Consider the following 55,856-nt stretch of genomic DNA (forward strand, 5'->3'; position numbering starts at 1 on the left):
GTGGAACCAGGCAGTGTCGTCGAGCCAGATCCGGTCGAGCTCCTCCAGCGCCTGCTGCGGGCAGCCCAGGGGCGCGTCCAGGTCGACCTCGGCCACCAGGGCCGCGGCCCGTGCGGGGTCGAGCCCGGTCACCGGGCCGCGGACGCGGGCCAGCGCGTCGACCAGGTGGTCGACGGCCAGCCGGGCGGAGTCGGCGTAGGCGTGGCGGTGCGCGGGGTGGAGCAGCTGGCGCAGGTGCTCCTGCGTCCGTTCCTGCTGCGTCCGTGGCGGTGGGTGCTCGTGCTGGGCCTGGTGCTGGGGCTCGTGCGGGCCCTGGGTGCGGGCGGGGGTGTGGGCAGGGGTGAGGGACACCGATCAGCCTTCCGAGAGAAAGTAGGTAAGGCTTACCTAATCTCCGGACGGCGAGGAGGACAAGTCGGCGGGCTCACTCGTCGGTGCCGAGCTCCTCGCTGACGACGACGGCCCCGTTCAGCTCCGCCAGCAGGACGGCGCCCGCGAGGTCCAGGCGGGTGCGCCGCAGCCGGGCCGCGGTCAGGTCCACGCCGGCCAGCGTCGCCCCCGTGAGGTCGGCCCCGCCCAGGTCGGTCTCCCGCACCGAGGCGCCCTCGAGCGGGCAGCCGCGGAGAAGGGCGCCGGTGAGCTTCGCGAGAGAGAGGTCGGCCTCGCGCAGGTCGACGCCGCTCAGGTCGGCCCGGTCCAGGTCCGCCCCGCGCAGGGAGGTGCCTCGCCACACCCCGCCCCGCACCGTGATCGGCCGCAGCCGCGTGCCGTCGAGCACGGAGCCGACCAGCTTGCAGCCGTCGAGCTCGACGTCGAAGAACGAGCAGTCCACGAAGTCGCAGGCGGTGAACGCGGTCGAGGTGTGCCGGCTCGCGTTGAAGGTGCAGCGCTCGAAGCGGCACCGGTCGAGCACGGCCCCGTCGGTGGTCGTCTCGGTGAGGTCCACGTCGACGAAGGTGCAGTCGCTGAAGCGCGCCGCCCCCAGGTCGTCGCCGTACCAGTCCTCCCGGGAGAAGGCGCGCCCCGTCGCGGTCATCGGCTCGCTCATGCGCCTCACGCTAGCCACGGGTGCCGACGGTGCGGTGGCGCGGTGCGGGGCGAACCCGGGGAGGGCTTGGGTCGGCCAACTGGCGCCGTAGCGTCGTTGACATGAGCACTCACCTGCGCCCGGCACTGCTGCTGGCCGTCCTCGCGCTCGCGCTCACCGCCTGCTCCGGGGAGGACGACGGTGGGGCGAGCGCCGCCGGCCCGTCGACGGTCACCGCCACCGTGACGGCCTCCCCGTCCTCCTCCCCGTCCTCCTCCCCGTCGTCGCCCGCGTCGTCGCCCGCATCGTCCTCGGGCGCTGCGACGTCCGGGTCCGGGCCGGCCGAGTGCACCGCCGACGACCTGACGCTGGCGGTCCGGGTGGCCCCCGGTGGCGGCACGGCCGGCGCGGTGCACTCCCGCGTCGTGCTCACCAACACCTCCGAGGCCCCCTGCGTGCTGCAGGGCTACGGCGGCGTCTCCTACGTCGGCGGGGGCGACGGGACGCAGGTGGGCGCTGCCGCGGACCGCACCGGCGGCACGGCGCCCCGCCTCGTCCTGGTGACGGGGGAGCGGGCCGTGCAGGCGCTCACCGAGACCGACGCCGGCGCGTACGGCGACGCGCGCTGCGACCCGACGGAGGTCGACGGCGTCCGGGTCTACCCGCCCGACGAGACCGCCTCGCTCTACGCCGCGCACGCCACGACCGGGTGTGCGGACGACACGGTCCACCTGCTGGAGGTCGGCCCCTACCACCGGGCCTGACCGGCCCGGGACCTCCGACCCTGGGGACCGGTCGGACCCCGCGGGAGGATAGGGGCCAGGAGGGCCCGTGCAGCTCGCGGACCCGGGGAGGAGGCGTCATGACTCGACCCGAGGCACGCTGCCCGGTCCGCCCGGGCGACGCCTGCACCCTCTGCCACCCCGGGGCCACCGGCCCGCAGGACTGCGCCCTCGTCTGGCTCGTCCGCTCCGACCCGGAGCTCTCCGCCCAGCTCGCCGAGATCACCGCCGAGCACCGACGATCGACCGGCCGGGTCGCCTGAACCCCTCGTGACCACCTGCGCGCCCCGCCCGGCCTCTCGGGTCTCGGGAAGGTGCGCGAGCAACCGACCCCCTGCGCCTGAACGGTTGCGCGCGCCCCGCGGTCCTGCGCCGCGGTTCCCGAGCTCCTGGACGTATCCGCTCAACGGACGGACGTGTCCGGATGGTCACACGGTCGTCGGGACCTCCGCCCCTCCGCGTGCGCCTCGGCCGCACCGACGATGGGAGGGAACCCGGAGGAGATGATCACGATGGCCGCACAGGAGGTCCTGCTCCAGGTGGGCGAGGCGCGCTGCGCGCTCCGGCCGGACGAGGCGTGCCGGCTGTGCCAGCCCGGCGCCACCGGACCCGACGACTGCCCCGTGGCCTGGTTGGTGCGCCACGACCCCGAGCTGGCCCAGGAGCTGGCCGAGGAGCTGCGGGCACGGCAGTGCGGGTGAGGTGCCAGACCAGGCCTCAGCGCACCACGAACGTGGCCCGTTCGGCCGGCCGCACCGCAGCCAGGTAGCGCCGCTGGCCCTCGACGTAGCGGCGCAGCGCCGGGTGCTCGGGGTCGGCCGGCGTGCCGTCGCGGCCGGCCAGGCGGGCCACGCTGACCTCGAAGGGGACGTCCAGCAGGACCGAGACGTCCCAGGCGCCCCTCAGCTCCGCGCGGTGGCAGAACATCCCCTCGACGACCACCACGCCGTCGTCCGGCACCGGCAGCGGCTCGGCCTCGAGAGCGACGTCGCGACGGTGGTCGAAGGCGGCGGGCACGATCGTGCTGCTGCCCGGTGCGGCGAGCGGGTCCAGCACGCAGCGCCGGAACGCCGCCAGGTCGTAGGTGTCGGCCACGAACCCGACGGGGGAGTCGCGGCCCAGCCGGTAGCGGACCGCGCGCGGGTGCAGGAAGTCGTCGAGGTGGACGACGGTGGCCCACCGCCCGGCCGTGCGGAAGGCGTCGCGCAGGTGCCCCGACCAGGTCGTCTTGCCCGCCCCGTCCACGCCGTCGACGGCCACCAGGACAGGTCGGCCCGGACGCGGGGTCGCAGCGACGACCTCGGCGACCGCGCGGACCTCCGCGGGAACGCTCACGGCTCGAGCGCGGCGAGCAGGCGCTCGCACTCGGCCAGCAGCGCCGACCGCAGGGGGGCGGCGCGCTCGGTGAAAGCGGCCTGGGCTGCGGCGTAGGCGCGCTTGCCCTCGGCGGTCTCGATCCGCACGGGCGGGTAGGCGTCGTCGTCCAGGCCGGCCAGGTCGTAGGGCGAGGCCTGCATGTCGAGGGTGCGGATGTCGACGGCCAGCTCGAAGCAGTCGGCCACCAGGTCGGCGGGCACCAGGGGGGAGAGCCGGAAGGCGTGCTTGTAGAGGTCCATCCCGGCGTGCAGGCAGCCCGGTTGCTCGAAGTCCGCGCGGTCGTGCGAGGCGGGGGAGAGGGTGTTGAGCGGCCGGGCCGGCTCGGTGAAGAACCGGTAGGCGTCGAAGTGGGTGCAGGCGATCCGGTGCGACTCCACGACGGCGTCGGTGCCCTCGCCGCCCAGGCGCAGGGGCCAGGACGCGTGGCGCACGCCGTCCTGCTCGAGGCGGTAGACCATCGCCCACTCGTGCAGCCCGAAGCAGCCGTGGTGGGCGGGGCGCGCCGCGGTGGCGGCGAGCAGGCGGCGCAGCGTGGTCAGCAGCACCCGCTTCTCCTCCAGCAGGTTCCGCGAGACGGTGACGCTGCCGTCGTCCGCCGCCTCGTAGCCGGGCAGGCCCGCGAACGTGCCGTCGTCCTCGAGCCGCACGCCGAAGCCAGGGTGCCAGCGACGCAGCTGCGCCGGCCGGTAGGAGTAGTAGCCGAACAGGAAGTCGCGCACCGGGTGTTTCTCGCCCGCCTTGCGGCGGGCGAGGTGGGCGTCGAGGAAGGGCGCCAGTCGCTCCTCGTGCGCGGCCGCGCGGGCACCCCAGGTGGCGAGGTCGAGGACCTCGGTCTCCTGCGTCGTCACGGTCACGGCCACCACGGTAGGTCGCGCGGGCGTCGGCCGCCGAAGCGAGGACGGCGTCGGCGGACCGGAACAACGACGGCGCCGCCGCGGATGGACCCCGTTGACCTGCGCGGACGCGGCGGCGGGTCCGCGTCCGCCCCCGTTGTTCCGGTCGGCCGACGGTGCTGAGGCCCGTGACGCCCGGGTGGGCGCGCTCACCCCTGTCCCGCTGCCCCGGGCTGCCGACTCGGCCAGCCCGCGCCGCGCCGATAGGCTCGCAGCGTGCGCATCGCGAGATTCACGACGGGCGAGGAGCCCCAGTACGGCGTCATCACCGGCGACCTCGACGAGTACGGCCAGCTGGACGAGGACGCCACCATCGTGGCGCTCGCCGGCGACCCGCTCTACGTCGGCGTCCGGCCGCTGGAGACGGAGCACAAGCTCAGCGAGGTGCGCCTGCTCGCGCCGGTCCTGCCGCGCTCCAAGGTCGTCGGCGTCGCCCGCAACTACCGCGACCACGCCGCCGAGCTGGGCAACGAGGTGCCGACCGAGCCGCTGTGGTTCCTCAAGCCCAACACCTCGGTGATCGGGCCGAACGACGCGATCGCCTACCCCTCTGCCAGCGAGAACGTGCACTACGAGGCGGAGGTCGCCGTCGTCATCGGGCGGATCTGCCGCGACGTCCCGGCTGCCCAGGCCACCGACGTGATCCACGGCTACACCATCGCCAACGACGTGACCGCTCGCGACCTGCAGAAGGCCGTCGGCCACTTCTCCCGGGCCAAGGGCTTCGACACGTTCTGCCCGCTCGGCCCGTGGATCGAGACCGACCTCGACCCGCAGGCCTTCGCCGACGGCGTGCGCATCCAGACCTACCGCAACGGGGACGTCGTCCAGGACGGCACCACCGCCGACATGGTCTTCGACATCCCCACCCTGGTCGAGCACGTCTCGTCCACGATGACGCTGCTGCCCGGCGACGTCATCCTCACCGGCACCCCCGCCGGCGTCGGCCCCCTGGAGGTCGGCGACGAGCTCGAGATCGTCGTGGACGGTCTCGGCTCCCTCACGAACACCGTCAAGGCAAGGTGACCGAAGCGTTGAGCACCACCACCCGTCCCGTCCGCGTCCGGATGGCCCCGTCGCCGACGGGCTCCCCGCACGTCGGCCTCGTCCGCACCGCCCTGTTCAACTGGGCGTTCGCCGAGCACGCCAAGCGCCAGGGCCAGGACGCGACCTTCGTCTTCCGCATCGAGGACACCGACAAGGAGCGCTCCACCGAGGAGTCCTTCCGCGCGATCCTCGAGCTGATGCACTGGCTCGGTCTGACCTGGACCGAGGGCGTCGAGGCCGGCGGTGAGTACGGCCCCTACAAGCAGTCCGAGCGCACGGACCTCTACGCCGAGGTGCTCGCCAAGCTGGCGGCGTCCAGCTACACCTACGACTGCTTCTGCAAGAACGAGGAGGTGGACGCGCGCCGCAAGGCGTCCGGCTCCAAGACCCTGGGCTACGACGGCTTCTGCCGCGACCTCTCGGCCGAGCAGCGCGCCGCCTTCGAGGCCGAGGGCCGCGCCAGCGTGGTGCGCTTCCGCATGCCCGAGGGCTCCATCACCTGGACCGACCTCGTGCGCGGCGACGTCACCTTCGAGACCGAGCACGTGCCGGACTTCGCCCTGGCCCGCGCCAACGGCGACCCGCTCTACACGCTCACGGCTCCGGTGGACGACGCCACGATGCGGATCAGCCACGTGCTGCGCGGCGAGGACCTGCTCTCGTCCACCCCGCGCCAGATCGCGCTGTTCGAGGCGCTCGAGGCCATCGAGGTCGCCGAGTTCACCCCCGAGTACGGCCACCTGCCCTACGTGATGGGCGAGGGCAACAAGAAGCTCTCCAAGCGCGACCCGCAGGCGCACGCGCTGGCCTACCGCGACCAGGGCTACCTGCCCGAGGGCCTGCTCAACTACCTCTCGCTGCTCGGCTGGGCGATCGCGGCGGACCGCGACGTCTTCACCCTCGACGAGATGGTCGAGGCGTTCGACCTCAAGGACGTCAACCCCAACCCGGCCCGCTTCGACATCAAGAAGTGCGACGCCATCAACGCCTCGCACATGCGGATGCTCTCGGTCGAGGAGATCACCGAGCGCTCGCTGCCGTTCCTGACCTCGGCCGGCGTGCTCGACGCCTCCTCCGAGGCCGACCGACAGCTGCTCGACCAGGCGATGCCGCTGGTCGCCGAGCGGGTCAACAAGCTCGCCGAGGTGCCGGAGATGCTGGCGTTCCTCTTCGTCTCCGAGGAGGACTTCACGCTGGACGAGGCGGACGCGGCCAAGCTGCTGAACGAGCAGGGCCTGGAGGTCGTCAAGGCCGCCCACGCCGCCCTCGAGCCGCTCGGCTCCTGGTCCACCGACGCCATCCAGACGGCGCTGCAGACCGCCCTGGTCGACGAGATGGGCCTCAAGCCGCGCGTCGCCTTCGGGCCCGTGCGCGTGGCCGTCACCGGCCGTCGCGTCTCCCCGCCGCTGTTCGAGTCCCTGGAGCTGCTGGGCCGCGAGCGCGGCCTGGGTCGCCTGGCCGCCGCCGCGTCGCGGACCGCCTGACCTTGCCGATCTCCTCGGCCCCGTCGTCGGCGTCCGCGTCGGCCCCGGAGCAGCAGCCGCTGGGCTACCACCAGCTGCTGCTGCTCGGGCGGCCCTCGCGGGCCTGGGCGCTCGCAGGCGTCCTGCTGCTGCTCGTCCTCGTGCTGCTCGGGCAGTACGCCGCCCTGGTGAGCGTGCAGGTGCCGCTGGTGCTGGCCGGCTGGTCGGCCGACGACGTGGTCGAGACGCTGTCCGGTGACCCGGTGACCCCCGCCTACCTGGCGCTGGTCGACGCGGGCTGGGCCTACGCGGTGATCGCCGTGCTGGCCGTCGTCCTGCTCGTGCACAAGCAGCGTCCCGGGTGGGTGGTCAGCGTGGCCGCCCGGATGCGCTGGGGCTGGCTGCTGCGTTGCCTCGGGCTCGCGGCGATCACGCTCGTGGTCACCGTGGTCGTCAGCGCGCTCGTGCCCGCCACGGGGACGGGGCAGGAGATCTCCGGCAACCTCAACGACTGGACCTCGCAGACGACCGCGTTCCTGCTCGTCGTCCTGCTCCTCACGCCGCTCCAGGCGGCGGGGGAGGAGTTCGTCTTCCGCGGGTACCTCACCCAGGCCTTCGGACGGATGGTGCCGACCTGGGCGCCGCTGAGCAAGGCCGTGGCCGTGGTGGTGCCGGCGGTGCTGTTCGCGCTCGCGCACGGCGCCCAGGACGCTCCCGTGTTCGTCGACCGGTTCGCCTTCGGCCTGGTCGCCGGGGTGCTCGTGCTGCGCACCGGCGGGCTCGAGGCCGGCATCGCCATGCACGTGCTGAACAACCTCCTCGCCTACGGCGTTGCCCTGCTGTTCAGCGACATGACGAGCACCCTGAACCCCACGGCGAGCAGCTGGTCGAACCTGCCCGTGACCCTCACCCAGAGCCTCGTCTTCCTCGGTCTCGTGGAGCTGTCGCTGCGTCGCCGACCAGTCGCGACGACGACCGCGGGGCCCGTTTTGGCGGGTCAGGGAACGCGCGTGTAACGTCTCGTCTCGGTTCGGCGGCACCGCTCAGGCGGGGCCGGCCGGGTAGCCATTGGGATATGGTGTAATTGGCAGCACGACTGATTCTGGTTCAGTTAGTCAAGGTTCGAGTCCTTGTATCCCAGCCAGCGACCACAGGTCGACGAGGCTCCCACGGGGGTCACGGAGATTTGGTCGGAGCACCAGCCCGAGGCTAGAGTTCCGCAGGTTGCGAGAGGCCGTGAGGCTCTCTCACCAGCACGCCCCCGTTGTGTAGCGGCCTAGCACGCCGCCCTCTCAAGGCGGTAGCGCCGGTTCGAATCCGGTCGGGGGTACGCGAGAAAGATGAGAAGACCCCTGGTCCCAGGGCCGGGGGTCTTCTCATGCCCGGCTCCGGTCGGGCACCGCATTGCCCCCGTTGTGTAGCGGCCTAGCACGTCGCCCTCTCAAGGCGGTAGCGCCGGTTCGAATCCGGTCGGGGGTACAGCACCTCGAAGCGCCCCGTGTCCCTCGGACCGGGGCGCTTCGCCGTGCCGGTGCCGGTTGCTACTGCGAGGGTGGCGGGAAACCGTCGGTCGGGTCCCCGTCGTCCTGCCCGCCGCCGTCCTGGCTGTCGGCGCCGGCGCTGTCCAGCAGGGCACGGATGCGCAGGGCCGTGGCCACCGCGGGAGCGCTCAGCGTCGCCCCCAGGATGCCCGCCAGGGCGCCGCCGACCAGGGTCGAGGCGAGGTTGACGATCGGGTGGATGTGCAGGGCCTCGCTGGTCAGTTTCGTCATCACGACCGTCTGGACGACGTTCTGCACGACCAGGATCACCACCAGCATGACGATCGCGGCGGTCGGACCTTCGGTGCCCAGCGCGACCACGGTGGCGAACGCCCCTGACACGATCGCCCCGAGGTAGGGGACGTAGGAGGTGACGAAGGTGACCACGGCGATGGTGATCCACAGGTCGACCCCGAGCACGAGCGCGGTGCCACCGATCAGCACCACCGTGACCAGGGCCGAGAGCGTCACGCCGCCGAAGTAGGCCCGGACGGCGCCGACGGCCTCCTCGATCACGACGGCGCCCGGGACCCGCTGCGAGGACACCAGGCGCCCCGCCCACGCGACGAGCGCGGACCAGTCGACGAGCACGTAGTAGAAGAAGAAGCCGCCGACCACGAGGCCGATGACGAAGGCCGCCGCGCTGGAGAACACGCTCCCGACCAGCCCCGGGACGAGTCCCGCGAGCCCGCCGAGGAGCTGGCGGGTGGCTTCGTCCAGCTCCGCCGGGGAGGTTCCGTCGCCGCCGCCGAGGCTCCCGACCCAGTCTTGGGCCACGGCGGTGCCCGAGGTCAGCGCGTCGGCGATCTCCGGGCCCTTCTCGGCGACGCCCGTGATCGTCAACCACAGCGACCAGGCGACGACCCCGACCAGGGCGACCAGCACCAGCACCGCACCCCACGCGCGTGGCACCCGGACCCGTTCCAGGGCGTCCACGACCGGCACCAGGAGCGCCCCGAGCAGGATCGCGACGGCGAGCGGGACGACGACCCCGGAGAGGGTGGCCGAGATGCTCATGAGGACGGCGACGAGACCGAGCGCCCCGAGGGCGAGCCATCCTCGCAGGCCCCAGCGCACCAGCCACTCGGGCGCGGGCGCGGGCCCGCCACCACCGCTGGTGCCCCCGCTCATCGGGACTCTCCCACGGGGGCCTCTCCTCGGCTCATCGGGAACCTCTCGTCGTCGTGCGGGCGCGTCGTCGCCCGCGTCGTGCCGCCGCGCCCGCGGGCGCCGATGTCAGGAGGCATCGGCGTCCCACTCCAGGGTCGGCGCCGGCGCCTCGGGCCCGTCGGCTCGCGGTCGACCACGGACGAGCCGGCCGATCGAGCCCTCGTCCGTCGCGACCACCTGGCCCACGACGGCGGTGACCAGGAGCCACCACGAGACGGCGTAGAGGTAGGTGAGGTACGTGAACGCCACGCCGATCGACCCGAACCTGGTGGCGCTGAGCTCGATCGACACCGACAGGTAGCGGCTGGCGACCGGATGCGCCAGGAGCATGCCGAGGGCGAACAGGGCCGCTCCCGGCGCGAGCCAGCGCAGGCGGAGACGACCCGCGAGGAGGAACCACGGGACGAGGGTCGCCACCGCCATGTTGACGCAGCCCACCAGCAGGGTCGCCCACCAGTCGCGGGGCGGGAGCGGCTCGAGGACCGAGATCAGCTTCTGCGTCGCTGCCAGCGTCAGGGCCAGGCCGAGCACCGCCACGAACCAGCGCCAGGCCTGGTCGAGCCGGGTGTGGCTGCGCCCGTGCATCCAGACGGCGTCGTAGGCGCGGATCATCGCGCGGGACAGGCTCGTGGCCGAGATCAGCACGACGAGGACGCCCAGCAGCCCGAAGGTCGCGCTGTCGCTGGCCCCGGCCACCTCGTCGAGGACGACCTGGGTCTCCGCGGACAGGTCGCCCCAGCCGGAGACGGCGGACGAGACCCGCTGGCTGCCGAGGAGCGCCGCCCCCATGATCAGGACCGGGAAGACCGACGTGAACAGCTGGGCCGCGATGGTCATCGCTCGGTCGAAGACCTGGATGCGTCGCAGACCGGCGACGACGCGGAGCCCGACGCGCCCGGGCCAGTGGTCCATCAGCCAGATGAGCCGGGCCGAGTAGCGAGGCGGCAGCCGGTCGAGGCGGGCCAGCTGGGCCTCGGTCATGCCGAAGCCCGCGAGCACGGCACGCACCGCGTCGGGGTCTGTCGCCGTCATCGCTGCCCCTCGTGACAGGTGGTCGGCCGGCTCGGCCGGAGCCGCGTGCTCAGCACTGTAGTGGCCCGCGGGCGCCTGCGAGGGCGGCTGCGCAGATCGCCCGGCCACGCGACGTCGACCCTCAGGCTGGGGCCGCGGCGTCGTCGGGACGATCCCGCGGCCACAGCAGGTAGGTGGCCACGAGCGCCAGCCCGGCACCGACGAGCGTGTCGACGAGCCGTCGCAGCGCCAGCTCCTCCGCGGCGCCCGTGGGCGCGCCGACGAGCAGGACGACCCCGAGCGCCGACACCGCGCCGGCGAGGACGGGCAGCACGGGCTGGTAGGCCAGCCCCACCAGCAGGCACACCACTGCCAGCACCAGGACGACCGCGGTGGGGAGGTGCTGCGCCGTGAGGGGCACGAGCAGGACCCCGAGGAACGTGGCGCTGACCCGCACGACGGCGGCCTCCACCGTGCTCTTGCCGGACGGCAGCAGGATCGCCAGGGCGGTGATCAGCACCCACAGCGCGTCGCGGGTCTCGCTGAGCTGGTACCACAGGACGCAGCCGGCCAGCGGGACCGCCCGCCGCACCCCGTCCCGGGAGTGCTGGTCCCAGGAACGGACCGACCCGGCGATCGCTGCCCACGGGGAGGGCACGACGCCCGGCGCCGAGGGGGACGAGGACGGTTGCCGCCGATGCAGCCACCACGCACCGCCGCACGCGACGACCCAGCCCAGCGCGGCGGCGAGACCCAGCTGGAGCAGGAGGGCCGCAGGAGAGTCCTGCGTCCGGGCGTCGGCCGAGGTCGCCAGCACCAGCCCCAGCACGTAGGCGAGGGTGCTCAGCACGCCGAGGACGCCGCCGATCGGCCCGGCCCCGACCGCGGCCGAGGTGAGGACGGCGACCGCGGCCATGGCGAGCGCCGCGGCCCAGGGGCGCCCGCTGACCAGGATCGCGGTGCCGACGACGCTGACGGCGACGACCGCCGCCCACGTCGCGACCCGTGCCGCGATCCGTGGAGCGCCGGCGGTACCGGTCGCGGAGACGAGGCCGGCCACCAGCGCGGGCAGGAGCGCGGACGCGGCGGCGCCTGCGGGTCGGCCTACGAGCAGGCCCGTCCCCAGCCCGACGACCAGCCCGACGACCAGCCCCACGAGCAGCAGCACCACGAGCGCGACCTGGGGCGGCCGGCCGGTCGGCGTGAGGGCGCCACTCAGCCAGGACCAGGTGCTGGGTCGGTGAGGGCGCGCGGCGGCCACGTCGGCGGAGGCTAGTACCGGCGCCGTCCCGCGACGGGGGCCACGACGGGACGAGCCGGTTGTCCACAGGTCGCGGGGCCGCGGGGTTCGTGGCCCGGGCCGCGGGCACGCTCCTGGTGTCCCGCACTCGACCGACACCGGAGGACCCGCCATGCTCGCCGCAGACCCGACCCTGCCCACCTCGAGCGGGGCAGTGACCAGCCTCGACCTGCCGGGGGCGAGCGCCGTGAGCGCAGCGCTGGAGGACCAGGGCGACGCCCTGGCCCTCGTCCTGTCCTACGTCGTCGCCCGCTGCAGCCACCTGGAGGCCTTCGGCGGCCTCACGGCGGGGGTGCGGGCGCCCTACGAGGCGGCCCTGGGCCGTGCCACCGCCGGGCTCGCCGGGGCGGTCTCCCAGGCCGCCGCACGGGCCCGTGACCTGCGCGAGGCCTCCCGCCTGCTCACCGACGCGGACGACGCCACCTCGTCGGTCCTGGCGGCGCTCGAGACGGCCACCGGGGACCCGGCCGAGTACAGCTCCTCGCTGCCGCACGTGGTCAGCTCGGCCCTGGCCACGGGGTCGCTGCGGACGGCGGCCACCGCCTCGCAGGCCGCACGCTTCACCGACCGGTGGAAGCCCCTGGCCGCGACCGGCGGCTACGCCACCCCGGTCTCCTCGGCCGCCGCGTGGGTGGACCTGACCTCGACCCTCGACTCCTTCGGGCGAGGGGTGCAGGCACTGCAGGGGGAGGTCGAGGAATGACGACCGCCGCCTCCCAGCGAGTCGAGGCGCTGCTGCCGCAGCCGACCAGCCAGGCGTCGACCGCCCTCGTCGCCGACGTGCGCTCCCGCCTCCTGCCGCTCCTTCCGGCCAGCTGGCTCCTGGCCGAGGCCGTGGGTTTCGACCCCGTGGCGATGGTGCTGGACGAGCTCACCGGTGGCTACGACGAGATCGACGAGATGGCCCAGGCCTGGGACGCGGCGGCGCGCGCGCTCGAGGTGCTCGCCGAGGACCACCGGGCGCTGGCCGACCGGCTCGGGTCGGTGTGGCAGGGGCTGACGCCCCTCGCGGCGGCGAGCGCCCTGCGTGCGGCCGCCGCGGACCTCGACGCACGCGCCCTCGCGATCCGACAGGTCGCCGCCTGCCTGCGCGCCCTCCTGCAGGCCGTCCACGACCTCTGCGTCCTGGCCGCGGACCTGGCCGACGAGGCCGTGACCGTCGGGCTCACCTCCCTGGCCATGGGGCCGGTGGGCAGCGTGCGGCTCGTCGCGGCCGCGCCTCGGCTGGTCTCGCTCGGGCGGGCCGCCATCGCCGGCCTCGGCGAGGCCCGCGCCGTGCTGTCCGGGCTGATGGCGGCGCTCGCGGCCCTCGAGGGGGTCATCACCGTCGGAGGCGATCTCGGCGCCGCCGTCGCGATCGGCGTGAACGGCGGCGCCGCCCTCAGCCTCGCGGTGCGAGGCGATGTGCCGTGAGCGAGGAGGGCAGGACGCCGCGGCTCAGGCGCAGAGACCGTTCTGCGCGGCCGTCGTCGCGGCCTCCTGCTCCTCGGTGCTCTGCGAGGCGCTGCTGCTGGGCGACTTCGTCGTGCCGACCGGGTCGTCGGCACTGATGGAGCCCTGGCGCAGGCTGCCCGGCAGCGGCTGGTCGTTGCGGATGCGCTTCCAGAGCTTCTTCGCCGAGGACGACCACACCAGGCGGTTCGGGTCCGGGGCGTACTCCTCGAACGGCACGGTCACGAAGCGGATCTTGTCCAGGCCGGTGTCGGAGAACTGCAGCGCCAGCGTCGCGAGCTTGGCGATGCTGCCGAGGCCGCTGTCCAGGGTGAGCGAGGACGTGGCGGCGTCGAGGAACTTGTAGACCTTGGTGGGGTTGGTCAGCGTCCCGGCCGAGACGACCTGGTTGATCATCGAGGCGATGAAGGCCTGCTGCCGCTTCATCCGACCGATGTCGGAGTTGGCCGAGAGCACGTAGCGCTCGCGCACGTAGTTGAGCGCGTCCTTGCCCGTGAGCACCTGGGTTCCGGCCGAGAAGTAGATGTTGTGCGCCGAGTCGTCGACGTCCTTGGGGATGCACACCTCCACGCCGCCCACGGCGTCGACCATGTCCTCGAAGCCGGCGAAGTCGACCACGACGTAGTGGTCGATGTAGACACCGGTCAGCTGCTCGACGGTCTGGATGGTGCACGCTGCGCCGCCGAGGGCGAACGCGGTGTTGAACATCTGCAGCTCCCCACCGGGGATGGTGCTGCCGTCTGAGGCGGTGCAGTCGGGCCGGGTGACGAGGGCGTCGCGCGGCAGGGAGACGCCGTAAGCGCTGGAGCGGTCGGCCGAGACGTGCAGCAGGATCGTCGTGTCCGACCCGCCGCCGCCGGCCTCGCCGTCGATCGCGCACCCGTCGCAGCTGCGCGTGTCGGAGCCCATCACCAGGATGTTGAGCGCCTCGGTCGGCTCCTCGGCCTCCTCGCTGGCGGTCTCGGTGGGCTCGGACTTCGTGGGGCGGTCGCTGAGCTGGGCCTCGACATCGGTGACCTGGAGGTTGTCGTTGAGGTGCCGGTAGGCCACGGTCACCCCGGTCGCGGTGGCGACGGCCAGCACCATCTGGGTCGCGACGAGCGCGACCAGCACGGGGTGGCGCCACCAGCGGCGCCGACGTCCGCGCGAGGAATGGCGGTGGGGCCGGCGGCCGGACCTGCGGGTGGGGGTGCCCGCGTCGCCGTCGGGGCTGTCGGCGGCGTCGGAGGGAGCGTCCTGGTCGGGCATGACGACGATGGTGGCAAAAGAATGTTGCGCCTGGGCGCATACCGGACACCCAGACGGGTGTCTCGCAGTGGATTCACAGCGGCGAAACAGTCTCTTTGCCCGATCGGGTGAGGAGCAGCACGTTGGCGGCCCGGCGGCGGTCACCGACCGGCCCCGCAGCGCCCCGCCTCGGAGGTCGACGGGGTACCCACGGCCGTGTCCGATTCCCGCCAGACGCTGTCGGCGGGCGCGGGCATGATGGAGCCATGACACAGACCGCGGACCTCGACGACGACGCGCGCTACGCGGCGATCGCCGCCCGCGACCGTCGCTTCGACGGGCTCTTCATCACCGCCGTCCTCTCGACCGGCATCTACTGTCGGCCCTCGTGCCCGGCCCGGACGCCGGCGCGTGAGCGCGTCCGCTTCCACCCCAGTGCCGCCTCCGCCCAGGAGGCCGGCTTCCGCGCCTGCAAGCGGTGCCTGCCCGACGCCACGCCCGGCAGCCCCGAGTGGGACGTCCGCGCCGGCACCGCCGACCGGGCCGTCCGTCTGATCGCCGACGGCGTCGTGGACCGCGACGGCGTGCAGGGACTGGCGGACCGGCTCGGCTACACGCCCCGTCACCTCGGTCGGCTGCTCGTCGAGCAGCACGGTGCCGGCCCCCTCGCCCTCGCCCGTGCCCGTCGGGCGCAGAACGCACGCGTGCTGCTGGAGACCACCGACCTCGGCCTGGCCGACGTGGCCTTCGCCGCCGGCTTCAGCAGCGTGCGCCAGTTCAACGAGACCGTCCGGGCCGTCTACGACGCCACGCCCAGCCACCTGCGGGCCCGTCGCGTCCACCCTCGTGCCGGCTCTCGGGGCGGCGTCCGCGGGCCCGCGGACGAGGCGTCGCACGGTGACGAGGGCGTGCTCCGCCTCCGTCTGGCCGTGCGCACGCCGTTCGACGCCCCCGCGCTGCTGGACTTCCTCGCCTACCACCTCGTGCCGGGCGTCGAAACCGCCGAGGACGGCTGGTACGCCCGCACCCTCGACCTGCCCCACGGCGCCGGCACCCTGCGTCTCGACCTCGCGGACACGACCCTCGCGTCCGCGGCCCCGGGCACCGCGCAGCTGCACCTGGAGCTGCGCCTCGCGGACCTGCGCGACACCGGGGCGGCGCTCGAGCGCGCCCGACGCCTGGTCGACGCGGACGCGGACCCCGGGGCCGTGGTCGCCCACCTGGCGGCCGACCCGGTGCTGGCCCCCCTGGTCGGCGAGCACCCCGGTCTGCGGGTGCCCGGCCAGGTCGACGGGGCGGAGACCGCCCTGCGCACCGTGGTGGGGCAGCAGATCAGCGTGAGCGGCGCTCGCACCGTGCTCGGGCGGGTCGTGGCCGAGCACGGTGCGCGCGTGGAGACCGGCCTGCCCGGCCTCACCCACCTGTTCCCCGGCGCCGACGCGCTGGCCGCGGTGGATCCCGAGACGCTCCCGATGCCCCGCGCCCGCGGCCGGGCCCTGGTGGGTCTCGCCGCGGCGCTGGCCGCGGGTGAGGTCGACCTGGAGCGGGGCGCTGGGCGCGCCGACGTCCGGGAGCGACTGCTGGCCCTGACCGGGATCGGCCCCTGGACCGCCGACTACGTGGCCATGCGTGCCCTGGCGGACCCCGACGTGTTCCTGCCCACCGACGTGGGGGTGCGGACTGCCGCCACGCGGCTGGGCCACGACCCGGCCGAGGTGGTCGCCCGGTCGGCCGGCTGGTCGCCGTGGCGCTCCTACGCCCTCATGCACCTGTGGCAGACCCTCATGCCACCCACCCCGACCTCGCAGGAGGCAGCACGATGACCTGGACCGTGATCGAGAGCCCCGTCGGCCCGCTGCGGTTGCGCGGCGGCGACGCCGGGCTGGAGGCGATCGACTTCTCGCCGTTCCCCGACCCCGACGAGGCGGCGGGGGAGCGCGACGACGCCTCGCCCGTGCTGGCGCGGGCCGCGCGGCAGCTGGGGGAGTACTTCGCCGGCGAGCGCCGCGACTTCGACCTGCCGCTGGCCCCCGCCGGCACGGAGTTCCAGCAGCGCGTGTGGGCGGAGCTCGCCCGCATCCCGTGGGGCTCGACGTCCACCTACGGGGACGTGGCGGTCCGGCTGGGCCTCAAGCCCGGGGCCTCCCGCGCCGTCGGGCTGGCCAACGGCCGCAACCCCATCCCGGTCGTCGTCCCCTGCCACCGGGTGATCGGCGCCAACGGCACCCTCACCGGGTACGCGGGCGGCCTGGAGCGCAAGCAGGTGCTCCTCGACCTCGAGCGGGACGACGCCGACGCGCTGTTCTGACCTGGCTGCCCCCGCCATCGCAGGCTCGCGAACGGGTACGACCCACCACATTCGTGGTTCGGACGTCCTCGAACCACGAATACGGTGGGTCGTACCCCGGCCGTCGCAGGCTCAGGCGGACTCGGCCGCCGCGCGGCGCAGAGACTCCGAGAGGCGCTCGGCGGCCGCCATGACCGCGGGGGCGTGCATGCGGCCGGGCTGGCGGGAGAGACGCTCCAGCGGGCCGGAGACCGACACCGCCGCGATGATCTTGCCGCTGGGGGCGCGCACCGGCGCGGAGACGGACGCGACGCCCTGCTCGCGCTCGCCGATCGACTGTGCCCAGCCGCGGCGGCGGATGCCCGAGAGCGCAGCGGCGGAGAAGGCCGCGTTCTGCAGCCCGCGGTGCAGCCGCTCCGGGTCGTCCCAGGCGAGGAGCACCTGGGCGGCCGAGCCGGCGCGCATGGTGAGCTGGGAGCCGACGGGGATGGTGTCGCGCAGGCCCGACGGGCGCTCCGCGGCGGCCACGCAGACGCGGTGCTCGCCCTGGCGGCGCCACAGCTGGGCGGACTCGCCGGTGATGTCGCGCAGACGGGCGAGCACAGGGCCGGCGGTGGCGAGCAGGCGGTCCTCGCCGGCGGCCGCGGACAGCTCGGCCAGGCGAGGGCCGAGCACGAAGCGGCCTTGCATGTCGCGGGCGACCAGCCGGTGGTGCTCGAGCGCGACGGCCAGGCGGTGCGCGGTGGGGCGGGCCAGGCCGGTGGCGGTGACCAGGCCGGCCAGCGTGGCCGGGCCCGACTCGAGGGCGGTCAGCACGAGGGCGGCCTTGTCGAGGACGCCGACTCCGCTGGAATCCATCTGCACTCCTGTGTTTCGTTGCGTGGCCGCACCCGGCGGGTGGACCATCACGAGGGCCGAGCCCGGGGTGTCGGGCAGGGCAGACGCCCGGGGTCTCGAGCGTCGTCCATCTCGGATGACGGGACAACTGTCTCACACATTGGACCAGAAGGCGTACAGTTCCTTCTCGGTAACCGGCCGTGGTGCGTCCACACGACGCCCCGCCGCTACCCGTCCGGTGGCTCGGCCGAGCCGCCGGGAGAAGTCATCGCCGGCCCACCCAGCCGGCGTCGCGGTCGCCACGAAGGAGTGCGTCATGGGCAAGACACTGGGTCGAACGCTGGCCGAGAAGGTCTGGGACGAGCACGTCGTCCGCTCGACCGCCGGAGAGCCGGACCTGCTCTACATCGACCTCCACCTCATCCACGAGGTGACGAGCCCGCAGGCCTTCGACGGCCTGCGCCTGGCCGGTCGCAAGGTCCGTCGCCCGGACCTCACCCTCGCCACCGAGGACCACAACGTCCCCACCCTCGACTGGGACAAGCCGATCGCCGACCCGGTCTCGCGGACCCAGGTCGAGACGCTGCGTCGCAATGCCGAGGAGTTCGGCGTCCGCCTGCACCCCCTCGGTGACATCGACCAGGGCATCGTCCACGTCGTCGGCCCGCAGCTGGGCCTGACCCAGCCCGGCATGACGATCGTGTGCGGCGACTCCCACACCTCCACGCACGGCGCGTTCGGCGCGATCGCGTTCGGCATCGGCACCTCCGAGGTCGAGCACGTCCTCGCCACGCAGACGCTGACGCAGGCCAAGCCGAAGACGATGGCCGTGACGGTCAACGGCTCGCTGCCCGACGGCGTCACCGCGAAGGACCTGGTGCTCAACCTGATCGCCCACACCGGCACCGGTGGCGGCCAGGGCTACATCGTCGAGTACCGCGGCCAGGCCATCGAGGAGCTCTCCATGGAGGGCCGGATGACCATCTGCAACATGAGCATCGAGTGGGGTGCCAAGGCGGGCATGATCGCCCCCGACCAGACGACCTTCGACTACATCGAGGGCCGCAAGGAGGCGCCGAAGGGCGCCGAGTGGGACGCCGCCGTCGCGCACTGGAAGACGCTGCGCACCGACGACGACGCGACCTTCGACAAGGAGATCGTCCTCGACGCCTCCGTCATGACGCCGTTCGTCACCTGGGGCACCAACCCGGGTCAGGGCGTGCCGCTGGGCGCCTCGGTGCCCGCCCCGTCCGACTTCGAGGACGAGCAGGACAAGATCGCCTGCGAGAAGGCCCTGGGCTACATGGGCCTCGAGGCCGGCACCCCGATGCGCGAGGTCAAGGTCGACACGGTCTTCGTCGGCTCCTGCACCAACGGCCGCATCGAGGACCTGCGACTGGCCGCCGACGTCATCAAGGGCCGCAAGGTCGCCGACGACACCCGTCTGCTCGTCGTCCCCGGCTCGGTGCGCGTGCGCCTGCAGGCCGAGGAGGAGGGCCTGGACGTCATCTTCAAGGAGGCCGGTGCCGAGTGGCGCGGCGCGGGCTGCTCGATGTGCCTGGGCATGAACCCCGACACCCTCACCCCCGGTGAGCGCAGCGCCTCGACCTCGAACCGCAACTTCGAGGGACGCCAGGGCAAGGGCGGTCGCACGCACCTCGTGTCGATCCCCGTCGCGGCGGCCACCGCCGTCCGCGGCACCCTCTCCTCGCCCGCCGACCTGGACTGAACGGAGCTCACGTCATGGACAAGTTCACCACCCACACCGGCGTCGGCGTCCCGCTCAAGCGCAGCAACGTCGACACCGACCAGATCATCCCCGCGGTCTACCTCAAGCGCGTGACCCGCACGGGCTTCGAGGACGGCCTGTTCGCCGCCTGGCGCAACGACCCCGAGTTCGTCCTCAACAACGAGGTCTACGCCCAGGGCACCGTGCTGGTGGCCGGCCCCGACTTCGGCACCGGCTCCTCGCGTGAGCACGCCGTCTGGGCCCTGCAGAACTACGGCTTCAAGGTCGTCGTCTCCGCCCGCTTCGCGGACATCTTCCGCGGCAACTCGGGCAAGGCCGGCCTCCTGGCCGCCCAGGTCGACGAGAAGGTCGTGCAGAAGCTCTGGACGATCCTCGAGGACACCCCGGGCGCCGCGATCACCGTCGACCTGGAGTCGCGCACCATCCGTGCCGGCGAGGGCGACGACGCGATCGAGGAGTCCTTCCAGATCGACGACTACACCCGCTGGCGCCTGCTGGAGGGTCTCGACGACATCGGCATCACCCTCGGCCACGCCGACTCCATCGACGCGTTCGAGAAGACCCGCCCGGCGTTCAAGCCGGTCACCCTCTGACGCTCGTCGCAGCAGACAGCCCCAGGCAGCCCCCGTCGCTCTTCGGACGGCGGGGGCTGTCCGCGTCCGGAGGAGGATCGAGGGGAGTGAGCTCACCTGTGCGGAGACACCCGGTCGGACCTGTGGCTCGCGCCGCGAGCGACGCACCGTTGAGGGTCCAGCCACCGACCGTGAGGAGGGCACCGATGCCCGAGATCACCACCAACGACGTCACTCTCCACTACACCGACACCGCCCCGGAGCAGGCCACCGGCAACCCGGTCGTCCTGATCCACGGCTGGCCGCTGTCGGGGGAGGCCTGGAAGCAGCAGGTGCCCACCCTGGTCGCCGCGGGTCACCGGGTCGTCACCTACGACCGGCGCGGCTTCGGCGCCTCGTCCAAGCCGGACGGCGGCTACGACTACGACACGATGGCCGACGACCTCGCGGGGCTCCTGGAGGCCCTCGACCTCACCGACGTGACGCTCGTCGGCTTCTCCATGGGCGGCGGCGAGGTGGCCCGCTACGTGGGTCGGCACGGCGAGGGTCGGCTGCGGTCCGTCGTCCTGGCCGCGGCGGTGCCGCCGTACCTGCTGCGCACCGACGACAACCCCGACGGCGGCCTCTCCGAGTCCGACGTGCAGGAGATGGAGGACGGTGCCCGCACCAACCGCGAGGAGTTCCTCGCGGGATTCACCGAGAACTTCTTCTCCGTGGACGGGGAGCTGCGGGTCAGCTCCAACGACGTGGCGGACGCCGTCGCGCTCCAGCAGCCCGCCCGCGACGAGGCCGTGGTCGCCTGCATCGGCGCGTTCGCCCGCACGGACTTCCGCGAGGACCTGGCCCGGATCACCGTGCCCACGCTCGTGCTGCACGGCTCGAGCGACGCGGTCGTGCCGTTCGAGGTCTCGGGGCGCCGCAGCGCCGAGGCGGTCGCCGGCGCCGAGCTGGTCGTCGTCGAGGGGGCCCCGCACGGCTTCAACGTCTCCCACGCCGAGGAGTTCGACAAGGCGCTCGTGGACTTCCTGGCCCACTGAGCGCCCGGAGCGGGTCGGCCCTCAGAACAGGCCGAGGTCGTCCAGCACCGCGCGCGTGTGCGGACCCACCCCGAAGCTCGCGGCGGTGGCGAGGTCGACGAGGTCGTCGACGTCGCGCCTCAGCGAGCCCAGGGGAGCGTGGCAGGTGCGGGTGAGGTCGACGGCGCCCGCGCCTGCGTGGGCGGCCGCGGAGCCCTCGCCGAAGCGGGGCGCGAAGGCGGAGGGCTCCGCGGTGTAGAGCGTGGTGCCCAGACCGGCCGCGTCCGGCACGAACGCCTGGCCTGACGCCGGCAGGGCCCCGTGCGCGGCGGCGAGCGCTGCGTCGAGGTCACCGGGCTCGAGCCCGGGCAGGTCGGCGGGCAGCGCCACCGGCACCAGGTCCCGCCACCGGCGGGCGGCCTCCGCGGCACTCTGCACCAGCGTCTCGTTCAGGCCGGTGGCGCCGTCGGGCAGGCACGTCGCCCCGGCTGCGCCGAGGGCCAGGGCCAGCACGGCGTCGTCGGTGGCCACGAGGACGGCGGCCACCTGCTCGGCCGCCAGGCAGGCCGCCACGGTGTCGCGGGCGAAGGCCGCCGCGAGCGCGGTGCGGGCGCCGTCGTCCACGCCCTGGAGGCGGCTCTTGCCCGCCACGGGGGGCTTCACCGGCACGAGCACCACGAAGCGTGCGGGGGACGGCACGGCGTCGGAGGGGGGCACGGGCGAGGATCCTGCCAAACGCCCCCGGCGACCCGAACGAGTAGCCTGCCCTCCTGCGTGGTCGTGACCACGCGAGGCAGACCCTGAGCAGAGGAGAAGGACCCGTAGTGCCCGTTCGCAGGTTGCAGCAGCCGCGGGGCTGGGCGTGGACCATCGCGGTGGCCATCCTCAAGCCCGTCCTCCTCGCGACGACGCGTCAGGACTGGCACCACGGTGAGCGCATCCCCGCCACGGGCGGCGTGGTCCTGGCCGTCAACCACACCTCGCACGTCGACCCGCTGACGGCGGCCCACCTGGTCTACGACCACGGCCGCCTCGCCCGGTTCCTGGCGAAGTCGGGGCTGTTCCGCAACAGGTTCCTCGGCTTCTTCCTGCGGGCCGCGGGCCAGATCCCGGTGGAGCGGGAGAGCCACGGGCACGCCGCCTACGCCGCGGCGGTGGACGCCGTGCGCGCCGGCGAATGCGTCGTGGTCTACCCCGAGGGCACCATCACCCGCGACCCGCAGCTGTGGCCGATGACCGGCAAGACCGGCGCCGCCCGCATCGCGCTGGAGACCGGCTGCCCGGTGCTCCCCGTCGGCCAGTGGGGGGCCCACGAGCTGCTGGCGCCCTACAGCAAGCGCCCGCACCTGTTCCCGCCCACCACCATCCACCTCTCGGTGGGCGAGCCCGTGGACCTCTCCGACCTCGCCGCTGGGCCCGTCACCACCGAGGTGGTGCACGCGGCGACCGAGCGCATCCAGGCGGCGATCGTGGCCGAGGTCGAGGTGCTGCGCGGCGAGAAGGCTCCGGCGGAGCGCTTCGACCTGCGCCGAGCACGGGCGGCGGAGCGGGCAGCCCGGGAGGCGCAGGAGAGCGAGCGCCTGGAGGACCGGGACCAGAAGCAGGACACCGGCGACGGAGGAGACACCCCATGACCGAGCAGCCCGCCGGCACCGCCCGGCCCACCGAGCCCGGACGCTTCGGCAAGGTCGCCGTCCTCGGCGCCGGGTCGTGGGGCACCGCGTTCTCCATCGTCCTCGCCGACGCCGGCAACGACGTGACGCTGTGGGCCCGCCGCGAGGAGGTCGCCGCGGCGATCACCGGGAAGCGGGAGAACACCGACTACCTGCCCGGGCTCACGCTGCCCGACGCGATCAGCGCCACCCACGACGTGCAGGCGGCCCTCGCCGGTGCGGACGTCGTCGTCCTGGCGACCCCCTCGCAGACGCTGCGCGAGAACCTGGTCGGCTGGGCGCCGCACCTGGAGCCCGACGCCGTGCTCGTCTCGCTGATGAAGGGCGTCGAGCTCGGCACGCTGCGCCGGATGAGCGAGGTGATCCACGAGGTCACCGGCGTGCCCAGCGAGCGCGTCGCCGTGATCAGCGGGCCGAACCTCTCCGGCGAGATCGCCCGGCGCGAGCCGGCCGCCTCGGTGGTCGCGTGCACCGACGAGGACGTGGCCAAGCGGCTGCAGCTGCGGGTCCACTCACCCGCGTTCCGGCCCTACACCTCGACCGACGTCGTGGGCTGCGAGCTGGGCGGTGCCTACAAGAACGTGGTCGCGCTGGCCGTCGGCATGGCGGTCGGGCTGGGCTTCGGCGACAACACCACCGCCTCGATCATCACCCGTGGCCTGGCCGAGACCGCACGCCTGGCGACCCGGCTGGGTGCCGACCCGCTGACCCTCATGGGCCTGGCCGGCCTCGGCGACCTCGTCGCCACCTGCTCCTCCCCGCTCTCGCGCAACCGCACCTTCGGCGAGAAGCTCGGCCGCGGCATGACCACCGAGGAGATCTACGCCTCGACCCGGCAGGTGGCCGAGGGAGCGAAGTCCTGCTCGTCGCTGCGCGCGCTGGCCGCCCAGTACGGCGTGGACGCCCCGCTGGCCACCATCGTCGACGAGGTCGTCTCCGGCCGGATGACGGCCAAGGAGATGGTCGACATCACCCTCGCCCGCGACACCAAGGCGGAGAAGGACTAGGACGGCGACTCGGGCGAGGAACGAGCCCGGGTCGCTCCTCGCCCTCGACCACCGGTGTCTCAGCCGACGAGGTCGTCCAGCGCCGAGGACAGGTCGGCCCACAGGTCCTCGACGTCCTCGATGCCGACCGAGAGCCGCACGAGCGCGTCCGAGACCGTCTTCGGCTCGGTGGCCCAGCGTCGACGCCGCTCCAGGGAGGACTCGACGCCGCCCAACGAGGTGGCGTGCACCCACAGCCGGGTCTTGCGGGGCAGCAGGTCCGCGGCCAGCGCGCCGGCGGCCAGCTCGACGGAGACCATCGCGCCCCACCCGGGGTAGCGGACGAGGCCCACGGCCGGGTGCTCGGCGAGCCGCCGGGCCAGCTCGGCGGCGTTGGCGCAGGCCCGCTCGACGCGCAGGTGCAGCGTCCGCATGCCGCGCAGCGCGAGCCAGGACTCGAGCGTGCCGGGCACGGCGCCGAGCAGGTCGCGGCGGCCCTTGAGCACGCCGCGGAGCTGCTCGTCGCGGGTGACGAGGGCGCCCAGGAGCACGTCGGAGTGGCCGGAGAGGTACTTGGTCGCCGAGTGCACGACGATGTCGGCGCCGTCGTCCAGCGGCTTCTGCAGCAGCGGGGTGGCGAAGGTGTTGTCGACGACCACGTAGGCCCCGGCCGCGTGCGCCGCCTCGCAGATCGCCGGGACGTCCGCCACGTCCAGGTTCGGGTTGGTGGGCGACTCCAGCCAGACCAGCGCGGTGTCGTCGTCGATGGCGGCGAGCACGGCGTCGGTGTCGGCGACGTCGACCAGGCGGGAGCGCAGACGACCGCGCATCTCGAGGTCGCCGATCTGGGTCAGGGAGCCCTGGTAGGCGGCGTCCGGGGCCAGCACCAGCGCGTCCTGCCCGACGAGGTCGAGCACGCAGGACACGGCGGCCAGGCCGGAGGAGAACGCGAGCGCGTCGCCGCCCTCGAGCTCGCCGAGGGCGGCCTCGAACGCCTGCCAGGTCGGGTTGCCGTACCGGCCGTACTCGCGGTCGCCGCCGGCCACGTAGACCGAGGCCATGGTCAGGGGCTCGTTCAGCGGTGCGTCGGGCACGTGGGCCGGACGCCCGGCGTGCACGGCCCGGGTGGAGGGGGCCAGACCGTCGGGGAGGCCGCCGGTGGGCGCGGGGGAGGTGTCGTCGCTGGTGCTCATCGCCCTCCAGCCTAGGAGGCGCCGGCGCCGGGTCACCCGCCGGTGCGGGTGTCGGGATCAAGCGGGTGGTGCGTCCACCGTTAGTCTCTGACCCGTGCTGACCACGCTCCTGGGCGGACGCGCCTTCGCCGAGAAGACGGGCTCCGGTCCGACGCGGGTGGTGGCGCTCCACGGATGGGCGCGCACCCGCGCCGACTGGGCCCCTGTCCTCGCCGATACCGACGCCCTCGCTCTCGACCTCCCCGGCCACGGGGCCACGCCCGAGCCCGACGCCGCCTGGGGCGCCGCCGAGTACGCGGACTTCGTCATCGAGGTCCTCGAGACGCTGGACCGCCCCGTCCTCGCCGGCCACTCCTTCGGCGGACGCGTCGCGATCACCGTCGCCGCGAAGCGACCGGACCTCGTGCGGGGCGTCGTGCTCACCGGCGTCCCCCTCCTGCGCAAGCAGCCGACCGGCGGCGGGAGGAAGCCCGCGCTCGGCTACCGCGTCATGCGCGCGCTGCACAGGCGCGGCCTGGTGGGTGACGACAAGATGGAGCAGCTGCGCCGCAAGCACGGCTCCGCCGACTACGCGAACGCCCGCGGCGTCATGCGCGAGATCCTGGTGAAGCTGGTCAACGAGGACTACCGCGAGGAGCTGGTCACGGTCGCCGAGCACGGCGTGCCGGTGGCCATGGTCTGGGGGGAGCACGACACTGCCGCGCCCGTCCCCATGGCCCGCGAGGCGCTCGACCTGCTCGGCGAGGTCGCCACGCTCACCGTCGTCCCCGGCTCCGCCCACCTGCTCGACGCCGCGCTCGTGGCCGAGCTCCAGCAGGCGATCGCCGTGCTGCGCGAGAGCGAGCCCACCCAGACCGCCGCCGTCACCGACCCGTCCACCCCGGAGGAGGAGCGATGACCGCGCTCGACCTGGTCGCCGCGCTCGCGACCCTCGTGCTCGTGATCGTCGCCGACCTGCGCTGGTGGCGCGTCGCGCAGCGCGAGCACTACGGCCCCGGCCGCGTGCTGGCCATGACCGGCATCTGGCTGCGCGCCGTCCCGCTGGGCCTGCTCGGCCTCGTGGCGCTCGTCGTCTGTGCCCTGGCCGGCGTGCCGTACCCGCTGATGGGTGTCGTGGCCGCCGTCGTCCTCGTCGCCTGGCCGCCGGGCCTGGTGCTGTGGCGCTCGGAGAAGAAGCTGGCGTTCACCGCGCGCGTCAAGCGCCTGGTCGCCCTCACCGTCGGCCTGCAGGTCGTCGTGACCGCGGTGCTGCTGCCGCTGGGCGCCGTCTCCTTCCTCCCGCTCCTGGCGGTGCCGCTGGTCGAGGTGGCGCTGCTGGCCGCCCAGCCGATCGAGGCGCGCCTGAACAAGCGCTGGCAGGTCTCGGCCGCCGAGAAGATCAAGCGTGTCTCCCCGCGGGTCGTGGCGATCACCGGCTCCTACGGCAAGACCTCCACCAAGAACTACGTGACCCACCTGCTCCAGGGCCGCTGGTCGACGCTGGCCAGCCCGGCGTCCTTCAACAACGTGCTCGGCCTCTCCCGCGCCGTCAACGACCGGCTCGAGCCCGGCACCGACGTGTTCGTCGCGGAGATGGGCACCTACGGCCCCGGCGAGATCGCGTCGCTGTGCGAGATCTTCCGCCCCGAGGTCTCGGCGATCACCACGATCGGCGAGGCTCACCTGGAGCGGATGAAGAACCGCGAGACCATCGTCCGCGCCAAGAGCGAGATCCTGCCGCCCGCCTCGACCGTCGTCCTCAACGTCGACGTGCCGGAGCTGCACGAGATCGCCGAGCGGATGCGCGCGGAGAAGCGGGTCATCGCCGTCTCCGCCGGCGAGCACCCCGAGGCCGAGGTGGTCGTCCGCCGGGCCGAGGACGGCGGCTGGGAGCTGGTCCTCAGCGGTGCTGCCCACCCCGTGCGGCTGCCCGCGGACGTCGGCCACCCCACCAACGTGGCCGTCGCGGTCGGCCTGGCCGTGGCGCTGGACGTGCCCGAGAAGACGCTGCTCGAGCGCCTGCCCGGCATCCCGGCCACCCCGCACCGCGCGGAGGCCACCACCGGCGCCGACGGCGTCGCGGTCATCGACGACACCTTCAACTCCAACCCCACCGGCGCGGCCCGGGCCCTGGCCCACGCCCGCGAGCTGGCGGGGGAGAGCGGCAGGGTCTGGACGATCACCCCCGGCATGATGGAGCTAGGGCACCGGCAGCGCGAGCGCAACGCCGCCCTCGCCGTCGACGCCACCGGCGACGAGCGCAGCACCCTGTGCGTCGTGGGTCGCACCAACGTCCCGGCGCTGCTGGCCGGCGAGAAGGAGCGCACCAAGCGCTTCGCCTCCCGGGAGGCCGCCACCGCCTGGGTGCGCAAGCAGGCCCGCGCCGGCGACGTCATCCTCTTCGAGAACGACCTGCCCGACCACTACCCGTGATCGGCGCGTGATGGGCCGGGTGCGGCGGGGAGGTGCGAGACTGCTCCCCGGGCCGCCCGGCGGCCCGGCACGCAAGCACGACACCGACCCAGCAGGAGAGTCCCACACGTGGTGAGCAAGGCAACCGTCGTCTTCGGCGGACCGTCGGCGGAGCACGACATCAGCATCCTGACCGGGCTGCAGGCCGAGCGGGTGCTCAGCCGCGCCGGGCTCGAGGTGCAGTGCCTCTACTGGGCGCGCAGCGAGGACTTCCACCTCGTGCCCAACGGCACCGAGGCCCGCGACTACCTCGGCGGGCCCCCGGCCTCGGCCAAGAAGCTCGAGCTGCGGATCGGCGCCGACAAGGGCGACGGGTTCTACCTGCCCGGCATGCGGGCCAAGAAGCTGGACGTCGGCACCGTGCTGTCCACGCTGCACGGCGGCGCCGGCGAGTCCGGCGGTGCGCAGGCGCTGTTCGCGATGCTCGGCGTCCCGGCCACCGGCGGCACCCTGGCCGCGGCCGCGCTCGGCATGGACAAGCTGGCCTTCGGCGGCGTGATGGCCTCCGCCGGCGTCCCGACGCTCGACCGGCAGCTGCTCAGCGCCGACCACGCCCCCGGCTTCGAGGGCCCCTACATCATCAAGCCGCGCTTCGGGGGCTCCTCGATCGGCATCGAGGTCGTCGACGACCTGGAGACCGCGCGTGCGCTGCTCTCGACCAGCCCGCACCTGCGCGAGGGCGCGGTCGTCGAGCCCAACCGCCCCGATCTGTTCGACCTCAACGTCTCGGTGCGCACGGCCCCGACGCTGGCGGTCTCGGACGTGGAGCGCCCGCTGCGGCCCTCGGACGGCGCGATCTACGACTACTCGGCGAAGTACCTGCACACCGAGGGCCTGGCCTCCGCGCCGCGCGAGTTCCCCGCCGACATCAGCGACGATCTGCGCGGTCGCATCCAGGAGCTGGCCCGCCGCGTCGTCGAGCTCACCGGCCTCACCGGCGTCCTGCGCATCGACTTCCTCTCCGACGGCACCGAGGTGTTCGTCAACGAGGTCAACTCGATCCCGGGCGCGCTGGCCCTCTACCTGTGGCCCGACACCACCCCGGCCGAGGTGCTGAAGTCGGCGCTGGCCGAGGCGGAGAAGCTGCCGCCCCGCGCCACCTGGAACTACGAGGAGGGCGTGGCCCTGCGCGCCGCCGGCGGCATCGCCTCCAAGCTCGCCGGCCTGCCCAGCGAGGGCTGACGCGGGCGACCGCCACGCGCACGAGCAGAAGGCCCCGGACCGCACGGTCCGGGGCCTTCCGCGTTGCTGCGTCTACGTGTGCGCGGGGCGCTCAGGCGAGCACGTGGGCGATCAGGTCGCGGGTGACCTGGCCGAGGGTGGTGCCGGAGAGACCGCACGCGAACGGCATCACCGAGGTCTCGGTGGTGCCGGGGGTGATGGCGGTCTCCAGGACGACGTAGGAGCCGTCGGGGGAGACGATGAAGTCGCTGCGGCTCAGGCCGCGCAGGCCCAGCACCTCGTGCGCCTGGCAGGCGGCCCGCTCCAGCTCGGCGATGACGTCCTCGCCGAAGTCCGGTCGCGACAGCCCGACGTACTCGGCGGTGTAGCGGGCCGAGAAGTCGAACTCGTGGCCCTTCTCGAAGTCGATCGCGACCGGCGAGAGGGCACGCAGGCCCTGGGCGTCCTCGACGCACACCACGCTGACGTCGACGCCCTCGATGAACCGCTCGACCAGCGCGTCCTCGCAGTAGGAGTAGGCCCGCACGAGCGCGGAGGGGAGCGCGCCCAGCCCGTCGACGCCCGTGACGCCCAGCGCGGAGCCGCCGCGGGTCGGCTTGACCACGACCCGCTCGCCCAGGTGGGCCATCACGTGCTCCATCAGCGCGCTGGGCCCGACGTCGCGGAAGGTCTGCGCCGAGAGCCCGACGCTCTCGGGCGTGGGGATGCCGGCCCGGCGCAGCAGCTCGCGGCTGGTCGCCTTGTCCCACGCGACGCGGCACGCGGCGCTGGGGGAGCCGACGAACGGCATGTCGATCAGCTCGAGCAGGGTCTGGATCTCCCCGTCCTCGCCGAACTGGCCGTGCAGCACCGGGAAGGCGACGGCGACCTTGTCGTCCTCGAGCGCGCTGAGCAGCTTGCGGTCGAAGTCGTAGGCGGCGGCCTCGACGCCCGCCTGGCGCAGCTCACGCACCAGGACCCGGCCGCTGGCCAAGGAGACGTCACGCTCGTGGGAGAGCCCGCCGGCGATGACCGCGACCGGGCCGGGGATCTCGAGGGGCTCTGCTGCGCTCATGGGTACAGGCTCCCACACGGTCCTGTGCGCTCGTGCGGGCGCCGTCCGGATGCCCGGTACGCGGTACGGCAGCCGACCGGTACCCCTGGCCGGGCAAGGCCGGGGACGGCTACTTGCAGGTGGTCACGCGCTCGAGGTGCTCCTTGACCGGAGCCGCCAGGGCGGTGAGCACCGAGAAGCCGGCGTCGCCGCGCTCGGTGGCGGGGAAGACCACGCTGACGCGCGGGGAGAACTCCACCGTGGTGCTGACGGCGCCGCCGCCCGGGTCGTCCAGCTGCTCCGTCGGCGTGTACCAGCCGACCCCCTGCACCGCGTCGCAGGCGGAGGTGGCCTCCAGCCCGTCGGGCGCGACCGCACCGCAGACGACGGTGACGTCGTCCTCCTGGTTCAGCGAGCTGGGGTCGCCGAAGACGGCGGTGCCGGCCTCGAGGTCCGGCTCCGCGCGGGCCGAGAGGGTGCCCAGCTCGGTGCCGAGCGACTCCAGCAGGTCGGTGCAGGCCTGGCGGTCCGCGGCGTCGAGGGTCTCGGTGCCCGGCACCGCGACGCCGGAGGAGCCGCAGCCGACCAGGGCGCCGGTCAGCAGGGCCGCCGACAGCAGCGCCGTGGCGGGGCGGGTGAACGGTGGCACGTCGGCTCCTCCGGCGTGGGGGTGGGTCGTCAGATGTTGACGACCGGGCAGGTCAGGGTGCGGGTGATCCCGTCGAGGGACTGGACCTTGGAGACGACCATCCGGCCGAGCTCGTCGACGTCGCGGGCCTCGGCCCGGACGATGACGTCGTAGGGGCCGGTGACGTCGTCGGCCTGCGTCACGCCGGGCATGTCCCGGATCTCGCCGGCCACCTGGGCGGCCTTGCCGACGTCGGTCTGGATCAGGATGTAGGCCTGGACGACCACGGTTCACTCCTCGGGGCGGGGTCACGGCGCCGTTGCCGCGGGCGTCGGAGGACCTCCGCCGCCGAGCGGACCATACCTGTCGGCCCGCACGCCTCCGGACGGGCCCGTCGGGACGCGGGGGGAGCCGCGGGGTGGGACGCGGGCCGGGGACCTGCCTCGCGGCGCCGGGGAGGGCGTCTGGTGGGATGGGGGCATGTCCTCCCCGGCCGCCGACCTGCCTCCGGGCGCCACCGTCGCCGACGCGGGGGAGTTCGGCCTCATCAGCCGCATGGTCGACCTCTTCGAGATGGGCGAGCACGTGCTGGTGGGCCCCGGTGACGACGCCGCGCTGCTGCGCATCCGCAAGGGTCACGTCGTGGTCTCCACCGACCTCATGGTCGAGGGCCGCCACTTCCGCCGGGAGTGGTGCGACGGCGCGGACGTCGGCCGTCGAGCCGCCGCGCAGAACATCTCCGACGTCAACGCGATGGGCGGCCGTGCGCACTCCCTGACGGTGGGTCTGGCCGCCCCCGCCGACCTGCCGCTGGCGTGGGCGCTGGACCTGGCCCGCGGCTTCGCCGAGGAGTGCCGTCTCGTCGGCGCGAGCATCGTCGGCGGCGACGTGACCCGGGCCGACCAGGTGGTGGTCTCGGTGACGGTGCTCGGCACCTGCACCGTGGCTCCTGTCCTGCGCTCGGGAGCCCGGCCCGGCGACGTGCTGGCCCTGGCGGGCCGCCAGGGCTGGGCCGCGGCCGGGCTGGCCGTGCTGGGGCGCGGGTTCCGCTCCCCGCGGGCCGTCGTGGAGGCCTACCGACACCCCGAGCCGCCCTACGAGGCCGGTCCCGCCGCCGCCGAGGGCGGTGCCACCGCCCTCATCGACGTCTCCGACGGGCTGCTGGCCGAGGCCGGGCACCTGGCCGAGGCCAGCGGGGTCGCCATCGACGTCCGCACCGCCGACCTCGACGTCGCCGAGCCCGTCGCGGCCGTCGGCGCGGCCCTGGGCAGCGACCCGCTCCAGCTCGTGCTCTCCGGTGGCGACGACCACGCCCTGCTGGCCACCTTCCCGCCCGGCGTGGGCCTGCCCGAGGGCTTCCACGCGATCGGCACCGTCGCGGAGGGCAGCGGCGTCACCGTCGACGGGGGTGCCTGGGAGGGCGCTCCCGGCTGGACCCACTTCTGAGCGCACTCGGCCCGGGCCGCAAAACGAACCGCGGCCGCCGTCCAACGAGGGACGACGGCCGCGGTGGGCGCTGATCAGGTCAGCGGGAGACCTTGCCGGCCTTCAGGCAGCCGGTGCACACGTTCAGGCGCTTGGGGGTGCCGTTGACCGTGGCGCGGACGCGCTGGATGTTGGGGTCGAAGCGACGCTTCGTGATCTTGCGGGACCACGGCCGGTTGTTGCCGAAGGTCGGCTTCTTGGCGCAGATGTCACAGACGGCAGCCACCGTGAACTCCTGTGGATCGGGATCGGGATTACGTACAGTTTCCGGCCCGTGCGGGCCGAACGATGTCGGGGCCCTGCCTGGCGTGGTGGGCCCGTCGTGGGCGCACCGGACCGGCCGGGGCAACCACAAGAGAGTAGCCGAGGCGGGCCGCGCCGGACGAATCCACGACCGTGGAGCCCGGAGCACCGTCTCGGGTGCGCCCTCAGGATGCCCTAGTCTTCGCCGCGTGACCACCGCCGGGACCAGCATCGACCTCGTCGTCGTGCAGCGGTTCGTGGACGCGGCCACCGACGCGCTGGCGGCGGTGCGCGAGGAGGTCGACGACCTCAACGTCTACCCCGTGCCCGACGGCGACACCGGCACGAACATGTACCTGACGCTGTGCTCCGGGCGGGACTCCCTGCTCGAGACCGTCGGGGTGGACGGGGCGGGGCCGGTCGACGCCCTGGCTGCCCTGGGCCGCGGGGCGCTGCTGGGTGCGCGCGGCAACTCCGGCGTCATCTTCTCCGAGATGCTGCGCGCGCTGGCCGCCCGGGTCGCGGCCGCCGACCCGGCACGGCGGCACGCCGTCGTCCTGGCCGACGGGATCGCCGAGGCCGCCGCGGCGGCCTGGCAGGCGGTCGGGACGCCGGTGGAGGGCACGATCCTCTCCGTGGCCCGCGCGGCCGCCGAGGCGGCCGGTGCGGTCGCCGACGACCCGATCGCCCGGGTGCGCGACGTGCTGGTGGCCGCCGCTGCCGCGGCCCGCGAGGCACTGGCCCGCACCCCCTCGCAGCTGGCCACGCTGGCCGCGGCGGGCGTGGTCGACGCCGGCGGACGGGGCCTCGTCGCGGTCCTCGACGCGGCCACGACCCTGCTCACCGGACGCCGCCCCGAGCCGGTGGTGTGCCGCGTCCGGCCCGAGCCCTCGGCACAGGTCGGACGACCGGCCGCCGGTGGTTCCGCTCCGGGCGCCGAGCCGGGCTGCGAGGCCCCCGCCTACGAGGTCATGTACCTGCTCGAGGCCGACGAGGCCGCCGTGGCCACCCTGCGCGAGCGCCTCGACGCGCTCGGCGACTCCCTCGTGGTCGTGGGGGAGGGGCGGCTGTGGAACGTCCACGTGCACGTGGACGACGCCGGTGCCGCCGTCGAGGCCGGCGTCGAGCTCGGCCGCCCCCACCACATCCGCATCACCCACCTCGCCGACGACGTGCACCGTCACCACGCCCGCCACGAGCACGACGACCACGACGGGACCGAGGAGCGCGGCGACGCGGGCGGGACGGGCCGCCCCTCCGCGGCGGACGAGGCCGGGCACCCGAGCCCCGCACCGCGGCTCGCGCCGGGCCGCAGCATCGTGGCCGTCTCCGCCGGCCCGGGCCTCTCCGAGCTCTTCGCCGGCGCCGGGGCCGTGGTCGTCGAGGGCGACCCTGGTCGGCTGCCGTCCACCGGCCAGCTGCTGGAGGCCATCCGGCACGCCGGCACCGAGCAGGTCGTCGTCCTCACCAACGGCGAGGACGTCGTGCGCAGCGCCCAGGTCGCCGCCTCGACGGCGCAGGAGGCCACCGGCGTCCGGGTCGCCGTCGTGCCCACCCGCGCGCAGGTGCAGGGCCTCGCCGCGCTGGCCGTGCACGACCCGGGCCGCGGCTTCTCCGCCGACGTCCGGGAGATGACGGCCACCGCCCGGCAGGTCCGCGACGGAGCGGTCACCGTGGCCGCCCGACCGGCGATGACGATGGCCGGCCCGTGCGAGCCGGGCGACGTGCTCGGCGTCGTCGCCGGCGACTTCGCGGTCGTGGGCGCCGACCTGCACGAGGTGGCCGTGGACGTCGCCGGCCGACTGCTGGCCCAGGGTGGGGAGCTCCTCACGGTCGTCGCCGGCGCGGACGAGGTCAGCGGCGGCGCCGCCGAGCGGATCGCCGCCTGGGCGGAGCGGCACCACCCGCTCGTCGAGGTGCTGGTGTACGACGGTGGCCAGGAGCGCTACCCGCTGCTGCTGTCGGTGGAGTGAGCGATCCTGCTGCCGCGCACCCCCGCACGCCTGCCCGAGGAGAGCCCGTGATCACCCTGGACTCGAAGGTCGAGGCCGTCCTGGGCGAGGCGGGCGCCAAGCGCAAGCGCATCGTCGAGGGCCTGCACATCGAGACCGTCGGGGACCTGCTCAACCACCACCCGCGGCGGTACGTGAAGACCGCCGAGCTCACCGAGGTCGAGTCGCTCGTCGAGGGCGAGATGCTGGTGGTGGTCGGCAAGGTCTCGCAGAGCAGGGAGCGCACCTACACCGACCGCCGCACCGGCCGTCCGGCCTACCGGGTCGAGGTCACCCTGGCGACGGGCGGCCCGGACCTGCGGATGACCTTCTTCGCCAAGAACGCGCGGGTCTCCCAGTACCACCAGCACCGCCTCCAGCCCGGTCGCCGCGGCATCTTCCAGGGCAAGGCGAGCCGCTTCAACGGCCAGTGGCAGCTCACCAACCCGCAGATGGTGCTGATGGGCACGCCGGGGGAGGACACGGCCCAGCTGGCCCTGGAGAACCTCGGCGACCTCTACCCGATCTACCCGCTCACCAAGGGCGTGGAGTCGTGGGACCTCCAGCGGGCCGTCGCGTTCGCGCTCTCGGTGCTGGAGGAGCTGCCCGACCCGATCCCCGAGGACGTGCGCGAGGAGCACGGGCTGATCGGCCTGCGCCAGGCGCTCGCGTGGCTGCACGCGCCCGACGACTTCGGCCAGGTCACCCGGGCCCGCAAGCGGCTCGCCTTCGACGAGGCGCTCGTGACCCAGCTCGTGCTCGGACGCCGGCGGCGCGCCGCGGCCGCCGAGGGAGCCCGCCCCCGGACCGGCGGCGGGGGCCTGCTCGCGGCGTTCGACGCCCGGCTGCCGTTCACGCTCACTGCGGGCCAGGAGCGCGTCGGCGAGGAGATCTTCGACGACCTGGCGCGCGACCGACCGATGAACCGGCTGCTCCAGGGAGAGGTGGGCTCCGGCAAGACCCTCGTGGCGCTGCGGGCGATGCTGCGGGTGGTCGACTCCGGCGGCCAGGCCGCCCTGCTGGCCCCCACCGAGGTGCTCGCCCAGCAGCACCACCGCTCGCTGACCGCCATGCTCGGCGACCTTGCTGCCGGCGGCATGCTCGGCGGCGCCGACGAGGCGACCCGCGTGGAGCTGCTGACCGGCTCGATGACCAAGCGGGAGCGCACCGAGCCGCTCCTGCGGCTGGCGTCGGGCGAGGCCGGCATCGTCGTGGGCACGCACGCGCTGCTCCAGGACACGGTGCAGCTGGCCGACCTCGGCCTGGTCGTCGTCGACGAGCAGCACCGCTTCGGCGTCGAGCAGCGCGCGGCGCTCACCGACAAGTCCCGCGGGGTGCCGCCCCACATCCTGGTGATGACGGCGACGCCCATCCCGCGGACCGTGGCCATGACCGTCTTCGGCGACCTGGAGACCTCCGTCCTGGACGAGCTGCCCGCGGGCCGCGCGCCGATCCAGTCGACCGTGGTGCCGCTCGCCGACGCCCCGCACTGGGCCGACCGGATCTGGGCCCGCGCCCGCGAGGAGGTCGGCAAGGGGCACCAGGTCTACGTCGTCTGCCCCCGCATCGCCGGCGACGAGGAGGAGCCCGCCGACGCCCTCGACGCCCCCGACGCCCCCGACGACTGGGGCGACCCCACCGAGGGGGCGGCCGGCGGGGGAGAGGACGCCCCGCGCCCGCTCTCCGCCGTCGAGGACGTGGTGGCCGAGCTCTCGTCCGGGCCGCTGGCCGGGCTGCGGGTCCAGCCGCTGCACGGCCGGATGGCGGCCGACGAGAAGGACCGCACCATGCGCTCCTTCGCCGCCGGCGACGTCGACGTGCTGGTCTCCACCACGGTGATCGAGGTCGGCGTGGACGTCGCGAACGCCACCACCATGGTCCTGCTCGACGCCGACCGGTTCGGGATCTCCCAGCTGCACCAGCTGCGCGGTCGCGTCGGACGCGGCGGCCTGCCCGGCCTGTGCCTCCTGGTCACCCACGCCGAGGCGGGCTCACCGGCCCGCGAGCGGCTCGACGCCGTGGCCGGCACCTCCGACGGCTTCGAGCTCTCCCGGATCGACCTCGAGCTGCGCCGGGAGGGCGACGTCCTGGGCGCCAGCCAGTCCGGCTTCCGCTCCAGCCTGCAGACGCTGCGGGTCCTGCGCGACGAGGAGACCATCGTGGCGGCCCGGGAGGCCGCGACGGCCCTGCTCGACGCCGACGCGGACCTGCGGCAGGCGCCGCTGCTGGCGGGCATGGTCACCGAGCTGGAGCGCACGGCCGCGGCCGCCTTCGTCGACCGGTCCTGACGACCCTACGATCGGGCGTCATGACCCGGATCATCGCCGGCTCGGCGGGCGGTCGCTCGCTGGCCACCCCGCGCGGCAGCGCGACCCGTCCCACCAGCGACCGGGTCCGCGAGGCGCTGTTCTCCACGGTGCAGTCGTGGGCCGGCTCCTTCGACGGGCTGCGGGTCCTGGACCTCTACGCCGGCACCGGCGCCCTCGGGCTGGAGTCGCTCTCCCGCGGGGCGAGCGCGGCCACGCTGGTCGAGCACGACAAGCGCACGGCCGGCCTGATCAGCCGCAACGCCACCGACCTGGGCCTGGGGCCCGTGCGGGTCGTGGCCGGCACGGTGCGCTCCTTCCTCGCCGGGCCGCCGCCGTCCGAGCCCTACGACCTGGTGCTCTCCGACCCGCCCTACCCCCTCGCGGACGACGCCGTGGCGGCCGACCTGGTGGCGCTGGGCGCACCGGGCTGGCTGGCGGTGGACGCGCTGGTCGTGGTGGAGCGGTCGGCCCGGAGCCCCGAGCCGCGCTGGCCCGCGGGCTTCACGGCCCGCAAGCCGCGCAACTACGGTGAGACCGCGCTCTGGACGGCCGACTGGCCGGGCGGGGCGCAGGAGCAGGAGCAGGACGGCGACGTGCAGCAGGAGGAGGAGCGTCCGTGACGCACACCGTGGTGGTGCCGGGGTCCTTCGACCCCGTGACGCTGGGCCACCTCGACGTGATCGCGCGCGCCGCCGCGCTGTTCGACGAGGTCGTCGTGGCCGTGGGCGTCAACGCCTCCAAGCGACGCCTGTTCTCCGCCGAGGAGCGGATGGACCTGCTGCGCCGTGCCTGTGCCGACCTGCCCAGCGTGCGCGTGGCCGGCTTCGAGGGCCTGGTCACGGGGTTCTGCGCCGAGATCGGCGCCCAGGCCATCGTCAAGGGGCTGCGCACCGCGCAGGACTACGAGTACGAGCTGCCGATGGCGCACATGAACACGCGGCTGACCGGCGTCACGACGCTGTTCCTGCCGACGAGCCCCGAGCACGCCTTCGTGTCCTCCTCGCTGGTGAAGGAGGTCGCGGCGTTCGGCGGCGACACCTCGGCGTTCCTGCCCGCCTTCGTGCACGAGGCCCTCGTCGCGCGGCTGGCCGAGCGGAGCGCGGGGGGCGGGTCGTGAGCCCGGTCGCTGCTGGTGCCGGTCACCCCTGCGTCAGCAGTTTGGTGGCACACCAGCCCACCGTTACGATTCTCGACGATGTGTCGTGCCCGGAACCGGAAGTGATCCCCTGACCAGCCTGGACCCGAGAGCGCCGCTCGTGCTCGATACCCACGAGCTCGGCCGCCGCCCGGGGTCCCAACGTCAGGTGTCGCGAACGGTACCGGCCCCGACAGATCTGGGCATCGAAGTCCTGCGTGTCCCCGAGGGGTCGCCGGTCCAGCTGGACCTGCGCCTCGAGGCGGTCATGGAGGGGGTGCTGGTCACGGGTGAGGCTCACGCCTCGCTCGACGGCGAGTGCGTGCGGTGCCTGGAGCCGATCGACGACGAGGTCGACGTGACGTTCCAGGAGCTGTACGTCTACGACGAGCACCAGACGCCTCACGACGAGGACGACGACGTCAGCCGGCTCGACGGCGACCTGGTCGACCTCGAGCCCCAGCTGCGGGACGCGGTGGTGCTGGCACTACCGTTCCAGCCCCTGTGCTCGGAGGACTGTGAAGGCCTCTGCCCGGAGTGCGGGGTGCGGCTGAACGACGAGCCCGACCACGGGCACGAGGACCCGATCGACCCGCGTTGGGCGGGGCTGACCGGCCTCAAGCAGGACTTGGACGACAAGAGCTGACCGGAGCGGGAGACCCCGCCCCGGCGATGACGAGGAGACAACAGTGGCAGTCCCGAAGCGGAAGATGTCGCGCAGCAACACCCGGCACCGTCGCTCGGCCTGGAAGGCCGTGGCCCCGACCCTGGTGACCTGCGCGAACCCCGCCTGCGGTGCCAAGCACCTCCCGCACCGCGCGTGCGGCGAGTGCGGCCAGTACGGCGCTCGCGGCGCTCGCCGCCAGGTCCTCTGAGCTCAGGTCCTGTCCTGAGCGAGGAGCTCGACCACACCGCGCTGCGGGCGGCGCTGGGGGATCCCGACCTGGACCCCCAGCTGCTCGAGCGTGCCCTCACCCACCGCAGCTACGCCTACGAGCACGGCGGCCTGCCCACCAACGAGCGCCTGGAGTTCCTGGGCGACTCGGTGCTGGGCGTCGTCGTGACCGAGACGCTGTACCGGACGCACCCCGACCTGTCGGAGGGGCGGCTGGCCAAGCTGCGGGCCGCGGTCGTCAACGCCCGCGCCCTCGCGGGCGTGGCGCGCACGATCGGGCTCGGCCCGCACATCAAGCTGGGGCGCGGTGAGGAGACCACGGGTGGTCGCGAGAAGGCATCGATCCTCTCCGACACCGTGGAGGCGGTCATCGGGGCGGTGCACCTGACCGGAGGTCTGGAGACCTCCGCGGTCGTCGTGCACCGCCTCTTCGACCCGTTGCTGGAGGAGGCCTCCGCGCTCGGCGCCGGCCTGGACTGGAAGACGTCCCTCCAGGAGCTCGCAGCCGAGCACGAGCTCGGCGTCCCGGAGTACGTCATCGAGGACTCCGGCCCCGACCACGCCAAGACGTTCCGCGCGCAGGTGCGGGTGGGGGAGCAGCTCTACGGCAACGGCCAGGGCCGCTCCAAGAAGGAGGCCGAGCAGGCCGCCGCCCAGACCGCCTACGAGGAGATCGAGGCGGACCTGGGGACCTCGGCGACCGCCGGCACCCCCACGGCCGGCAACCCCACGGCCGGCACCCCCGCGGCCGGCGCCGCCGGCTGACGTGCCCGAGCTCCCCGAGGTCGAGGTCGTCCGCGCCGGCCTCGAGCGACACGTGCTCGGCGGTCGTGTCGAGCGCGTCGACGTCCTGCACGAACGCCCCGTCCGGCGTGACCCGCGTGGCCCCGAGGGGTTCGCGGCCGCCCTGGCAGGGCGTCGTCTCGTCTCGGCCCGCCGTCGCGGCAAGTACCTGTGGCTCGCGCTGGACGACGGCGACGCGCTGCTGGCCCACCTCGGCATGAGCGGTCAGCTGCTGGTCCAGCCGCCCGAGGCACCCGCGGAGCGGCACCTGCGGGTCCGGCTCGCGCTCTCCGGCCTGCAGCACGGCCGCGAGCTGCGCTTCGTCGACCAGCGGATGTTCGGCGGCCTGCTGGTCTCGGCCGGTGGCGCCGACCTGCCGCCCGAGATCGCGCACATCGCCCGTGACCCCCTCGACACCGCGTTCGACGACGACGCCTTCGTCGCGCGCGTCCGGCGTAGGTCGGTGGCCATCAAGCGGCAGCTGCTGGACCAGAACCTCGTCTCGGGCGTCGGCAACATCTACGCGGACGAGGCCCTGTGGCGCGCCCGCCTGCACGGTGAGCGTCCGGGGGACCGGCTCACCCGGGCCCAGGTGAGCGAGCTGCTCGGGCACGCCAGGGACGTCATGCGGGACGCGCTCGTCCAGGGCGGCACGTCCTTCGACGCCCTCTACGTCAACGTCAACGGCGAGTCCGGCTACTTCGACCGCTCGCTGCACGCCTACGGCCGCGAGGGCGAGCCGTGCCTGCGTTGCGGCACCCCGGTACGGCGGGTGGCGTTCATGAACCGCTCGTCCTACTTCTGCCCCACCTGCCAGCCGGCGCCACGTCGCCGTCGGCAACCCCGCTGACCTGCGGCGAGAGGTGAACCGCAGGCGTCCGGGAGGGGCTGGGGAGGTGCCGCGTCCGTGGCGGTTCGGCGACTACCCCGGTGGGCATGCGTCCCGGGTTTGACCCTCCTGCGACCTGGTGGGATTCTTGACGATGGCCCGGTCCCGGGTCACACCACTCCTCCCGGAAGGTCAAGCCCATGGCCAAGGCGCTGATCGGCTACATGAACAGCGACCTGCGCGACGCCCGTCTGGCGTCCGACAACGCTCGCCTGCGCAACCGCGTGGCCGAGCTGGAGGCTCTCGTCACCCGCCTCTCCCTCGAGAACGACCGCCTCGTCGCTGCGCACGCCGAGCAGCTCGAGGCCGCCATGCAGGAGATGCAGCCCGCCTGACGGGCCGGCCCGGCCGCCCGGCGCTCGCCGCGGCGGCCGCGACGGCGCTCGCACCCCTCACCCGGTCGACCCGGTGGGGCCGCGAGCAGCGGCACACGGACGGCGCCCGAGCCTCCCAGCGGCGGCACGCTGCCCGGGTGCGGGCACGCCGGAGGCGTCACGGGGCATGATGGCCCCGCAGGACGCCCGTCCGACGCCTCGCCGACCGCTCAGGAGACCCCGGCTTGTACCTGAAGAGCCTGACCCTCAAGGGCTTCAAGTCGTTCGCGTCGGCCACCACGCTCCAGCTCGAGCCGGGCATCACGTGCATCGTGGGCCCCAACGGCTCGGGCAAGTCGAACGTCGTCGACGCCCTGGCCTGGGTCATGGGCGAGCAGGGTGCCAAGTCCCTGCGCGGCGGGAAGATGGAGGACGTCATCTTCGCCGGCACCTCCGGCCGCCCGCCCCTGGGCCGCGCCGAGGTCGTCCTCACCATCGACAACTCCGACGGCGCCCTGCCGATCGACTACGCCGAGGTGACGATCAGCCGGACGATGTTCCGCTCGGGCGGCTCCGAGTACGCCATCAACGGCACCGGCTGCCGACTCCTCGACGTCCAGGAGCTGCTCAGCGACTCCGGCATCGGCCGCGAGATGCACGTGATCGTCGGGCAGGGGCAGCTCGACACGATCCTGCACGCCACCCCGGAGGACCGGCGCGGCTTCGTGGAGGAGGCCGCGGGCGTCCTGAAGCACCGCAAGCGCAAGGAGAAGGCGCTGCGCAAGCTCGACGCGTGCGAGGGCAACCTCAACCGTCTGGGTGACCTCATCTCCGAGATCCGCCGCCAGCTCAAGCCCCTCGGACGGCAGGCGGAGGCGGCCCGCCGCGCCGCCACCGTGCAGGCCGAGGTGCGCGACGCCCGCGCCCGTCTGCTGGCCGACGACCTCGGCCGCGCCCGGGCGTTGCTGGAGAAGGAGCTGGCCGACGAGTCCGTCCTCGCCGAGCGACGCGCGCAGGTCGAGGCCGACCTGGCCGCCGGCCGCGAGCAGGAGGCCGCCGTGGAGGCGGCGCTGCGCGAGGACCTGCCCGCGCTCTCGGCCGCCCAGCAGACCTGGTTCGACCTCTCCGGCCTGCGCGAGCGGCTGCGCGGCACCGAGTCCCTGGCCCGCGAGCGGCTGCGTCACGCCGCCGGTGCGGGCGACGAGGAGCCCGCCCGCGGGCGCGACCCCGAGGAGCTGGAGGCGGAGGCCGACGCCGCCCAGGAGCGCGAGCGGGAGGCCGCTGCCGAGGTCGACCGGCTGCGGGTCGGCCTGGAGGAGACCCTGACCGCGCGGCGGGCCGCGGAGGAGGCGGCCACCGCCGAGGACCGCCGCGTCGCCGCGCTGGTGCGGGCGGCCGCCGACCGGCGGGAGGGCCTGGCCCGGCTGACCGGTCAGGTCAACACCCTGCGCTCGCGTGCGCAGAGCGCGGAGGAGGAGGTCGAGCGGCTGGCCGCCTCGCGGGCGGAGGCCCTGCGTCGCGCCGAGGCCGCGCAGCGGGACTTCCACGCACTGGAGTCCCAGGTGGCGGGTCTCGACGCCGGCGAGGAGGGCCTCGACGCCGAGCACGAGGAGGCCGTCGCCGCCCTGGACGAGGTCGTCGAGCAGCTGGCCGTCGTCGCCGAGCGGGCACGCGCGGCCGACCGGGACCGGCACACGCTGACCGCCCGCAAGGACGCGCTCGAGCTGAGCCTGGCCCGCAAGGACGGCGCCGGTGCCCTCGTCGCGGACGGCGGCCCCGCCGGCGTCCTCGGCACCGTGGTGGACCTGCTGGAGGTGGAGCCGGGCTGGGAGGCCGCCGTGGCCACCGCCCTGGGTCGAGGCGCGGACGCGGTGGCCGTCGCGGGCACCGACGCGGCCCTGGCCGCCCTCGCGCACCTGACCGAAGGCGCGCACGGTCGAGCCACCCTGCTCCTCGCCGATGCCCCGGGCGGCAGCACCACCGCCGCCGACCTCCCCGGGCAGGGGGAGGACGTGGTGCCGGCGGGCTCCGTCGTCACCTGCCGCGATGACCTGCGCCCCGCCGTGCAGCGACTGCTGGGCGGCACCGTGCTGGTGCCCGACCTGGCGGCCGCCCGTGCGGTGCTGGAGCGCCACGCGGACCTCGTGGCCGTCACGCGCGACGGCGCGCTGCTCGCCGGGCACCTGGCCAGCGGCGGCGCGGGGGAGGGGCCCAGCCTGCTGGAGATCTCCGCCGCGGTGGACGAGGCGACCGCCGCGCTCGCCGAGGCCACCGCCACCGGCGAGCGGGCCGCGTTCGAGACCAGTCGCCTCGAGGCGCGACGCCACGACGCCCAGCAGCGCGTCGACGTCGCCCTCGACCAGCTGCACGAGTCCGACGCCCGGCTCGCCGCCGTGGCCGAGCAGCTCGGTCAGCACGGCTCGGCCATCCGGGCCGCGCAGGGCGAGGCCGAGCGGCTCGCCCAGGCGGTGACACGCGCCGAGACGGCTCGCGAGCAGGCGGGCTCCGGCCTCGCCGACCTCGAGCAGCGTCTGGCCGCGGCCGAGGACGTGCCCGAGGAGGAGCCCGACACCGCCGAGTCCGAGCGCCTGGCCGAGTCCGCGCGCGAGGCACGGCAGCGTGAGGTCGACGCGCGCCTGGCGCTGCGCACCGCCGAGGAGCGGGCCCGTGCGGTCCACGGGCGCGCCGACGGCCTGCGCCGGGCCGCGGCCAAGGAGCGGGACGCACGAGCCCGGGCCGCCGAGCGTGCCGAGCGGCTGCGCCGGGAGGCTCGTGCGGCGGAGGCGGTCTCGGTCGCCACCGCGTGGGTCCTCGCCCGGCTCGAGGTCTCGGTGTCCGCCGCGGCGAGCGCCCGCACCGAGGTCGAGCAGGCCCGTGCCGGCCGGGAGCAGCAGCTGCGGGAGGTACGGGCTCGCCTGCGGGACCTCACCGCGCAGCAGACGGACCTGGTCGCCGGCGCCCACCGCGACGAGCTGGCCCGCACGCAGCAGCGGATGCACATCGAGCAGCTGGAGAACCGCGCCGTCGAGGAGCTGGGCATCGAGCCCGACAGCCTGGTCGTGGAGTACGGGCCCGACCAGCCTGTCCCGGTCTTCGGGCAGGCTCCCGCGTCCGGCACGGCGACCACGGCGGGCACGGTGGAGGAGGACGGCGAGGACTCCCCCGAGCAGGAGCCCGAGACGGTCGCCTACGACCGCGAGGAGCAGAAGAAGCGGCTGCGCTCGGCCGAGCGGGCGCTGGCCCAGCTCGGCAAGGTCAACCCCCTGGCGCTGGAGGAGTTCGCGGCGCTCGAGGAGCGCCACCGGTTCCTGGTGGAGCAGCTGGAGGACCTGCGCAAGACCCGCAAGGACCTCCTCGACATCGTCGCGGACGTCGACGCCCGGGTGGAGCAGGTCTTCACCGAGGCCTACGCCGACGTGGAGAAGGCGTTCGACGCGACGTTCGCCCGGCTCTTCCCCGGAGGAGAGGGCCGGCTGGTGCTCACCGACCCCGCGAACATGCTGACCACCGGCATCGAGGTCGAGGCGCGGCCGCCGGGCAAGAAGGTCAAGCGGCTCTCCCTCCTCTCGGGCGGCGAGCGCTCCCTGGTGGCCGTCGCGTTCCTCGTCGCGCTGTTCAAGGCCCGCCCCTCGCCCTTCTACATCCTCGACGAGGTCGAGGCGGCCCTGGACGACACCAACCTCGGGCGTCTGCTGCAGATCTACGAGGAGCTGCGCGAGTCCTCCCAGCTGCTCGTGATCACCCACCAGAAGCGGACGATGGAGGTCGGTGACGCGCTCTACGGCGTCACCATGCGCGGCGACGGCGTCTCCACCGTCATCAGCCAGCGGTTGCGCGACGAGGCCACTGCCTGAGCCCCGTCCCCGGGGCCCCTGCAAGACCTGTCCCGCAGGCCGTCCACCACCCTCGCGGGCGCTGGGGTCCTGGCCCGGACCGTGGCAGGCTTGGCCTGTCTCCCGGGCGCGCTGGTGCCCGTCCCCTCAGGAAGGTCGCAGCAGCTCTCGTGGTCAGCATCATCGTCGCCATGGTCGTGGTCGTCGCCCTCGCCGGCGGCATCCTCTTCTACGTCGCCTACCCGCACCAGGGGCGTGACGTGGAGGGCGCCTCGTGGCTGAGCGCGCCGCTCATCCGCGCCGCCTTCCGCCTGCCGGTCCTGCGTGACGGCGACCCGGACACCGACGCCGCGGCCCAGCAGCGCCGCCACCACGAGGACGACGCCGCCGACGAGCGGGCGCGGCTGCGCGAGGAGCACCGTGCCCAGCGTGACGAGCAGCAGCGCGCCGAGCGCGAGCGTGAGCACGCGGAGAGCACCCAGGGCTGAGCCCGTCCCCGCCACCGCTTGCCGGGTGGCGGACCCCCGGCACGGGGGTGACAGGATGACCGCATGGATTCCATGCTGTCGCTGATCATCGGCATCGCGGTGGTGGCCTGCCTGCTGGTGGGCCTCGTCGTCGGCCTCGTCGTCTCGAGCCGACGAGGGTCCCGACCCGGTCCTCCGGTCGAGGGCCACGCCCCGGCCACGACCGTCCCGCCCGCGCAGGCGCCCGTCGAGCCCGACGCCGAGGTCGTCCCCGACGAGGCGCCGACGCAGGCCCCCGTCGAGACCGTCGAGGAGCCGGCCGCCCCGGCCCTGGACGTCCCGGAGCCGGCGTCCTCGCGCCTGGTCCGCCTGCGGCAGCGGCTGGCCGGCTCGCAGAACGCGCTGGGCAAGGGCCTGCTCGCGCTGCTCTCGCGCGACCGGATCGACGAGGACACCTGGGAGTCCATCGAGGACACCCTGCTCACCGCGGACGTGGGCGTCGCGGCCACCACCGAGCTGGTCGAGAAGCTGCGCACCCGCCTGCGCGTCGAGGGCGGCGGTGACGCGCGCCAGGTCCTCCGCGAGGAGCTGGTCGCGCTGATCGGTGCGGACGTCGACCGCTCCCTGTCCGTCAGCGGCGCGGGGGAGGACCCCGGGGTCGTGCTCGTCGTCGGCGTCAACGGTGCCGGCAAGACCACCACCGTCGGCAAGATCGCCCGCATCCTCGTGGCCGAGCAGCGCAGCGTCGTGCTCGGTGCGGCCGACACCTTCCGTGCCGCGGCCGCGGAGCAGCTGACCACCTGGGGCGACCGGGTGGGCGTCCCCGTCGTCCGCGGCGAGGAGGGGTCGGACCCGGCCGCCGTCGCCTACCGCGCGGTCGACGCCGGCGCCGAGCAGGGCGCCGACACGGTGCTGGTCGACACCGCCGGCCGTCTGCAGAACAAGAAGGGGCTCATGGACGAGCTCGGCAAGGTCAAGCGGGTCGTGGAGAAGAAGGCCGCGGTCACCGAGACGCTGCTCGTCCTCGACGCCACCACGGGCCAGAACGGCCTCATCCAGGCACGGGTGTTCGCCGAGGCGGTGGACGTCTCGGGCATCGTGCTGACCAAGCTCGACGGCTCGGCCAAGGGCGGCATCGTCGTGGCGGTGCAGCGCGAGCTCGGCGTGCCGGTGAAGCTGGTCGGCCTCGGCGAGGGCGCGGACGACCTGGCCCCCTTCGAGCCCGGCGCGTTCGTGGACGCCCTGCTCAGCTGACCTGCCGCACCGACGACCCGTCCTCCCGACCGGGAGGGCGGGTCCGCTCGTCTCAGGGACTGCTCAGGAGGCGATCAGCCAGCCGGCGGCGGTCCACCGACCCCAGGAGGGGCCAGGACAGGCTCCTCGGGCCGCGCTCGGACCCCGTGGCCAGCGTGCACGTGTAGCCGCTGACCTGCGGGGGCGCTGCCCCGGTGCACGCCGCGGCAAACCTGCTCCCTGAGAGGGTTCATTCACATGTAACACTGCCCTGGGCTTCGTTACATCCGTGAAACATGCCACGTGGATACGCGAAATCTGGGTTCACGAGGGTGTCGGTCGAACCGGGGCAGTCCACGATCGACAGCGAAGTCGTGCAGGACGTCGCTGCCCCACGCCTGACTCACTGGAGGTTTCGTGGACGGCTACAACGCCTTCATGCTGGTGGCCACTCTGTTGGTCCTCATGATGACCACGCCCGCGCTCGCCCTGTTCTACGGCGGCATGACGCGCTCGAAGTCCGTGCTCAACATGATGATGATGAGCTACATCTCGATGGCCATCGTGGGCATCATCTGGGTCCTCTGGGGCTACTCGATGGTGTTCTCCGGCGACGGTGTCTTCTTCGCCTCGCCGGCGACCAACTTCGGTCTGAAGGACGTCGGCTACGACGGCTACACCTTCATGATGTTCCAGCTCACCTTCGCGGTGATCACCACCGCGCTGATCAGCGGCGCCATCGCCGACCGTGTGAAGTTCGCCGCCTGGGTGGTCTTCGTCCCGCTGTGGGCGACGATCTCCTACTTCCCGCTGGCCCACATGGTCTTCGGCTGCACCGACAGCGCCCTCATCTGCACCACGATCGGCGCGCAGGACTACGCCGGCGGTACCGCCGTGCACATCAACGCCGGTGTCGCGGGCCTCGTGCTCGCCCTGGTCGTCGGCAAGCGCCTCGGCTTCGGCAAGGAGCCGATGCGCCCGCACAACCTGACCCTCACGATGATCGGTGCCGCCCTCCTGTGGGTCGGCTGGTACGGCTTCAACGTCGGCTCGCTGATCCTGCTCGACACCGAGGACGCGGAGTTCACCAGCTTCCAGTTCCTCGCCGAGACCGGCCTGACCTTCGCCAACACCACGCTCGCCACGATGGCCGCCATCATCGGCTGGCTGCTCGTCGAGAAGGTCCTGCACGGCAAGGCCACCACCCTGGGTGCGGCCTCCGGCATCGTCGCGGGCCTCGTCGCGATCACCCCGGCCGCCGGTGCGGTCAACATCTGGGGCGCGCTGATCATCGGTCTCATCTCGGGTGCGGTCTGCGCCTGGGCCGTGGGCCTGAAGTACAAGCTGGGCTACGACGACTCGCTCGACGTCGTCGGCGTCCACCTGGTCGGCGGCATCATCGGCACCGTCCTGATCGGCTTCTTCTCGGTCACCTCCGACTCCGCCACCACCGGCATCGCCGGCGGTGCCGTGGACGGCCTGTTCTACGGCGGCGGCATCGACTCGCTCGTCTCCCAGGTCCTGGGTGTCCTGGTCGCCATCGCCTGGTCCGGCATCGCCACCCTGGTGATCGCCCTGGTCATCAAGTTCACCATCGGCTGGCGGATCTCCGAGGACGCCGAGTCCGAGGGCATCGACCTCGACCAGCACGGCGAGTCGGCCTACGAGATCGCCGGCGGCTCCTCGCTCGGGAGCAAGGCGTGAAGCTGGTGACCGCGGTCATCAAGCCGCACAAGTGGGAGGACGTCCGGGAGGCGCTGGAGAACTTCGGCGTCACCGGGATGACCGTCTCCGAGGTGTCGGGCTACGGCCGGCAGAAGGGCCACACCGAGGTCTACCGCGGTGCTGAGTACGACGTGGCCCTGGTCCCGAAGATCCGCATCGAGATCGTCGTCGAGGACGGCGACGCGGAGGACGTGGCCAACCTCGTCGTGAAGACCGGTCAGACCGGTCGGATCGGCGACGGCAAGGTGTGGGTGAGCCCCGTCGAGTCGGTGGTGCGCGTGCGCACCGGCGACCGCGACGGCGCCGCCCTGTGAGCCTGACCGGCCACCGGGCGTTCCAGTGACGCGAGCTCGGGCCCGGTCCTCGGTCGAGGGCCGGGCCCGAGCCGTCTGACCCCGCCCCGCGCGGGAGGTGTCCGGGTCGGCACCGACTCGGGCATGATCGGTACACACGTCGCCAGGAGGAGCACTCCTCCTGGTCACCGACGCACAGTCGGACGAGAGGGGAAACCATGAAGCTCGTGACCGCGGTCATCAAGCCGCACAAGTGGGAGGACGTCCGCGTCGCCCTGGAGGGTGTCGGTGTCACCGGCATGACCGTCTCCGAGGTGTCCGGCTACGGCCGCCAGAAGGGTCACACCGAGGTCTACCGCGGTGCCGAGTACGACATCGCCCTCGTGCCCAAGATCCGCATCGAGATCGCTGTGAACGACGACGACGTGACCCCCGTGGTCGACGCCATCGTCAGCAGCGCCGCCTCCGGCCGCATCGGGGACGGCAAGGTCTGGGTGAGCCCGCTCGAGTCGGTGGTGCGCGTGCGTACCGGCGACAAGGACGACGCGGCGCTCTGACCTCACGCTGCATGCACCACACCGACGCCCGTGCCCGCGGGTCGGCCGGCTCACGCCGCCGGTCCGCGGGGCGGGCGTCGTGTGCTTCCACCAGGTCGACCCGGGTCCCGGGTGACCCGGCGACCGCACCCCGGGAAAGGGAACGATGACCGCCGAGGAGCGTCTCCAGCGCACCGCCGAGGCCGACCAGCTCGCCGAGAACGCCTACGAGAAGGCGGGCGGCACGACCCAGGGCATGGCCCTGATCGCGGTCGGCGGCTACGGCCGCCGCGAGCTCGCCCCGTACTCGGACCTGGACGTCGTCCTCGTCCACGACGAGTCGACCGACCCCGGCGAGGTCGCCTCGCAGGTCTGGTACCCGCTGTGGGACTCCGGCGTGAACCTCGACCACTCCGTGCGGCTCCTGCCCGAGATGCTCACGGCCGCGGCCGGCGACCTCAAGGTCGCCCTCGGCCTCCTCGACATCCGCCACCTGGCCGGCGACCCCAACCTGACCCTGCGGCTGCGCACGGCCGTGCTGGCGCAGTGGCGCCGGGACGCGCGCGAGCGCCTGCCCGACCTCCAGGCCATGGTGCGCAAGCGCCACGAGCTCTCCGGCGAGCTCGGGCACCGCTCGGTGCCCGACATCAAGGAGTCCGCAGGCGGCCTGCGCGACGCCACCATCCTCAAGGCCCTCACCGCGACGTGGCTGGTCGACGTGCCGCACGCCGACCTCGAGGCCAGCCGCCTGGCCCTGCTCGACGTCCGCGACCTCGTCCACGCCTCCGCCGGACGCGGGGTGGACCGGATCAGCCCCGAGATGTGGAGCGACCTGGCCACCGGGCTCGACCTCCCGGACGCGCGCTCCGCGCAGGTCCACGTCCGTGGCCTGGGCCGACGCATCGCCCACCTGTCCCGGCTGTCCTGGCGGCGCGTGGACGACGTCCTGCGTCGCCCGAGGGCCACCGCCCCGCGGCGCCCGCAGCTCGAGCGGGTCGCGCCCGGCGTCGCGCTCTCGGGCGCCGAGATCGTCCTGGACCGCGGCGCCGACCCGCGCAAGGACCCGCTGCTCCTCCTGCGCGCCGCGGCCGAGGCCGCCGAGCGCGACCTCCTCCTCGCCCCGCCCACGGCCGGACGGCTGGCCCGGGACGCGGCGGCGCTGCCGGACCCGTGGCCCGAGGAGGCGCGCCAGCTGCTGGTCCGCCTCCTGGCCGCCGGGCCCAGCCTGCTGCCCGTGTGGGAGACGCTGGAGGAGACCGGCGCCCTGGGCAAGATCCTGCCCGAGTGGGAGCGCATCCGGCTGCTGCCGCACGCCTCCGCCATCCACCGCTTCACCGTCGACCGGCACGTCGTCGAGACGTGCATCGAGGCCTCGGGCCTGATCCGGCACGTCGGCCGCCCCGACGTCCTCATGGTCGCGGCGCTGCTGCACGACATCGGCAAGGGCGGGCTCACCGAGCACAGCGTCGCCGGTGAGCCGGTCGCCCGCGAGGTCGCCCAGCGCATGGGCTTCTCGGCGAGCTGCGTGGAGCTGATCGCCCAGCTGGTGCGCTGGCACCTGTTGCTCTCGGAGACGGCGACCACCCGGGACCCCGACGACCCGGCCACCGTCGAGCTGGTCGCGCGGCACGTCGAGACTCCCGAGGCCCTCGAGCTGCTCACGGCCCTGACCGAGGCCGACGCGAAGGCCGCGTCGCCGCAGGCGTGGTCCTCGTGGCGCGCGCGGCTCGTGCTCGACCTGTCGGGGAAGGTGCGGCGGGCGCTGGAGGAGGGCCGGCTGCCGGAGTCCCCCGACACGCCCGAGGTGGACGTGCCCCGCGAGGTGCTGGAGGGCGGGTTCACGATCACGGTCGACACGGCCGCCGCGGGTGGCTGCCTCGTCGAGGTGCTGGCCCCGGACAGGGTGGGCCTGCTCGCCGACCTGGCCGGGCTGTTCGCGCTCAACCGCATCCCCGTCCGCTCGGCCCGCGTCTGGCACCAGGACGGCGTCGGGGTCTCGCGCTGGGAGGTCGGCCAGGAGACCGTCGACGTCGGGTTCCTGCGCTCCAAGCTCTCCGCCATCTTCGAGGGGCGGATGACGCCGGCCGACCGGCTGCGCATCCACGACCCCGTGAAGCTGGCGCCCACGGTGCAGGTCCGGGGCGACGCCTCGACCACGTCCACGGTGCTGGAGGTCCGTGCGGCCGACCAGCCGGGCGTGGTCTACCTGGTGTGCACCACGCTGGCCGCGATGGACATCGACGTGCGCAGCGCCCACGTCGACACCCTCGGCCCGCAGGCCGTCGACGTCTTCTACCTGCAGGAGGCCCACGCGGGCGTGCTCTCCGAGGTCAGGGCCGCCGACGCTGCTCACGCGGTGCGCGCGGCCCTCGCCGGAGGCGCGGGCACCGGTTCCGGCGCACGCGGTAGGTAGGCTGGGCCACCGAGCCCGGGCACCCGTGCGTGCCCGGTCGTTCGCCGCTCCACGCTCCACCCACCGACTCCACGAGGGACCCTGTGTTCGCCACCCTGTCCGACCGCCTCGCCGACACCTTCAAGAACCTCCGGGGGAAGGGCCGGCTCTCCGAGGCGGACATCGACGCCACCGCGCGCGAGATCCGCATCGCGCTGCTGGAGGCGGACGTCGCCCTGCCCGTGGTCAAGGAGTTCGTGGCCGCGGTCAAGGAGCGGGCGCGGGGCGAGGAGGTCAGCGGTGCGCTGAACCCCGCCCAGCAGGTCGTCAAGATCGTCCACGAGGAGCTCGTGGCGATCCTCGGCGGCGAGACCCGTCGCCTGCGCTACGCCAAGAACGGCCCGACCGTCATCATGCTGGCCGGCCTCCAGGGTGCCGGCAAGACCACGCTCGCGGCGAAGCTGGCGCTGTGGCTCAAGGAGCAGGGCAAGACCCCGCTGCTCGTGGCCGCCGACCTCCAGCGCCCCAACGCCGTCAACCAGCTCCAGGTCAACGGTGGCCGGGTCGGCGTGCCGGTCTTCGCCCCCGAGCCGGGCAACGGCGTCGGCGACCCGGTGTCGGTGGCCCGCGCCTCCATCGAGGAGGCCAAGCGGACGCTGCACGACGTGGTCATCGTCGACACGGCCGGCCGTCTGGGCATCGACGCCGAGCTGATGCAGCAGGCGGCCGACATCCGCACCGCCGTGAACCCCGACGAGGTCCTCTTCGTCGTCGACGCGATGATCGGCCAGGACGCGGTCACGACCGCCCAGGCGTTCCTCGAGGGCGTCGGCTACGACGCGGTGGTGCTCACCAAGCTCGACGGTGACGCCCGCGGTGGTGCGGCGCTCTCCATCGCCTCGCTCACCGGCAAGCCGGTCATGTTCGCCTCCAACGGCGAGAAGATGACCGACTTCGACCTCTTCCACCCCGACCGGATGGCCTCGCGCATCCTGGACATGGGTGACGTCCTCACGCTGATCGAGCAGGCCGAGAAGGCCTTCGACGCCGAGCAGGCCGCCAAGGCCGCGGCGAAGCTGACCGGTCAGGGCGGCGAGTTCACCCTGGACGACTTCCTCGAGCAGATGCAGCAGCTGCGCAAGCTCGGCTCGATGTCGAAGATCATGGGGATGCTGCCCGGGATGGGGCAGTTCCGCGAGCAGCTGGAGAACTTCGACGAGCGCGAGATCGACCGCGTGCAGGCGATCATCCAGTCGATGACGCCCGGCGAGCGCGCGAACCCGAAGATGATCGACGGCTCGCGCCGCAAGCGCATCGCGGCCGGGTGCGGTCGCACCGTCACCGACGTCAACCAGCTCGTGGACCGGTTCTTCGAGGCCCGCAAGATGATGATGTCGATGGCCAAGGGCGGCGGCATGCCGGGGATGCCGGGCATGCCCGGGATGCCGGGGATGCCCGGGCCCGGCAAGCGGGGCAAGGCCAAGCAGCAGCCCCGCAAGGGCAAGGGTGCCAAGCGCGGTTCCGGCAACCCGGCCAAGGCCGGCGCGAAGAAGCCGGGCAACCCCGCGAAGACGGGCAGCAACCCGTTCGGTGGCGACGCCCCCATCGACTACGAGCAGGCCGCGGCCGACCTGAACCTGCCCAAGGACTTCTCCAAGTTCCTGAAGTGAGCAGCCCGCCGAGCCTGCGAGGCGGGCGTCGCGAACGCAGGTCGAGCGAGCCCGCGGACGTGAGCCTGCGAGGGGCCGCGCGAGGCGAGTCGAGACCCGGTCGGCGAGAGGACACGACGTGGCCGCACTGACCGTCGTCATCGACGCCGCCAACGTCGTGGGTGCGAAGGCCGACGGCTGGTGGAAGGACCGCGCGGGCGCCGCGGTGCGCCTGCACGAGGCGCTGCTCGTGGCCGACGTGCCGGGCGAGGAGATCGTCCTCGTGCTGGAGGGCGGCGCCAAGGCCGGGGTCAAGCCCGGCAAGGACGCCCACGTGCGGGTCGTGCACGCCCCCAAGGACGGCGACTCCACGATCCTCGCGGAGGCCCGCAAGCGGGTCGAGAAGGGACGCCGGGTCCTGGCCGTGACCGCCGACCGCGCGCTCGGCGCCAACCTGCACGGCGTCGGCGCGGACGTGGTGGGCCCGACGTGGCTGCTGGACCGGCTGGGCTCCTGAGGACCCGCGGCCCCCTGCGCGCCGGTGTGACGCCCGCTACGGTCGGGCCATGAGCGCGCTGCGGTTCTCCGGACCTGTCCTGCCCGACGGCGAGCCCCGCGACGTCTTCGTCGTGGACGGTCGGGTGACGTTCGAGCCCCAGCCGGGCGCCGAGCACGTCGCCGACGGCTGGCTGCTGCCCGGCCTGGTGGACGCCCACAACCACCTCGGGCTGGAGGACGGGGGAGCGGTGGAGGACCCCGCGGAGGTCGAGGCGCAGGCCCTGGCCGACCGCGACACCGGCGTCCTGCTGCTGCGCGACTGCGGCTCGCCCGCCGACACCCGGTGGGTGCAGGAGCGCGAGGACCTGCCCGTGCTGCTGCGCGCCGGCCGGCACGTCGCGCGGACCCGTCGCTACATCCGCCACTACGCCCACGAGGTCGAGCCGGAGGACCTGGCGGCGACCGTGGCGCGCGAGGCCCGGTCCGGCGACGGCTGGGTGAAGCTGGTGGGGGACTGGATCTCGCGGGAGAGCGGCGACCTCGCCCCGTCCTTCGCCCCCGACACCTTCGCCGCGGCCATCGCCGCCGCGCACGCCGAGGGCGCGAAGGTCACCGCGCACTGCTTCGGGCGGGAGGTCCTCGAGGGCCTCCTGGACGCCGGCATCGACTGCCTCGAGCACGGCACGGGCCTCTCGGTCGACCAGCTCGACCGGATGGCCGCCGCCGGGGTGGCGCTGGTGCCGACCGTGCTCCAGACCGGCAAGTTCCCCGAGTTCGCCGCCCAGGGCCGCGGCCGGTTCCCCGCCTACTCCGCGACCATGGACGAGCTGTACGCCCAGCGTCGCGAGGTGCTCCTGGCCGCCCACGAGGCGGGCGTCGACCTGTTCGTGGGCTCGGACGGCGGCGGCACCGGCCGGCACGGGTACCTCGCGGAGGAGATCGAGGCGATGATCGCCATGGGCCTGCCCGCGGCCGAGGTGGTCGCCGCCGCGTCCTGGAAGGGGCGCGCCTGGCTGGGCTTCGCAGGCATCGAGGAGGGTGCGCAGGCCGACTTCGTGGTCCTGGACCGGGACCCCGTGGCCGACCCGTCCGTGCTGGCCGAGCCCGCCTGCGTGGTGCTGCGCGGGCAGGTCGTGGTCCGGCGTCCCTGAGCGCCGGCGGGCCCCGCCCGTGCGGGGCCGGGCGCGATTACCCACCGGGGGAGACTCGTGGCAACATAGTCGGCTGAGTCCTGCGTCGGGGGAACCCTCTCACTCCGCCGACGCAGAGCCCATCGAGGTCTCGCCTACGGTTCCCCACCTGGCGGCGGACCCTCACCCCACACGACCTGTTGAGGAGACACCACAACCGTGGCCGTCAAGATCCGTCTCAAGCGCCTGGGCAAGATCCGGGTGCCGCAGTACCGCATCGTCATCGTCGACTCGCGCAAGAAGCGCGACGGCAAGGTGATCGAGGAGATCGGCAAGTACCACCCCAAGGAGGACCCCTCGTTCATCGAGGTCACCTCCGACCGGGCCCAGTACTGGCTGGGTGTCGGCGCGCAGCCGACCGAGGCCGTCGAGGCCATCCTCAAGATCACCGGTGACTGGCAGAAGTTCAAGGGCCTCCCGGGCACCGAGGGCACCCTGAAGACCGCTGCTCCCAAGCCCGACAAGCTCGCCCTGTTCAACGAGGCGCTCAAGGAGGCCCACGGCTCCAACGCCGAGGCCGTGACCGCCAAGAAGAGCGAGCCCAAGGCCGAGAAGAAGGCCGAGGAGAAGGCCGAGGAGCCCGCCGCGACCGAGGGCGAGGCCTGAGCGTCGTGCTCGCCGAGGCGCTCGAGCACCTGGTGCGCGGCATCGTGGACAACCCCGACGAGGTCTCCGTGCGGGACAAGCAGCTCCGTCGCGGCTCGCTCCTCGAGGTCCGCGTGCACCCGGACGACCTGGGCAAGGTGATCGGCCGCCACGGCCGCACCGCCACGGCCTTCCGCACCGTGATGAGCGCCCTCGCCGGCAAGGACGGCGCTCGCGTCGACTTCGTCGACACCGACCGCCGCCGCTGACCTCGGTCAGCGCCGCCGGCACCGCAGGCACCGACCCGCACGACGCAGCCCTCCCGCTGCGTCGTGCGGGTCGTCTGCTTCCCGGGACGTCATACGTCTGAGGGAGACTGCGTCCGCTCCGCATGACGTCCGCACCACCTCCGGGCCCCATCCGGCTCGTCACAGATCGAAAGGCACCTGCGTGAGCGAGACCATCGAGGTCCTCGTCGGCCGCCTCGGCAAGCCCCACGGCATCCGCGGCGACGTCACCGTCGACGTCCGCACGGACTCGCCGGAGCTGCGCTTCGCCCCCGGGGCCGTCCTGCGCGCCGAGGCCCCGCGCGGCTCCGCGTTCACCGGCACTCGCCTCACGGTGGCCCGGGCCCGGATGCACACCGGCGTGCTGCTGGTGCGTTTCGAGGAGGTCGCCGACCGCACCGCCGCCGAGGCGGTGCGCGGGGTGCTGCTGCACGCCACGATCGCCGTCCACGACTCCCCGGAGGACCCCGAGGAGTTCTACGACCACCAGCTCGAGGGGCTCACGGTGCTCGACACCGACGGCACCGAGCACGGCACGGTCGTCCGCCTCGTCCACGGGGGAGCGCAGGACCTGCTCGCGGTCCGCACCGCCCACGGCGAGCGGCTGGTGCCCTTCGTGACCGCCCTGGTGCCCGAGGTCGACCTCGAGGCCGGCCGCGTGGTCGTCGCCGACCGTCCGGGGCTGCTCGTGCCGCTGCCGGACGAGGACTGAGACGAGCCGACCCGTGCGACTGGACTACGTCTCGATCTTCCCCGACTACCTCGCGCCGCTGCAGCTGTCGCTGCCCGGCAAGGCCGTGGCCAGCGGGCTGCTCGAGCTGCACGTGCACGACCTGCGCGACTTCACCCACGACCGGCACCGCACCGTCGACGACACCCCCTACGGCGGTGGCGCCGGCATGGTGATGAAGCCCGAGCCGCTCGGGGAGGCGCTCGACGCCCTCGAGGTCGACGGCGCGACCGTCGTCGTCCCCACGCCGTCGGGGCGCCCCCTGACCCAGGCGCTGGCCGCCGACCTGGCCACACGGGAGCGGCTCGTCTTCCTCTGCGGCCGTTACGAGGGCATCGACCAGCGGGTGCTCGACCATGCGGCGGAGCGTGCCGAGCTGGTCGAGGTCTCGCTCGGCGACTATGTACTCAACGGCGGTGAGGTCGCCGCGCTCGCGGTCACCGAGGCCGTCGTCCGGCTGCTGCCCGGGTTCATGGGCAACGCGGCCTCGCTGGTC

At 73.8% G+C, this 55,856-nt stretch carries 57 protein-coding genes and 3 tRNA genes (2 of these 60 cut by a window edge); 45 read left to right on the forward strand and 15 right to left on the reverse strand.

The features are described from left to right. Positions 1-351: the 5' end (the start) of a pyridoxal phosphate-dependent decarboxylase family protein gene (locus tag M8316_RS14265; protein ID WP_250055600.1), read on the reverse strand. 1,206 nt of this gene lie to the left of the window's left edge; 351 of the gene's 1,557 nt are visible here — the first part of the coding sequence; its start codon is at positions 349-351; its stop codon lies beyond the left edge, outside the window. A 73-nt stretch (positions 352-424) separates the two neighbouring features. After that, positions 425-1,048, reverse strand: coding sequence for a pentapeptide repeat-containing protein (locus M8316_RS14270; protein WP_250055602.1), 624 nt, complete (start codon positions 1,046-1,048; stop codon positions 425-427). 101 nt (positions 1,049-1,149) lie between these two features. Between M8316_RS14270 and M8316_RS14275 the strand changes: the two genes are divergently transcribed. The 3 genes from M8316_RS14275 to M8316_RS14285 all read left to right on the forward strand — a co-directional run bounded on the left by M8316_RS14275 (position 1,150) and on the right by M8316_RS14285 (position 2,510). Beyond that, complete coding sequence (locus M8316_RS14275; protein WP_250055604.1) at positions 1,150-1,791, forward strand: DUF4232 domain-containing protein; 642 nt, start codon at positions 1,150-1,152, stop codon at positions 1,789-1,791. 98 nt (positions 1,792-1,889) lie between these two features. Further along, the gene (locus tag M8316_RS14280) at positions 1,890-2,072 is read left to right on the forward strand and encodes a DUF6767 domain-containing protein (protein ID WP_250055606.1); all 183 of its coding nucleotides are present in this window, start codon (positions 1,890-1,892) and stop codon (positions 2,070-2,072) included. 249 nt (positions 2,073-2,321) lie between these two features. After that, positions 2,322-2,510 (forward strand): DUF6767 domain-containing protein, encoded by a 189-nt coding sequence (locus M8316_RS14285; protein WP_250055608.1) that lies wholly within the window; start codon positions 2,322-2,324, stop codon positions 2,508-2,510. A 16-nt stretch (positions 2,511-2,526) separates the two neighbouring features. Here M8316_RS14285 and M8316_RS14290 read toward each other — a convergent pair whose 3' ends face one another. Both M8316_RS14290 and M8316_RS14295 read right to left on the reverse strand, forming a co-directional pair. Beyond that, positions 2,527-3,144 (reverse strand): nucleoside/nucleotide kinase family protein, encoded by a 618-nt coding sequence (locus M8316_RS14290; RefSeq protein WP_250055610.1) that lies wholly within the window; start codon positions 3,142-3,144, stop codon positions 2,527-2,529. Beyond that, the gene (locus M8316_RS14295; protein ID WP_250055612.1) at positions 3,141-4,040 is read right to left on the reverse strand and encodes a 3-methyladenine DNA glycosylase; all 900 of its coding nucleotides are present in this window, start codon (positions 4,038-4,040) and stop codon (positions 3,141-3,143) included. Before M8316_RS14295 ends, M8316_RS14290 begins: the two co-directional genes overlap by 4 nt. 255 nt (positions 4,041-4,295) lie before the next feature. On the opposite strand from M8316_RS14295, the gene M8316_RS14300 reads away from it, so the two are divergent. From M8316_RS14300 to M8316_RS14325, 6 genes are all read left to right on the forward strand, one after another. Then, the gene (locus M8316_RS14300) at positions 4,296-5,105 is read left to right on the forward strand and encodes a fumarylacetoacetate hydrolase family protein (RefSeq protein ID WP_250055614.1); all 810 of its coding nucleotides are present in this window, start codon (positions 4,296-4,298) and stop codon (positions 5,103-5,105) included. A 41-nt stretch (positions 5,106-5,146) separates the two neighbouring features. After that, entirely contained in the window at positions 5,147-6,610 is a 1,464-nt protein-coding gene (gene gltX / locus M8316_RS14305; protein ID WP_250055726.1) for a glutamate--tRNA ligase, read from the forward strand. A 2-nt stretch (positions 6,611-6,612) separates the two neighbouring features. Beyond that, positions 6,613-7,605, forward strand: a complete 993-nt coding sequence (locus M8316_RS14310) for a CPBP family intramembrane glutamic endopeptidase (RefSeq protein ID WP_250055616.1) — start codon at positions 6,613-6,615, stop codon at positions 7,603-7,605. 53 nt (positions 7,606-7,658) lie between these two features. Further along, a tRNA-Gln gene (locus M8316_RS14315) sits at positions 7,659-7,733 on the forward strand. A 113-nt stretch (positions 7,734-7,846) separates the two neighbouring features. Next, positions 7,847-7,919: transfer RNA gene (locus tag M8316_RS14320), tRNA-Glu, on the forward strand. Between the two features lie 76 nt (positions 7,920-7,995). Beyond that, positions 7,996-8,068, forward strand: a tRNA-Glu gene (locus M8316_RS14325). Between the two features lie 62 nt (positions 8,069-8,130). Here the strand turns inward: M8316_RS14325 and M8316_RS14330 are convergent. The 3 genes from M8316_RS14330 to M8316_RS14340 form a co-directional block, all read right to left on the reverse strand. Then, a complete protein-coding gene (locus M8316_RS14330) occupies positions 8,131-9,261 on the reverse strand; it encodes an AI-2E family transporter (RefSeq protein ID WP_250055618.1) in 1,131 nt (376 codons plus the stop codon). A gap of 105 nt (positions 9,262-9,366) precedes the next feature. Continuing rightward, positions 9,367-10,332, reverse strand: coding sequence for a YhjD/YihY/BrkB family envelope integrity protein (locus M8316_RS14335; protein ID WP_250055620.1), 966 nt, complete (start codon positions 10,330-10,332; stop codon positions 9,367-9,369). A 121-nt stretch (positions 10,333-10,453) separates the two neighbouring features. Further along, on the reverse strand, positions 10,454-11,572 hold the full coding sequence (locus M8316_RS14340; protein WP_250055622.1) for an FUSC family protein: 1,119 nt from the start codon (positions 11,570-11,572) through the stop codon (positions 10,454-10,456). Between the two features lie 151 nt (positions 11,573-11,723). Here M8316_RS14340 and M8316_RS14345 point away from each other — a divergent pair, with 151 nt between their 5' ends. Continuing rightward, a complete protein-coding gene (locus M8316_RS14345) occupies positions 11,724-12,314 on the forward strand; it encodes a hypothetical protein (protein WP_250055624.1) in 591 nt (196 codons plus the stop codon). Continuing rightward, positions 12,311-13,024, forward strand: coding sequence for a hypothetical protein (locus M8316_RS14350; protein WP_250055626.1), 714 nt, complete (start codon positions 12,311-12,313; stop codon positions 13,022-13,024). Before M8316_RS14345 ends, M8316_RS14350 begins: the two co-directional genes overlap by 4 nt. Positions 13,025-13,048: 24 nt before the next feature. On the opposite strand, the gene M8316_RS14355 is transcribed toward M8316_RS14350, so the two are convergent. Next, a complete protein-coding gene (locus tag M8316_RS14355; RefSeq protein WP_250055628.1) occupies positions 13,049-14,311 on the reverse strand; it encodes an LCP family protein in 1,263 nt (420 codons plus the stop codon). Positions 14,312-14,556: 245 nt separating this feature from the next. Here M8316_RS14355 and M8316_RS14360 point away from each other — a divergent pair, with 245 nt between their 5' ends. Further along, complete coding sequence (locus tag M8316_RS14360) at positions 14,557-16,113, forward strand: AlkA N-terminal domain-containing protein (RefSeq protein WP_250055629.1); 1,557 nt, start codon at positions 14,557-14,559, stop codon at positions 16,111-16,113. Next, complete coding sequence (locus M8316_RS14365; RefSeq protein ID WP_250055630.1) at positions 16,110-16,598, forward strand: methylated-DNA--[protein]-cysteine S-methyltransferase; 489 nt, start codon at positions 16,110-16,112, stop codon at positions 16,596-16,598. The genes M8316_RS14360 and M8316_RS14365 overlap by 4 nt, the downstream gene beginning before the upstream one ends. Positions 16,599-16,709: 111 nt before the next feature. Here M8316_RS14365 and M8316_RS14370 read toward each other — a convergent pair whose 3' ends face one another. After that, the gene (locus tag M8316_RS14370; RefSeq protein WP_250055631.1) at positions 16,710-17,435 is read right to left on the reverse strand and encodes an IclR family transcriptional regulator; all 726 of its coding nucleotides are present in this window, start codon (positions 17,433-17,435) and stop codon (positions 16,710-16,712) included. Positions 17,436-17,742: 307 nt separating this feature from the next. On the opposite strand from M8316_RS14370, the gene leuC reads away from it, so the two are divergent. The 3 genes from leuC (at position 17,743) to M8316_RS14385 (ending at position 20,773) form a co-directional block, all read left to right on the forward strand. Beyond that, positions 17,743-19,143: a 3-isopropylmalate dehydratase large subunit gene (gene leuC / locus M8316_RS14375; protein ID WP_250055728.1), complete on the forward strand. Its 1,401-nt coding sequence runs from the start codon at positions 17,743-17,745 to the stop codon at positions 19,141-19,143. Between the two features lie 14 nt (positions 19,144-19,157). After that, the gene (gene leuD, locus M8316_RS14380; RefSeq protein ID WP_250055632.1) at positions 19,158-19,757 is read left to right on the forward strand and encodes a 3-isopropylmalate dehydratase small subunit; all 600 of its coding nucleotides are present in this window, start codon (positions 19,158-19,160) and stop codon (positions 19,755-19,757) included. Positions 19,758-19,942: 185 nt separating this feature from the next. Then, complete coding sequence (locus M8316_RS14385) at positions 19,943-20,773, forward strand: alpha/beta fold hydrolase (protein ID WP_250055633.1); 831 nt, start codon at positions 19,943-19,945, stop codon at positions 20,771-20,773. 21 nt (positions 20,774-20,794) lie between these two features. Here the strand turns inward: M8316_RS14385 and cofC are convergent, their stop codons facing one another. Further along, positions 20,795-21,469, reverse strand: coding sequence for a 2-phospho-L-lactate guanylyltransferase (cofC, locus tag M8316_RS14390; RefSeq protein WP_250055634.1), 675 nt, complete (start codon positions 21,467-21,469; stop codon positions 20,795-20,797). A 107-nt stretch (positions 21,470-21,576) separates the two neighbouring features. Between cofC and M8316_RS14395 the strand changes: the two genes are divergently transcribed. Together M8316_RS14395 and M8316_RS14400 are read left to right on the forward strand one after the other, a co-directional pair. Further along, positions 21,577-22,386: a lysophospholipid acyltransferase family protein gene (locus M8316_RS14395; RefSeq protein WP_250055635.1), complete on the forward strand. Its 810-nt coding sequence runs from the start codon at positions 21,577-21,579 to the stop codon at positions 22,384-22,386. Further along, entirely contained in the window at positions 22,383-23,432 is a 1,050-nt protein-coding gene (locus tag M8316_RS14400) for an NAD(P)H-dependent glycerol-3-phosphate dehydrogenase (protein ID WP_250055637.1), read from the forward strand. The genes M8316_RS14395 and M8316_RS14400 overlap by 4 nt, the downstream gene beginning before the upstream one ends. A 59-nt stretch (positions 23,433-23,491) precedes the next feature. Here M8316_RS14400 and M8316_RS14405 read toward each other — a convergent pair whose 3' ends face one another. Next, positions 23,492-24,604: a trans-sulfuration enzyme family protein gene (locus M8316_RS14405; protein WP_250055639.1), complete on the reverse strand. Its 1,113-nt coding sequence runs from the start codon at positions 24,602-24,604 to the stop codon at positions 23,492-23,494. Positions 24,605-24,698: 94 nt separating this feature from the next. Here M8316_RS14405 and M8316_RS14410 point away from each other — a divergent pair, with 94 nt between their 5' ends. The 3 genes from M8316_RS14410 (at position 24,699) to M8316_RS21180 (ending at position 28,237) form a co-directional block, all read left to right on the forward strand. Beyond that, on the forward strand, positions 24,699-25,502 hold the full coding sequence (locus M8316_RS14410) for an alpha/beta fold hydrolase (protein ID WP_308196029.1): 804 nt from the start codon (positions 24,699-24,701) through the stop codon (positions 25,500-25,502). After that, complete coding sequence (locus M8316_RS14415; protein WP_250055641.1) at positions 25,499-27,016, forward strand: Mur ligase family protein; 1,518 nt, start codon at positions 25,499-25,501, stop codon at positions 27,014-27,016. Before M8316_RS14410 ends, M8316_RS14415 begins: the two co-directional genes overlap by 4 nt. Positions 27,017-27,127: 111 nt before the next feature. Then, positions 27,128-28,237 carry a D-alanine--D-alanine ligase family protein gene (locus tag M8316_RS21180; protein ID WP_250055643.1) on the forward strand — a complete coding sequence of 370 codons (1,110 nt, stop codon included), beginning with the start codon at positions 27,128-27,130 and terminating at the stop codon, positions 28,235-28,237. 91 nt (positions 28,238-28,328) lie between these two features. Here M8316_RS21180 and M8316_RS14425 read toward each other — a convergent pair whose 3' ends face one another. The 3 genes from M8316_RS14425 to M8316_RS14435 form a co-directional block, all read right to left on the reverse strand. After that, positions 28,329-29,291 (reverse strand): D-alanine--D-alanine ligase family protein, encoded by a 963-nt coding sequence (locus M8316_RS14425; protein WP_250055645.1) that lies wholly within the window; start codon positions 29,289-29,291, stop codon positions 28,329-28,331. A gap of 109 nt (positions 29,292-29,400) precedes the next feature. Beyond that, entirely contained in the window at positions 29,401-29,919 is a 519-nt protein-coding gene (locus M8316_RS14430) for a DUF3515 family protein (protein WP_250055647.1), read from the reverse strand. 29 nt (positions 29,920-29,948) lie between these two features. Beyond that, entirely contained in the window at positions 29,949-30,185 is a 237-nt protein-coding gene (locus M8316_RS14435; protein ID WP_250055649.1) for an Lrp/AsnC family transcriptional regulator, read from the reverse strand. Positions 30,186-30,399: 214 nt separating this feature from the next. On the opposite strand from M8316_RS14435, the gene M8316_RS14440 reads away from it, so the two are divergent. After that, positions 30,400-31,344, forward strand: a complete 945-nt coding sequence (locus M8316_RS14440) for a thiamine-phosphate kinase (RefSeq protein WP_250055732.1) — start codon at positions 30,400-30,402, stop codon at positions 31,342-31,344. A gap of 79 nt (positions 31,345-31,423) precedes the next feature. On the opposite strand, the gene rpmB is transcribed toward M8316_RS14440, so the two are convergent. Further along, the gene (rpmB, locus tag M8316_RS14445) at positions 31,424-31,609 is read right to left on the reverse strand and encodes a 50S ribosomal protein L28 (RefSeq protein ID WP_136570259.1); all 186 of its coding nucleotides are present in this window, start codon (positions 31,607-31,609) and stop codon (positions 31,424-31,426) included. A 226-nt stretch (positions 31,610-31,835) separates the two neighbouring features. Here rpmB and M8316_RS14450 point away from each other — a divergent pair, with 226 nt between their 5' ends. From M8316_RS14450 to trmD, 23 genes are all read left to right on the forward strand, one after another. Then, positions 31,836-33,599, forward strand: a complete 1,764-nt coding sequence (locus M8316_RS14450; RefSeq protein ID WP_250055650.1) for a DAK2 domain-containing protein — start codon at positions 31,836-31,838, stop codon at positions 33,597-33,599. A 47-nt stretch (positions 33,600-33,646) separates the two neighbouring features. Then, positions 33,647-35,905 carry an ATP-dependent DNA helicase RecG gene (locus tag M8316_RS14455; protein WP_250055653.1) on the forward strand — a complete coding sequence of 753 codons (2,259 nt, stop codon included), beginning with the start codon at positions 33,647-33,649 and terminating at the stop codon, positions 35,903-35,905. Positions 35,906-35,925: 20 nt separating this feature from the next. Beyond that, entirely contained in the window at positions 35,926-36,546 is a 621-nt protein-coding gene (gene rsmD / locus M8316_RS14460; protein ID WP_250055655.1) for a 16S rRNA (guanine(966)-N(2))-methyltransferase RsmD, read from the forward strand. Next, on the forward strand, positions 36,543-37,043 hold the full coding sequence (coaD, locus tag M8316_RS14465) for a pantetheine-phosphate adenylyltransferase (protein ID WP_250055657.1): 501 nt from the start codon (positions 36,543-36,545) through the stop codon (positions 37,041-37,043). The genes rsmD and coaD overlap by 4 nt, the downstream gene beginning before the upstream one ends. Before the next feature lie 109 nt (positions 37,044-37,152). Continuing rightward, the gene (locus tag M8316_RS14470) at positions 37,153-37,707 is read left to right on the forward strand and encodes a YceD family protein (RefSeq protein WP_250055734.1); all 555 of its coding nucleotides are present in this window, start codon (positions 37,153-37,155) and stop codon (positions 37,705-37,707) included. 43 nt (positions 37,708-37,750) lie between these two features. Continuing rightward, complete coding sequence (gene rpmF / locus M8316_RS14475; protein ID WP_250055659.1) at positions 37,751-37,936, forward strand: 50S ribosomal protein L32; 186 nt, start codon at positions 37,751-37,753, stop codon at positions 37,934-37,936. Next, the gene (gene rnc / locus M8316_RS14480) at positions 37,891-38,721 is read left to right on the forward strand and encodes a ribonuclease III (RefSeq protein WP_443689936.1); all 831 of its coding nucleotides are present in this window, start codon (positions 37,891-37,893) and stop codon (positions 38,719-38,721) included. The genes rpmF and rnc overlap by 46 nt, the downstream gene beginning before the upstream one ends. Before the next feature lies 1 nt (position 38,722). Beyond that, entirely contained in the window at positions 38,723-39,589 is an 867-nt protein-coding gene (mutM, locus tag M8316_RS14485; RefSeq protein ID WP_250055661.1) for a bifunctional DNA-formamidopyrimidine glycosylase/DNA-(apurinic or apyrimidinic site) lyase, read from the forward strand. 179 nt (positions 39,590-39,768) lie between these two features. After that, entirely contained in the window at positions 39,769-39,963 is a 195-nt protein-coding gene (locus tag M8316_RS14490) for a hypothetical protein (RefSeq protein ID WP_250055662.1), read from the forward strand. A gap of 224 nt (positions 39,964-40,187) precedes the next feature. Beyond that, a complete protein-coding gene (gene smc / locus M8316_RS14495; RefSeq protein ID WP_250055664.1) occupies positions 40,188-43,796 on the forward strand; it encodes a chromosome segregation protein SMC in 3,609 nt (1,202 codons plus the stop codon). A 149-nt stretch (positions 43,797-43,945) separates the two neighbouring features. Further along, positions 43,946-44,263: a hypothetical protein gene (locus tag M8316_RS14500; RefSeq protein ID WP_250055666.1), complete on the forward strand. Its 318-nt coding sequence runs from the start codon at positions 43,946-43,948 to the stop codon at positions 44,261-44,263. 63 nt (positions 44,264-44,326) lie between these two features. Continuing rightward, positions 44,327-45,496: a signal recognition particle-docking protein FtsY gene (gene ftsY / locus M8316_RS14505; protein WP_250055667.1), complete on the forward strand. Its 1,170-nt coding sequence runs from the start codon at positions 44,327-44,329 to the stop codon at positions 45,494-45,496. 396 nt (positions 45,497-45,892) lie between these two features. Then, positions 45,893-47,179, forward strand: a complete 1,287-nt coding sequence (locus tag M8316_RS14510; RefSeq protein WP_250055668.1) for an ammonium transporter — start codon at positions 45,893-45,895, stop codon at positions 47,177-47,179. Next, a complete protein-coding gene (locus tag M8316_RS14515; RefSeq protein ID WP_250055669.1) occupies positions 47,176-47,514 on the forward strand; it encodes a P-II family nitrogen regulator in 339 nt (112 codons plus the stop codon). The genes M8316_RS14510 and M8316_RS14515 overlap by 4 nt, the downstream gene beginning before the upstream one ends. 197 nt (positions 47,515-47,711) lie before the next feature. Next, positions 47,712-48,050, forward strand: a complete 339-nt coding sequence (locus M8316_RS14520) for a P-II family nitrogen regulator (protein ID WP_250055670.1) — start codon at positions 47,712-47,714, stop codon at positions 48,048-48,050. 145 nt (positions 48,051-48,195) lie between these two features. Then, positions 48,196-50,442: a [protein-PII] uridylyltransferase gene (locus tag M8316_RS14525; protein WP_250055671.1), complete on the forward strand. Its 2,247-nt coding sequence runs from the start codon at positions 48,196-48,198 to the stop codon at positions 50,440-50,442. An 83-nt stretch (positions 50,443-50,525) separates the two neighbouring features. Beyond that, positions 50,526-52,091 carry a signal recognition particle protein gene (gene ffh / locus M8316_RS14530; RefSeq protein ID WP_250055672.1) on the forward strand — a complete coding sequence of 522 codons (1,566 nt, stop codon included), beginning with the start codon at positions 50,526-50,528 and terminating at the stop codon, positions 52,089-52,091. A gap of 118 nt (positions 52,092-52,209) precedes the next feature. After that, positions 52,210-52,587 carry a hypothetical protein gene (locus tag M8316_RS14535; RefSeq protein WP_250055673.1) on the forward strand — a complete coding sequence of 126 codons (378 nt, stop codon included), beginning with the start codon at positions 52,210-52,212 and terminating at the stop codon, positions 52,585-52,587. 49 nt (positions 52,588-52,636) lie between these two features. After that, complete coding sequence (locus M8316_RS14540; RefSeq protein WP_250055676.1) at positions 52,637-53,719, forward strand: amidohydrolase family protein; 1,083 nt, start codon at positions 52,637-52,639, stop codon at positions 53,717-53,719. 198 nt (positions 53,720-53,917) lie between these two features. Beyond that, entirely contained in the window at positions 53,918-54,364 is a 447-nt protein-coding gene (gene rpsP / locus M8316_RS14545; RefSeq protein ID WP_250055678.1) for a 30S ribosomal protein S16, read from the forward strand. Positions 54,365-54,369: 5 nt separating this feature from the next. Next, positions 54,370-54,612: an RNA-binding protein gene (locus tag M8316_RS14550; protein ID WP_250055680.1), complete on the forward strand. Its 243-nt coding sequence runs from the start codon at positions 54,370-54,372 to the stop codon at positions 54,610-54,612. A 181-nt stretch (positions 54,613-54,793) separates the two neighbouring features. After that, positions 54,794-55,342 (forward strand): ribosome maturation factor RimM, encoded by a 549-nt coding sequence (rimM, locus tag M8316_RS14555; protein ID WP_250055681.1) that lies wholly within the window; start codon positions 54,794-54,796, stop codon positions 55,340-55,342. 13 nt (positions 55,343-55,355) lie between these two features. After that, positions 55,356-55,856 carry the beginning of a tRNA (guanosine(37)-N1)-methyltransferase TrmD gene (gene trmD / locus M8316_RS14560; protein WP_250055683.1) on the forward strand. The gene runs 672 nt beyond the window's last position, so the window shows 501 of its 1,173 coding nt (coding positions 1-501); the start codon lies at positions 55,356-55,358; its stop codon lies beyond the right edge, outside the window.

Origin of the sequence: Nocardioides bruguierae, assembly GCF_023554635.1 — a bacterium.
In the GTDB taxonomy this organism is placed as follows: Bacteria; Actinomycetota; Actinomycetes; order Propionibacteriales; family Nocardioidaceae; genus Nocardioides; species Nocardioides bruguierae.

Bases quoted from the DNA above. Each gene is read 5' to 3' on its own strand.
- M8316_RS14540 (WP_250055676.1), top strand. From the start codon at position 52,637: ATGAGCGCGCTGCGGTTCTCCGGACCTGTCCTGCCCGACGGCGAGCCC.
- M8316_RS14355 (WP_250055628.1), bottom strand. From the start codon at position 14,311: ATGCCCGACCAGGACGCTCCCTCCGACGCCGCCGACAGCCCCGACGGC.
- M8316_RS14415 (WP_250055641.1), top strand. From the start codon at position 25,499: ATGACCGCGCTCGACCTGGTCGCCGCGCTCGCGACCCTCGTGCTCGTG.
- M8316_RS14525 (WP_250055671.1), top strand. From the start codon at position 48,196: ATGACCGCCGAGGAGCGTCTCCAGCGCACCGCCGAGGCCGACCAGCTC.
- M8316_RS14270 (WP_250055602.1), bottom strand. From the start codon at position 1,048: ATGAGCGAGCCGATGACCGCGACGGGGCGCGCCTTCTCCCGGGAGGAC.
- M8316_RS14520 (WP_250055670.1), top strand. From the start codon at position 47,712: ATGAAGCTCGTGACCGCGGTCATCAAGCCGCACAAGTGGGAGGACGTC.
- M8316_RS14330 (WP_250055618.1), bottom strand. From the start codon at position 9,261: ATGAGCGGGGGCACCAGCGGTGGTGGCGGGCCCGCGCCCGCGCCCGAG.
- gltX (WP_250055726.1), top strand. From the start codon at position 5,147: ATGGCCCCGTCGCCGACGGGCTCCCCGCACGTCGGCCTCGTCCGCACC.
- M8316_RS14490 (WP_250055662.1), top strand. From the start codon at position 39,769: ATGGCCAAGGCGCTGATCGGCTACATGAACAGCGACCTGCGCGACGCC.
- M8316_RS14425 (WP_250055645.1), bottom strand. From the start codon at position 29,291: ATGAGCGCAGCAGAGCCCCTCGAGATCCCCGGCCCGGTCGCGGTCATC.
- M8316_RS14350 (WP_250055626.1), top strand. From the start codon at position 12,311: ATGACGACCGCCGCCTCCCAGCGAGTCGAGGCGCTGCTGCCGCAGCCG.
- leuD (WP_250055632.1), top strand. From the start codon at position 19,158: ATGGACAAGTTCACCACCCACACCGGCGTCGGCGTCCCGCTCAAGCGC.
- M8316_RS14275 (WP_250055604.1), top strand. From the start codon at position 1,150: ATGAGCACTCACCTGCGCCCGGCACTGCTGCTGGCCGTCCTCGCGCTC.
- M8316_RS14385 (WP_250055633.1), top strand. From the start codon at position 19,943: ATGCCCGAGATCACCACCAACGACGTCACTCTCCACTACACCGACACC.
- M8316_RS14370 (WP_250055631.1), bottom strand. From the start codon at position 17,435: ATGGATTCCAGCGGAGTCGGCGTCCTCGACAAGGCCGCCCTCGTGCTG.
- rsmD (WP_250055655.1), top strand. From the start codon at position 35,926: ATGACCCGGATCATCGCCGGCTCGGCGGGCGGTCGCTCGCTGGCCACC.
- M8316_RS14365 (WP_250055630.1), top strand. From the start codon at position 16,110: ATGACCTGGACCGTGATCGAGAGCCCCGTCGGCCCGCTGCGGTTGCGC.
- M8316_RS14400 (WP_250055637.1), top strand. From the start codon at position 22,383: ATGACCGAGCAGCCCGCCGGCACCGCCCGGCCCACCGAGCCCGGACGC.
- ftsY (WP_250055667.1), top strand. From the start codon at position 44,327: ATGGATTCCATGCTGTCGCTGATCATCGGCATCGCGGTGGTGGCCTGC.
- M8316_RS14335 (WP_250055620.1), bottom strand. From the start codon at position 10,332: ATGACGGCGACAGACCCCGACGCGGTGCGTGCCGTGCTCGCGGGCTTC.
- M8316_RS14280 (WP_250055606.1), top strand. From the start codon at position 1,890: ATGACTCGACCCGAGGCACGCTGCCCGGTCCGCCCGGGCGACGCCTGC.
- M8316_RS14405 (WP_250055639.1), bottom strand. From the start codon at position 24,604: ATGAGCACCAGCGACGACACCTCCCCCGCGCCCACCGGCGGCCTCCCC.
- M8316_RS14285 (WP_250055608.1), top strand. From the start codon at position 2,322: ATGGCCGCACAGGAGGTCCTGCTCCAGGTGGGCGAGGCGCGCTGCGCG.
- M8316_RS14360 (WP_250055629.1), top strand. From the start codon at position 14,557: ATGACACAGACCGCGGACCTCGACGACGACGCGCGCTACGCGGCGATC.
- M8316_RS14345 (WP_250055624.1), top strand. From the start codon at position 11,724: ATGCTCGCCGCAGACCCGACCCTGCCCACCTCGAGCGGGGCAGTGACC.